The sequence below is a fragment of the Streptomyces spongiae genome (genome assembly GCF_009377185.1).
Lineage (GTDB): Bacteria > Actinomycetota > Actinomycetes > Streptomycetales > Streptomycetaceae > Streptomyces > Streptomyces spongiae.
The window spans coordinates 1-56613 of the sequence record NZ_VJZC01000011.1 but is presented as its reverse complement, the minus strand read 5'-3'; the positions used below and the strand labels follow the sequence as shown (position 1 = coordinate 56613).

General features: G+C 69.5%; 51 protein-coding genes and 1 riboswitch (1 of these 52 only partly in view). Of the genes, 18 read left to right on the top strand and 33 right to left on the bottom strand.

The window, feature by feature from the left end; genetic code table 11:
• Nucleotides 1–280, top strand: partial view of a GTP-binding protein gene (locus FNH08_RS03435; protein ID WP_152769734.1) — the final stretch only. Its footprint begins 329 nt before the window's first position; only the last 280 of its 609 coding nucleotides appear in the window; its start codon lies off the left edge, out of view; it ends in the stop codon at nucleotides 278–280.
• Here the strand turns inward: FNH08_RS03435 and FNH08_RS03430 are convergent.
• Both FNH08_RS03430 and FNH08_RS03425 read right to left on the bottom strand, forming a co-directional pair.
• Nucleotides 270–866 carry a TetR/AcrR family transcriptional regulator gene (locus FNH08_RS03430; RefSeq protein WP_152769733.1) on the bottom strand — a complete coding sequence of 199 codons (597 nt, stop codon included), beginning with the start codon at nucleotides 864–866 and terminating at the stop codon, nucleotides 270–272. The two genes, FNH08_RS03435 and FNH08_RS03430, sit on opposite strands and share 11 nt — an antisense overlap.
• A gap of 35 nt (nucleotides 867–901) precedes the next feature.
• Nucleotides 902–2887: a galactose-binding domain-containing protein gene (locus tag FNH08_RS03425; RefSeq protein WP_407704325.1), complete on the bottom strand. Its 1986-nt coding sequence runs from the start codon at nucleotides 2885–2887 to the stop codon at nucleotides 902–904.
• A gap of 351 nt (nucleotides 2888–3238) precedes the next feature.
• Between FNH08_RS03425 and FNH08_RS03420 the strand changes: the two genes are divergently transcribed.
• The 5 genes from FNH08_RS03420 (at nucleotide 3239) to FNH08_RS03400 (ending at nucleotide 8625) form a co-directional block, all read left to right on the top strand.
• Nucleotides 3239–3985, top strand: coding sequence for a class I SAM-dependent DNA methyltransferase (locus FNH08_RS03420; RefSeq protein ID WP_152769731.1), 747 nt, complete (start codon nucleotides 3239–3241; stop codon nucleotides 3983–3985).
• A gap of 84 nt (nucleotides 3986–4069) precedes the next feature.
• Nucleotides 4070–5599, top strand: a complete 1530-nt coding sequence (locus FNH08_RS03415) for an alpha/beta hydrolase (RefSeq protein ID WP_152769730.1) — start codon at nucleotides 4070–4072, stop codon at nucleotides 5597–5599.
• A 25-nt stretch (nucleotides 5600–5624) separates the two neighbouring features.
• Nucleotides 5625–6131 carry a MarR family winged helix-turn-helix transcriptional regulator gene (locus tag FNH08_RS03410; protein ID WP_152769729.1) on the top strand — a complete coding sequence of 169 codons (507 nt, stop codon included), beginning with the start codon at nucleotides 5625–5627 and terminating at the stop codon, nucleotides 6129–6131.
• A gap of 166 nt (nucleotides 6132–6297) precedes the next feature.
• Nucleotides 6298–7287 carry a phosphotransferase family protein gene (locus tag FNH08_RS03405; RefSeq protein WP_152769728.1) on the top strand — a complete coding sequence of 330 codons (990 nt, stop codon included), beginning with the start codon at nucleotides 6298–6300 and terminating at the stop codon, nucleotides 7285–7287.
• Between the two features lie 120 nt (nucleotides 7288–7407).
• Nucleotides 7408–8625 carry a hypothetical protein gene (locus FNH08_RS03400; RefSeq protein WP_152769727.1) on the top strand — a complete coding sequence of 406 codons (1218 nt, stop codon included), beginning with the start codon at nucleotides 7408–7410 and terminating at the stop codon, nucleotides 8623–8625.
• Nucleotides 8626–8739: 114 nt separating this feature from the next.
• Here FNH08_RS03400 and FNH08_RS03395 read toward each other — a convergent pair whose 3' ends face one another.
• The 5 genes from FNH08_RS03395 to FNH08_RS03375 form a co-directional block, all read right to left on the bottom strand.
• Complete coding sequence (locus FNH08_RS03395) at nucleotides 8740–10248, bottom strand: alpha-amylase family protein (protein WP_322723581.1); 1509 nt, start codon at nucleotides 10246–10248, stop codon at nucleotides 8740–8742.
• Nucleotides 10249–10369: 121 nt separating this feature from the next.
• Nucleotides 10370–11206, bottom strand: coding sequence for a carbohydrate ABC transporter permease (locus FNH08_RS03390; RefSeq protein WP_322723580.1), 837 nt, complete (start codon nucleotides 11204–11206; stop codon nucleotides 10370–10372).
• Nucleotides 11203–12195, bottom strand: a complete 993-nt coding sequence (locus FNH08_RS03385) for a carbohydrate ABC transporter permease (RefSeq protein ID WP_152769725.1) — start codon at nucleotides 12193–12195, stop codon at nucleotides 11203–11205. Before FNH08_RS03385 ends, FNH08_RS03390 begins: the two co-directional genes overlap by 4 nt.
• 2 nt (nucleotides 12196–12197) lie before the next feature.
• Nucleotides 12198–13490, bottom strand: a complete 1293-nt coding sequence (locus tag FNH08_RS03380; RefSeq protein ID WP_152769724.1) for an ABC transporter substrate-binding protein — start codon at nucleotides 13488–13490, stop codon at nucleotides 12198–12200.
• Between the two features lie 48 nt (nucleotides 13491–13538).
• A complete protein-coding gene (locus tag FNH08_RS03375) occupies nucleotides 13539–14789 on the bottom strand; it encodes an aminotransferase class V-fold PLP-dependent enzyme (RefSeq protein ID WP_322723578.1) in 1251 nt (416 codons plus the stop codon).
• A 253-nt stretch (nucleotides 14790–15042) separates the two neighbouring features.
• Between FNH08_RS03375 and FNH08_RS03370 the strand changes: the two genes are divergently transcribed.
• Nucleotides 15043–15774: a FadR/GntR family transcriptional regulator gene (locus tag FNH08_RS03370; protein ID WP_152769722.1), complete on the top strand. Its 732-nt coding sequence runs from the start codon at nucleotides 15043–15045 to the stop codon at nucleotides 15772–15774.
• Between the two features lie 43 nt (nucleotides 15775–15817).
• Here the strand turns inward: FNH08_RS03370 and pqqE are convergent, their stop codons facing one another.
• From pqqE to pqqA, 5 genes are read right to left on the bottom strand one after another with little or no spacing between them, the layout of a single operon-like run.
• On the bottom strand, nucleotides 15818–16945 hold the full coding sequence (gene pqqE / locus FNH08_RS03365) for a pyrroloquinoline quinone biosynthesis protein PqqE (RefSeq protein WP_152769721.1): 1128 nt from the start codon (nucleotides 16943–16945) through the stop codon (nucleotides 15818–15820).
• Nucleotides 16942–17274, bottom strand: a complete 333-nt coding sequence (gene pqqD, locus FNH08_RS51545; RefSeq protein WP_407704324.1) for a pyrroloquinoline quinone biosynthesis peptide chaperone PqqD — start codon at nucleotides 17272–17274, stop codon at nucleotides 16942–16944. The genes pqqE and pqqD overlap by 4 nt, the downstream gene beginning before the upstream one ends.
• On the bottom strand, nucleotides 17271–18035 hold the full coding sequence (gene pqqC, locus FNH08_RS03355) for a pyrroloquinoline-quinone synthase PqqC (RefSeq protein ID WP_194238351.1): 765 nt from the start codon (nucleotides 18033–18035) through the stop codon (nucleotides 17271–17273). The genes pqqD and pqqC overlap by 4 nt, the downstream gene beginning before the upstream one ends.
• On the bottom strand, nucleotides 18032–18958 hold the full coding sequence (gene pqqB / locus FNH08_RS03350) for a pyrroloquinoline quinone biosynthesis protein PqqB (protein WP_322723575.1): 927 nt from the start codon (nucleotides 18956–18958) through the stop codon (nucleotides 18032–18034). Before pqqB ends, pqqC begins: the two co-directional genes overlap by 4 nt.
• A 9-nt stretch (nucleotides 18959–18967) precedes the next feature.
• Complete coding sequence (gene pqqA, locus FNH08_RS03345; protein ID WP_152769719.1) at nucleotides 18968–19105, bottom strand: pyrroloquinoline quinone precursor peptide PqqA; 138 nt, start codon at nucleotides 19103–19105, stop codon at nucleotides 18968–18970.
• Nucleotides 19106–19441: 336 nt separating this feature from the next.
• Here pqqA and FNH08_RS03340 point away from each other — a divergent pair, with 336 nt between their 5' ends.
• Nucleotides 19442–20587 (top strand): PQQ-dependent sugar dehydrogenase, encoded by a 1146-nt coding sequence (locus tag FNH08_RS03340; protein WP_152769718.1) that lies wholly within the window; start codon nucleotides 19442–19444, stop codon nucleotides 20585–20587.
• Between the two features lie 99 nt (nucleotides 20588–20686).
• Here the strand turns inward: FNH08_RS03340 and FNH08_RS03335 are convergent, their stop codons facing one another.
• Together FNH08_RS03335 and FNH08_RS03330 are read right to left on the bottom strand one after the other, a co-directional pair.
• Nucleotides 20687–21322, bottom strand: coding sequence for a hypothetical protein (locus FNH08_RS03335; RefSeq protein WP_152769717.1), 636 nt, complete (start codon nucleotides 21320–21322; stop codon nucleotides 20687–20689).
• Nucleotides 21323–21484: 162 nt separating this feature from the next.
• Nucleotides 21485–21910, bottom strand: a complete 426-nt coding sequence (locus tag FNH08_RS03330; RefSeq protein WP_152769739.1) for an ATP-binding protein — start codon at nucleotides 21908–21910, stop codon at nucleotides 21485–21487.
• Nucleotides 21911–22109: 199 nt separating this feature from the next.
• Here FNH08_RS03330 and FNH08_RS03325 point away from each other — a divergent pair, with 199 nt between their 5' ends.
• A complete protein-coding gene (locus tag FNH08_RS03325) occupies nucleotides 22110–22877 on the top strand; it encodes an IclR family transcriptional regulator (RefSeq protein ID WP_152769716.1) in 768 nt (255 codons plus the stop codon).
• A 47-nt stretch (nucleotides 22878–22924) separates the two neighbouring features.
• A complete protein-coding gene (gene glpK, locus FNH08_RS03320) occupies nucleotides 22925–24439 on the top strand; it encodes a glycerol kinase GlpK (RefSeq protein WP_152769715.1) in 1515 nt (504 codons plus the stop codon).
• 32 nt (nucleotides 24440–24471) lie between these two features.
• On the opposite strand, the gene FNH08_RS03315 is transcribed toward glpK, so the two are convergent.
• From FNH08_RS03315 to FNH08_RS03275, 9 genes are all read right to left on the bottom strand, one after another.
• The gene (locus tag FNH08_RS03315) at nucleotides 24472–25224 is read right to left on the bottom strand and encodes a FadR/GntR family transcriptional regulator (RefSeq protein WP_152769714.1); all 753 of its coding nucleotides are present in this window, start codon (nucleotides 25222–25224) and stop codon (nucleotides 24472–24474) included.
• A 10-nt stretch (nucleotides 25225–25234) separates the two neighbouring features.
• Nucleotides 25235–26242, bottom strand: a complete 1008-nt coding sequence (gene denD, locus FNH08_RS03310) for a D-erythronate dehydrogenase (protein WP_152769713.1) — start codon at nucleotides 26240–26242, stop codon at nucleotides 25235–25237.
• Nucleotides 26239–27042 (bottom strand): 2-oxo-tetronate isomerase, encoded by an 804-nt coding sequence (gene otnI, locus FNH08_RS03305; protein ID WP_152769712.1) that lies wholly within the window; start codon nucleotides 27040–27042, stop codon nucleotides 26239–26241. Before otnI ends, denD begins: the two co-directional genes overlap by 4 nt.
• A 74-nt stretch (nucleotides 27043–27116) precedes the next feature.
• Nucleotides 27117–28424 carry an MFS transporter gene (locus tag FNH08_RS03300; RefSeq protein ID WP_152769711.1) on the bottom strand — a complete coding sequence of 436 codons (1308 nt, stop codon included), beginning with the start codon at nucleotides 28422–28424 and terminating at the stop codon, nucleotides 27117–27119.
• Between the two features lie 51 nt (nucleotides 28425–28475).
• A complete protein-coding gene (locus FNH08_RS03295; RefSeq protein ID WP_152769710.1) occupies nucleotides 28476–29198 on the bottom strand; it encodes a class II aldolase/adducin family protein in 723 nt (240 codons plus the stop codon).
• The gene (gene otnK / locus FNH08_RS03290) at nucleotides 29195–30475 is read right to left on the bottom strand and encodes a 3-oxo-tetronate kinase (protein WP_152769709.1); all 1281 of its coding nucleotides are present in this window, start codon (nucleotides 30473–30475) and stop codon (nucleotides 29195–29197) included. The genes FNH08_RS03295 and otnK overlap by 4 nt, the downstream gene beginning before the upstream one ends.
• Nucleotide 30476: 1 nt before the next feature.
• Nucleotides 30477–31394 (bottom strand): L-threonate dehydrogenase, encoded by a 918-nt coding sequence (gene ltnD / locus FNH08_RS03285; protein WP_152769708.1) that lies wholly within the window; start codon nucleotides 31392–31394, stop codon nucleotides 30477–30479.
• Nucleotides 31395–31582: 188 nt separating this feature from the next.
• On the bottom strand, nucleotides 31583–33079 hold the full coding sequence (locus FNH08_RS03280) for a family 43 glycosylhydrolase (RefSeq protein WP_322723572.1): 1497 nt from the start codon (nucleotides 33077–33079) through the stop codon (nucleotides 31583–31585).
• Entirely contained in the window at nucleotides 33076–36366 is a 3291-nt protein-coding gene (locus FNH08_RS03275; RefSeq protein ID WP_152769707.1) for a discoidin domain-containing protein, read from the bottom strand. Before FNH08_RS03275 ends, FNH08_RS03280 begins: the two co-directional genes overlap by 4 nt.
• Nucleotides 36367–36598: 232 nt before the next feature.
• On the opposite strand from FNH08_RS03275, the gene FNH08_RS03270 reads away from it, so the two are divergent.
• Nucleotides 36599–37615 (top strand): LacI family DNA-binding transcriptional regulator, encoded by a 1017-nt coding sequence (locus tag FNH08_RS03270; RefSeq protein WP_152769706.1) that lies wholly within the window; start codon nucleotides 36599–36601, stop codon nucleotides 37613–37615.
• Nucleotides 37616–37643: 28 nt separating this feature from the next.
• Here FNH08_RS03270 and FNH08_RS03265 read toward each other — a convergent pair whose 3' ends face one another.
• The 3 genes from FNH08_RS03265 to FNH08_RS03255 form a co-directional block, all read right to left on the bottom strand.
• Nucleotides 37644–38066 carry a DUF350 domain-containing protein gene (locus FNH08_RS03265; protein ID WP_152769705.1) on the bottom strand — a complete coding sequence of 141 codons (423 nt, stop codon included), beginning with the start codon at nucleotides 38064–38066 and terminating at the stop codon, nucleotides 37644–37646.
• Between the two features lie 124 nt (nucleotides 38067–38190).
• A complete protein-coding gene (locus tag FNH08_RS03260) occupies nucleotides 38191–39255 on the bottom strand; it encodes a C40 family peptidase (protein ID WP_152769704.1) in 1065 nt (354 codons plus the stop codon).
• Nucleotides 39256–39392: 137 nt separating this feature from the next.
• Nucleotides 39393–40598, bottom strand: a complete 1206-nt coding sequence (locus FNH08_RS03255) for an MFS transporter (protein WP_152769703.1) — start codon at nucleotides 40596–40598, stop codon at nucleotides 39393–39395.
• Between the two features lie 390 nt (nucleotides 40599–40988).
• On the opposite strand from FNH08_RS03255, the gene FNH08_RS53435 reads away from it, so the two are divergent.
• Both FNH08_RS53435 and FNH08_RS03245 read left to right on the top strand, forming a co-directional pair.
• The gene (locus FNH08_RS53435; RefSeq protein ID WP_322723571.1) at nucleotides 40989–41432 is read left to right on the top strand and encodes a CAP domain-containing protein; all 444 of its coding nucleotides are present in this window, start codon (nucleotides 40989–40991) and stop codon (nucleotides 41430–41432) included.
• Between the two features lie 60 nt (nucleotides 41433–41492).
• Nucleotides 41493–42293: a hypothetical protein gene (locus FNH08_RS03245; protein ID WP_152769701.1), complete on the top strand. Its 801-nt coding sequence runs from the start codon at nucleotides 41493–41495 to the stop codon at nucleotides 42291–42293.
• A gap of 64 nt (nucleotides 42294–42357) precedes the next feature.
• Here FNH08_RS03245 and FNH08_RS03240 read toward each other — a convergent pair whose 3' ends face one another.
• The 4 genes from FNH08_RS03240 to FNH08_RS03225 form a co-directional block, all read right to left on the bottom strand.
• On the bottom strand, nucleotides 42358–43743 hold the full coding sequence (locus FNH08_RS03240) for an FAD-binding oxidoreductase (protein WP_152769700.1): 1386 nt from the start codon (nucleotides 43741–43743) through the stop codon (nucleotides 42358–42360).
• A 159-nt stretch (nucleotides 43744–43902) separates the two neighbouring features.
• On the bottom strand, nucleotides 43903–44391 hold the full coding sequence (locus FNH08_RS03235) for an Asp23/Gls24 family envelope stress response protein (RefSeq protein WP_152769699.1): 489 nt from the start codon (nucleotides 44389–44391) through the stop codon (nucleotides 43903–43905).
• Nucleotides 44392–44797: 406 nt separating this feature from the next.
• Nucleotides 44798–45502: a DUF4142 domain-containing protein gene (locus FNH08_RS03230; RefSeq protein WP_152769698.1), complete on the bottom strand. Its 705-nt coding sequence runs from the start codon at nucleotides 45500–45502 to the stop codon at nucleotides 44798–44800.
• 120 nt (nucleotides 45503–45622) lie between these two features.
• Nucleotides 45623–46303, bottom strand: a complete 681-nt coding sequence (locus tag FNH08_RS03225) for a hypothetical protein (protein WP_152769697.1) — start codon at nucleotides 46301–46303, stop codon at nucleotides 45623–45625.
• A 188-nt stretch (nucleotides 46304–46491) separates the two neighbouring features.
• On the opposite strand from FNH08_RS03225, the gene FNH08_RS03220 reads away from it, so the two are divergent.
• The 3 genes from FNH08_RS03220 (at nucleotide 46492) to FNH08_RS03210 (ending at nucleotide 49411) form a co-directional block, all read left to right on the top strand.
• Nucleotides 46492–47328: a carbon-nitrogen family hydrolase gene (locus tag FNH08_RS03220; RefSeq protein ID WP_152769696.1), complete on the top strand. Its 837-nt coding sequence runs from the start codon at nucleotides 46492–46494 to the stop codon at nucleotides 47326–47328.
• A gap of 9 nt (nucleotides 47329–47337) precedes the next feature.
• Nucleotides 47338–47404, top strand: a riboswitch (guanidine-III (ykkC-III) riboswitch).
• Between the two features lie 11 nt (nucleotides 47405–47415).
• A complete protein-coding gene (locus FNH08_RS03215) occupies nucleotides 47416–47730 on the top strand; it encodes a DMT family transporter (protein ID WP_152769695.1) in 315 nt (104 codons plus the stop codon).
• A 130-nt stretch (nucleotides 47731–47860) separates the two neighbouring features.
• The gene (locus tag FNH08_RS03210; RefSeq protein ID WP_228033850.1) at nucleotides 47861–49411 is read left to right on the top strand and encodes a serine/threonine-protein kinase; all 1551 of its coding nucleotides are present in this window, start codon (nucleotides 47861–47863) and stop codon (nucleotides 49409–49411) included.
• A 16-nt stretch (nucleotides 49412–49427) separates the two neighbouring features.
• Here the strand turns inward: FNH08_RS03210 and FNH08_RS03205 are convergent, their stop codons facing one another.
• On the bottom strand, nucleotides 49428–50774 hold the full coding sequence (locus FNH08_RS03205) for an aspartate aminotransferase family protein (RefSeq protein WP_152769693.1): 1347 nt from the start codon (nucleotides 50772–50774) through the stop codon (nucleotides 49428–49430).
• A 90-nt stretch (nucleotides 50775–50864) separates the two neighbouring features.
• Here FNH08_RS03205 and FNH08_RS03200 point away from each other — a divergent pair, with 90 nt between their 5' ends.
• Nucleotides 50865–51767: a LysR substrate-binding domain-containing protein gene (locus tag FNH08_RS03200; protein ID WP_152769692.1), complete on the top strand. Its 903-nt coding sequence runs from the start codon at nucleotides 50865–50867 to the stop codon at nucleotides 51765–51767.
• Between the two features lie 196 nt (nucleotides 51768–51963).
• Nucleotides 51964–53865, top strand: a complete 1902-nt coding sequence (gene htpG / locus FNH08_RS03195; protein ID WP_152769691.1) for a molecular chaperone HtpG — start codon at nucleotides 51964–51966, stop codon at nucleotides 53863–53865.
• A gap of 454 nt (nucleotides 53866–54319) precedes the next feature.
• On the opposite strand, the gene FNH08_RS03190 is transcribed toward htpG, so the two are convergent.
• A complete protein-coding gene (locus FNH08_RS03190; protein ID WP_228033849.1) occupies nucleotides 54320–55351 on the bottom strand; it encodes a quinone oxidoreductase family protein in 1032 nt (343 codons plus the stop codon).
• A gap of 130 nt (nucleotides 55352–55481) precedes the next feature.
• Nucleotides 55482–56243, bottom strand: a complete 762-nt coding sequence (locus tag FNH08_RS03185) for a nuclear transport factor 2 family protein (protein ID WP_152769690.1) — start codon at nucleotides 56241–56243, stop codon at nucleotides 55482–55484.
• Nucleotides 56244–56613: the final 370 nt, after the last annotated feature.

Below are 56613 nucleotides of genomic sequence, written 5' to 3'. Positions count from 1 at the left end.
GGTCCTCGTCGACGTGCGCCGACCGGAGTCCAGCTTCGCCGCGATCGACTTCTTCGAGCGCCGCAAGATCCCGTTCGTCATCGGCGTCAACGGCTTCTACGGCGAGCATCCGTACACGCCCGAGGAGATCCGGGAGTCCCTCGCGCTGCCCGAGGACGCCCAGGTGCTGCTCTGCGACGCACGCGAGCGCGCATCGTCCCGGGACGTGCTGATCGCCCTGATCGACGAGCTCATCGCCACCACGACCCGGACGGGCGGGCGCCCCGCCCCTACGGTGTGACGATGAGCCCGGCGACGTGCTCGGTGATCATGTCCAACATGTCCGCCACCGACGTCTCGTCGCCGAGCACGAGGAAGTTCAGGGTCAGCCCGTCCGTCATCGCGGCCAGATAGCGCGCCAGCACGGCGACGGGGACGCCGAGCTCGAACCCCATGTCCTTCCGCAGCTGCTCGATGAGCTCGGCGTAGGTGTCGTGGTACAGCTCGTACTGCCGGCGGGCGAGATGCTCGAACCCCGGCTCGCGCAGGGCGTACTGCGTCAGCTCGTACGTCAGCATGTGCTCGCCGGGACGGGCCACCACGTGGTCCCAGTACGCCTGGAACCCCGCCCGGACGGTCTCCTGGAGCGTGGCCCTGGGCCTGATCGCCTCCTTCACCACCGTGATGTAGTGGTCGGTGATGGTCGTGATCACCGACTCGATCAGGGCCTGCTTGGAGTCGAAGCAGTAGTGGAAGACGCTCAAGGACACGTCCGCCTCGGCGGCGATGGACCGGGTCGTCGTTCTCGCCACGCCGTCCCGGGTCATCGCCCTGATCGCCGCCTCGGTCAGCTGCCGGCGCCGCTGAGCCGACGGCATCCGTGCCATGTGCGTGTCCTTCGTCCTTCGTCCTGGGAGCGCCGTCAGCCGCTGTACACGCCCACCTCGCCCAGCGAGTAGCCCCAGTCGGTGCCGCGGTCCAGCCCGTGGACCCGTACGTACCGGGCCGGTGTACCGCTGAACTTGGCCGTGTCCAGGCCGCCGTCACCGGAGGTCGTGGACCAGGCCGTCTTCCACGTCGAGCCGTCGGTGGAGAGCTCCACACGGTACGCCTTCCCGTACGCCCTCTCCCAGTCGAGCGTGACACGCCTGACGGTCTGGGTGGACCCGAGGTCGATCCGCAGCCACTGGTCGTCGCTCCAGTCGCTGGCCCAGCGGGTGCCGGTGTCGCCGTCCACGGCCCGGCCGGGCGCGTAGCTGGTGAACGGGTTGGACTCCGACGAACTGGCCGTCGCGGACGCGCCCTTGGCGAGGTTGACCCCGGCCTTGTGGCTCTCGGACGCGCCCCAGGTGTCGAGGTAGGACTCGGCGCCCCGGAACAGGTCGTTCACGACGTCCTGTCCGCCGACGAGACGGATGTCCTCGATCCAGTCCGGTACGAGGCCGTAGTGGGCGGCGCCGTCGGTGTTGAGGTTCCAAGTCCGCTGGCCCGTGGTCTGCTTGTCGATGACGGAGCCGCCGTCGACGCTGGTGAAGGGGTACTTCACGGGGTTCGAGGTGTCCGCGCCGCGGGGCGCGGGCCAGCCGCCGACGCCGTTCATGTCGGTGCCGTAGCCGTAGCCCACGTTGTACTTGTCGCGCAGCGCGTTGGTGCGCTTCGCCTCGGTGCTGAACTCCTCGGAGCCGTGCATGTACTGGGCGACGAAGCCGCCGAGGGAGTAGACCCGCTCGGTCCAGTTCAGGTCCATCCAGCTGTGCGAGGACAGGACACCCGGGTACTGCTCGGCCTCGAAGATGTCGAGCACCCGGCCGGTGGCCTTGACGCTCATGTGGTCGATCTCCAGCATCATGTTGCGTTTCATCATGCCGCGCACCGCGTACTCACCGAGATCGGTGAGCCCCCGGACGTTGCACTGTGCGTCCTCGTCGTACTCCGGGACCTCGGTGCCCGCCGGCAGGTCCTCCTCGGCCTCGGACGCCGCGCCGCCGATGGGGTTGTCGTGCTGCGGGCCGGTGCACTTCTCCGTCTTCCAGAAGGTGCCCGTCGACAGGAACTGCCCGACGTTGATGGCCGTCCCGAGTCCGCCCTCGTCGAAACGGACCCCGCACAGGGCGTTGTCGAACTTGTGGCACAGGAACATGCTGCGCACACCGAGGTCGTACAGCTCGTCCAGCCCCTTGTCGATGTCCTCCTTGTCGCACTGGGCGATGTCCAGGACCTGCTTGCAGCCGAACGGCTCGGAGGTCTCCACGCCCAGGATGACGGCGAGCTTGCCCTGCTTGATGACCTCGCGGGCCTGCGCGCTGTCGGTGACGATCCGGAACCAGCCCTTGCCCGTGCCGCCGTACATCTTGTCGATGTAGTCCTGCATGTCGTACGTCAGCTCGGCCTGGAGCCGGATGGACGTCATCTCGTCGCAGCTGCGGTCCTTGAAGGGGTAGACCGAGCAGATCACGCCGTTGGTGACGAGGTCGTTGACGAGCACACGCTGTCCGCCGCGCCAGGCGCGCTCGATCCAGGCGTAGTAGTTCTGCTGGTGGGTCATCGAGTCGTACGCCGGCCAGTCCTTGAACGTCGGCCAGCCGACCGGGTCGTGCTTGCCGTCGCCGCCGTTGGTGATGTAGTCGAAGATCGCGAGTGAGCCGTCGGGGTAGTGCTCGGGACAGTCCTTGAGCGCGTCCGCGACGCCCGCTTCGGAGAACGGCTTGCCGCAGATGAGCCGGCCGCCGAACGCCTCGTTGGCCATGATGTGGTTGTGCGCGTCGACGAACCCGCGTACCTCGCCCGCGGAGTTCGTGCCCTTGAAGGGCTCGCCGGTGACGTTGATCTGCGAGTCCGGCGAGGGCCGTGCGCTCGGCGTCCACCAGTCGGTGCCGGCCGCCGAACTCGGTGTCGGGCCCAGCGTCATGGACAGCACGACGAGGAGCAGGGACAGCAGGGCGAGGTGCCGTTTGCGGTGCGGGCTCCTGGGGTGCGGTCGGCGAACCACGGTCATTGGTCACGTCCTCGGTCGGCGGGTGGTGCGTGGTGCGATGGCTCGTGGTGCGGTGGTGAGCCGGACCGTCCGAAATGGCCGGTACCATCCCGCGACGTCGTTGTCATGACTCGCACAAGCGATGTGACGAGAATCGCTACTGGCGGGTACTGAGTCAAGAGTCCGGGACGCTTGACCTGATAGCGCTGACGCTTGACTTGATAGCGCTCCGGTCGCCGGAAAACGACGTGCGCGACTCGCTTCGCGGACGCTACGGTCCCCGGCATGACCGACCTCGACGATGACGGCTACTTCGGAGAAGGCATCGCGGCGACGTACGACGAGTCGTGCGCGGACATGTTCCGGCCCGAGGCGGTGGAACCGGCGGTGGACCTGCTCGCCGGGCTCGCCGGCGACGGAAGGGCACTCGAACTGGGCATCGGCACCGGCCGGATCGCGCTGCCGCTGAGTCACCGCGGGGTTCCGGTGCACGGCATCGACATGTCCCGGGCGATGGTGTCCCGGCTGCGGGCCAAGCCGGACGGTGACGCGATCGACGTCACGATCGGCGACTTCGCCACGACACGCGTGCCGGGCACGTTCGCGGTCGCGTATCTCGTCTTCAACACGATCAACAACCTGACGACCCAGGACGCCCAGGTGGACTGCTTCCTCAACGCGGCCGCCCACCTCCGGCCCGGCGGCTGCTTCGTCGTCGAGGTGGGCGTGCCGGACCTGCGCAGGCTGCCGCCCGGGCAGAACGCCGTGCCGTTCACGATCAGCCCCACCCGCCTGGGATTCGACACGTACGACGTAGCCACTCAGGCGATGAGCTCCCACCACATCACGATCGTCGACGGGCGACCCTCGTACTGGTCCCTCCCGTTCCGGTACGTCTGGCCCGCGGAACTGGACCTGATGGCGCGACTCGCCGGGATGCGGCTGCGCGACCGGTGGGAGGGGTGGCGGCGCGAGCCGTTCACCGGCGAGAGCCGCCGGCACGTCTCGGTCTGGGAGAAGCCCGCCGAGTAGGGGAACCCTGTGGGGTGAACCCCCGTGCGCAGAGGCCAGTTGGCCGGATGTCAGTAATGCACGGGGCGGGCGAGGCTCGTTCCCATGACGACGATCAAGCGAAACGCGGCCCTGTTCGCCGCCTCCGCGGCGGTCCTGAGCCTCGCCGTACCCCTCACCACCGCGACCGCCTCGACGGCCACTGCTCCCGAGCCACCGCCCCTCGACTGGACGAAGTGCGAGGGGACGGGGCTCGACCCCCGGCAGGAGTGCGCGACCGTCGAGGTGCCGATGGACTACTCCGACCCGCAGGGCAGGAAGATCACCGTCGCGTTCTCCCGCATCCCCGCCGAGAACCCTCGGGCGCGCCGCGGCGCGCTGTTCATGATCCCCGGCGGACCCGGCGGCGGCAGCCTCGGCCACCCCTCGGGCGAGGGGCAGAAGCTGCCGCAGAAGGTGCGGGACGCCTACGACCTGATCGGGTTCGACCCCCGGGGATACGGCCGCTCCACCCCCGTCAGCTGCGACCTGGAACGGGACGACCTCGACCGGACGAAACTCTTCCCCTGGCCGGCCCCCGACGGCTCCGTCACGGAGAACATGGCCACCGCCCGGCGGATGTCGGACGCCTGCGCGCGCAACGGCGGCGAGCTGATACGGCACATCAGCACCGCCAACGAGGCCCGCGACCTCGACCGCATCCGGGCCGCGCTCGGCGAGCGGAAGATCTCGGCCTGGGGAGTGTCGTACGGCACGTACGTCGGCGCCGTCTACAACCAGCTGTTCCCGCACCGTACCGACCGCGTCGTGCTGGACAGCAGCGACGACCCCGACCACACCCGGGTGGCCCGCGGCTGGCTCGCCAGGTTCGAGGAGGGGGTCGAGGACAACTTCCCCGAGTTCGCCAAGTGGGCGTCGGCACCCGGCAACCCCGACCGCGTGGCCCGGACCGCCGCCGAGGTACGCCCCCTCTTCCTCCGCCTCGCCGCCCGCCTCGACCGCGAGCCCATCCCCTGGCCCGGAGCCACACCGTCGGAGCTCAACGGCAACGTGCTGCGCCAGACCATGCTGGACAGCCTCTACGACCCCGACAACTACCCCATCCTGGCCCGGCTGATCCTGGCCGCCCGGAAGGGCACCGTGCCGCCCGCGCCGCCCGCGCCGCCCGAGACGGTCATGCAGCAGAGCCTCGCGGTCCTGGCCGGAACTGTCTGCAACGACGTCGATTGGCCCGGGTCAACGTCCGTGTACCGGAAGGGAGTTGACGAAAGCCGAGTCAAGTTCCCGCTGACCGCAGGGATGCCGAGGAACGCGATGGTGTGCGCCGCCTGGCCGTACCCGCCGAAGGAGCCCGCGGTACGGATCACCGACCGTGGCCCCTCCAGCGTCCTCATCGTCCAGAACCGGCGTGACGTGGCCACCCCCCTCAGCGGCGCCCTCGAACTCCGCGAGTCCCTCGGCCGGCGCGCCGTCATGGTGACCGTGGACTCCACCGGTCACGGCGCCTACCTGGACAACGGCAACGCCTGCGGCGACCGGACGGTGTCCCACTTCCTGGCGACGGGGGAGCGGCCGGCGCGGGACGTCATCTGCGACCAGGACGGGCACGGGCGCCGGGTGGTCTCGGGCGTTTGAGTTTTCAAACAGGTACAGTGTGGCCATGTCCACCTCGCCACGCTGGCTCGACGCCGAGGAACAACGGGCCTGGCTGGCCTACGTCGACTTCTCCACCCTGCTCGCCGACTACCTGAACCGGCAGCTGCGGCGCGACGCGGGGATGACCCACGCGGACTACGGGTTGCTGTCCCATCTGTCCTCGGTGCCCGACGGGGCTCTGTGCATGTCGGAACTGGCCCATCGTCTGAAGATCACTCGCAGCCGGCTCACCCACGCGGTGAACCGGCTGCGCGAGGCCGGCCTCGTGGACCGGCGCGAGGATCCCGCCGACGGGCGCGGCCAGCTCGCCGTCCTCACCGACGAAGGGCGCGCCGTACTGGAGCGGGCCGCTCCGGGCCACGTGGAAGCCGTACGCCGTGCGGTCTTCGACGCGCTCACTCCGGAGCAGGTGCGGCAGCTCGCCGAGATCGGTGAGGCGATCGGCGGAGCCGTGCAGCGCGCGGAGTCCTCCCGGAGCGACTCGGCGGTGCTGCCTTGGCGCCGCCGTTAGCTCCGCTGGACGGCCGGTGATGAATCCGCGGGCCGGTGGGGGCTGATCGCGCCGTTCCCCGCGCCCCTACGGGACGCGCGGTACCGCACCGGACTCGATAAGGCCGCCTGGGGCTGTGTACCGTGCGCGGGTTGTCGTGACGCGTGGTGGAGGGGCGGTTCGGGTGATGGCGCGCAGGGCAGTGACGCGGGAGCAGCTGGCGGGTGCGGCGCGGGTCGCGCTGGGCGGTGGGCGACGGCTGGAGGCGGTCGAGCGGGTCGCGGGCGGCACCACGAAGGGCGTGTACCGCCTGACGATGGACGACTCCACGACGGCGATCGCCTACCTGTGGGACGCCGCCGAGAACTACTGGCCCCAGGCCGAGGGCGACGACGATCTCACCGAGCCCTTCTCGTCCGGCGCCGGGCTCGACCTGTTCGAGGCCGCGCACGCGCGGCTGGACGCGCTCGGCGTCCGCGTCCCCGCGATCCGCCTCCTCGACCGCGACGGCACCCATCACCCGGCCGACCTCGCGATCGTCGAGGACGTCCCGGGGGAGAACCTGGAGGAACTGCTCGAGCGCGACCCGCGTGCGGCCGCTCCGGTCATGGCCCGGTTCGCGGAGGCGCTGGAGGCGATGCGGCTCCACCGGGCACCCGCCTACGGCAAGGTCGCCGTGGTGGACGGCGGAGGGACCTCGCGCGGAACGTCCTGCGAGGGCGTGGTGCTCGAACGCGCTCAGCGGGACCTCGCCGAGGCCGCCTCGCGTGACCCGCGGATCGCGAACGCCCGCGAGCGGCTTCAGGAGCGGCTGCGGGTACTGGCGGCGGCGGTGCGTCCGCGCGCGGAGTACTCGGTCGTGCACGGCGAACTGGGTCCGGACCATGTGCGGGTCGACGCGGACGGGAACCCGGTGCCGGTCGACATCGAGGGACTGACGTACTTCGACGTCGAATGGGAGCACGTCTTCCTCCGGATACGTCTGCACGACGCTTACCGGCCACTGGCGGTGGACGGCCTGGACGAGGACCGGCTCGCCCTCTACATGCTCGCGCAGCGACTCTCGCTGACAGCGGGCCCGTTGCGGCTGCTCGACGGGGACTTCCCCGACCGGGAGTTCATGGCGGGCATCGCCGAGCACAACCTGAACGAGGCGCTGGAGCTGGTCCGCGCCTGAACCGTCGCTGTTCCGTGACGGGGGAGTGGTTGAGTGACCGGCATGATCACATGTGAGCCTCGTGCCGGTGGAGCTGTCGGGTGGTTACGCGGGCGGGCAGCGGTGTGGTGCGGTGCTCTCGTGTCCCTGCTGCTGGTGGGGAGCCTGACCGCGTGCGGTGGCGGTGACGCCAAGTCCTCGTTGACGACACCGGAGCTGTTCTATCTCCGGCCACACGGCGACCCCACGGGCCCCGAGGGCAAGGAGCGCTTCCGCGTCCAGGCCACGGATAAGGAGGCGCCCAGCGGCTATGGAGCCCAGGACCATGAACTGACCGTGGACGTGAGCGGCTCCGAGAAGGTCGTGCGCCTGGAGGTGGCGGGAGCGAAGAAGGGCGCTCCCCGCTGCGAGGGCGACGCGGTGAAGGTCGTCTGCAAGGTGAACGGCGACTACGACACCCGGCACGCCATGGACCGGGTCCTTCCCGTCGCGGCTGAGGGCAGCAGGGCGGGGCAGCGTGGTCAGGTGCGCTTCCGGTTCAGCACCGAGAAGGGGGAGACGCTGACGGCCCGGACCCGTGTCGTGGTGGGCGAACCGGTCGTGGAGGTGCGCGAGCCCGCGCGGTGGGACGACGTCACGCCCGGTGCAGAGGTCGGAGTCCCGGTCGTCGTCCGCAACCGCGGGGAGGTCGCGACGGAAGGCATCGCCCTGATGGTGGGAGGCAGGGACGGAGTGACCTTTCGAACGAGGCACCGAGGTTGTCGTTACGGTGAGCAGAACGGCGAGAACGTCTCCATATGTTTCCTCCCCGACGTCCGGATACCTCCCGGCCGCACGGTCGTGCTCCGACCCGAGGTGCAGGTACGCGCCTCCACGACACAGATGTACGGCTTCGTCTCCCTGGAAGCGTGGGCACTGAACGTCGGGCCCGGTGAGGACGACGTGCTCCCGCCGCACACCGCGACGGGCAGCGGACCGGTCCTGCGAGCCGTCGCCGCCGAAGACACCGGCCGGCAGGGCGCTTTCAGCGGCGACCGAACCACGAACGAGGTACGGCTGGACACCACCTCGGACTACGAGGTCCTCCCCGTCGAGCTGAACGGAGCTCCGGGGTCCGAGCGCTCCTTCGACATCGCCGTCCGCAACAACGGGCCGGGCGACCCCGGACAGAGCGGGAAACTCGTCTTCACGCTGCCACCGGGCACCACCGTACGCAAGGAGCCGATGCTGAACGCCGAGGAGGAGGCTGCTCGCATGAGGGCCGGACGTACGCCTGCCTCCTGGAGCGCATCCGGCCCGGAGAAGCGGAGGAGTTCCCCTTCACCGTGCGGCTCGGCGAGCCCGGCACGGGCCGTCTGAGTGTGCGGGACGCCGAAGGAGGGAACGACCGCCGTGACACGCGTCCGGCCAATGACACGGCCGAGGTGACCGTCGCCCGTTGAGCGCCCCTTGAAGACGGCGGCCACCCGGTCGTCAGCCCGGAAGCAGCGGCCAGGCGCCCCAGGGCTGCGACCAGGAGTAGGTGAGGTCCTCCCCGGCGCTCCGCCAGCGGCGAGGGGCCGTGGTGGAGAGCCAGTCCAGCGGCTCGACACCGCCCGGGGCGCCGCCGTCCAAAGCGAGCCGGACGGCCGCGGTGAGGTCGGCGTCGGTCTGCGCGGTGCGGGCGGCGGGGTCGACGGAGACGAACAGGGCGGTGCCCGAGCGGGCCACCAGGTCGAGGAACTGACGGTTCAGCGCCCACTCCGTCGCCGGGGTGCACGGCACGCAGTCGGCGTCCAGCGCGTAGAAGCGGTTGTGCTGGGCCAGCCGGAAGCCGAGGGTGTTGATCCCCATGCGCCGGGTCCGCTCCCAGTGCCGGCCCGAGGTGTCGTCGCCCGTGCGCTGCACCTGCACCAGGCCCGCCGCCAGGTGGCCCACGGTGTTGCAGCCGATCACCAACGCGTCGCCGGCGGCCTCGGCGATGGCGCGGTAGAGGGCGACCAGCACCTCGGCGGTGGTACGGGTGCGGTCGGCCAGCCGCCAGCCGGGCCCGGCCATCTCGGGCGGGGTGTCCGGGTGGAAGCGGCCGAAGACGTCGTACGTGCTGAAGTCGTGCTTGATCAGCTCGAAGCCCCAGGCGCGGAAGCGGGCGACATCGGCGGCGACGGTGGTCAGCGTGTCGTCCAGCGACGGGTCGAGCGGGATCCGGCCGGGGCGGCCCACATCCGTGCGCATCCCTTTGGTCTCGATGCGGGACAACAGCGGCCGGAACCACACCCCCGGCCGGGCTCCCCGCTCGGCCATCCCGGCGGCCAGGCCCGCCATGTCGTCGAACACCCCCGGCAGACCGGTGTCCCACGGCCCGCCCGGGGCGCTGCCGCCGCCCTCCGTCCAGCCGTCGTCGACGACGCAGAAGGGCCGCACCGGATGGTCCCCGGCGTACTCGGCGATGGTGTCGGCGTCGCGCAGCACGGCGTCGGGGCCGAAGTCCCTGCCGTAGGCGTAGTACCAGTTGTTGCAGCCGACCACCGGCTGCTCGGGCAGCAGCGGGTCGGGGGACATGGCGGAACACAGGGGCTGCAGGGCGGTGTACGGGGTGACGGAGCCGTCGGCCGTCACCCCGACGACCGTGGCGGCGGCCAGCTCCCGCTCACCCGGCAGCACCGGCAGGCCGCCGGAGCGCACGTCCAGCCACAGAGTGGTGCCGTCCTCGTCCACCGTCCAGCTGCACAGGGCGCCGGCGCGGGTGCGGACGCCGAGCCCCGCGGTGGTGCCGGTGGCGGGGTCGGTGCCGAGCCAGTACCAGGGCAGCGGCCGCTCCGGCTGGATGCCGCGCCACTGCAGATCGCCGTACGAACGCTCCCAGGTGTCGCCGAGCACCAGGGCGGGAGGACGGCCACCGGGGTGGTGCCGCCAGCGCAGCGCCACCTTCGAAACGCCCTGCGGCCCGGGTGCGGCGACCCTCAACCGCAGGCTCCCGCCCGCATCTTGACGTGCCGTCACCTGCACGCCGGACACCGTCCATCGACCCGTCCCCGAGGGTGCCGCGGGGCGAGCGACATCGTCGGTCCCGGCGATCACATGGACGGAGTCAGGAAGGGAAACGTCGATCTCGTACATCCGCTCAGCCTTTCACCGCACCGGAAGTGAGCCCCTGCACGATATGGCGGCTGGCGAAGGCGAACAGCACCATCGTGGGCAGGATGGTCAGCACGGCCGCCGCGGACATGGAGCCCCAGTCGATGTTGAAGCTGGAGATGAACCCGTTGAGGGCCGTGGGGACGGTCTTGTTGGCGTCGCTGTTCATCAGCGTCACCGAAAGGAACAGCTCGTTCCAGCAGTTGACGAAGTTGAAGATGAACGCGGCCACGATCCCCGGCCTCATCACCGGCAGCAGCACCCTGAACAGCGCCCCGAACCGGGAGAGTCCGTCGATCATGGCGGCCTCCTCCAGCGCGTCGGGGATGTTCTCGAAGAAGCCGCGGAGCATCACCGTGCAGAACGGAATGCACACGGCGATGTAGACGAGGACGAGCCCGAGGCGGTTGTCGACCAGCCTGAGGTCGGTCATGAGCAGGTACAGCGGCCCCAGCGCGATGAAGGACGGGATCATCTGGGTGACCAGCGCCGCCATCAGCAGGGCGGACTTGGTGCGGAACTCGAACCGCGCCAGCACGTACGCCGACAGCATCGAGATCGTCGTGGCCACCGCGCCCGCTACGGTCGCGACAACGAGGCTGTTGGTGAGGTACACACCGAAGTCGGCCTTGGAGAACAGGTCGGTGTAGTTCTCCAGCGAGAAGTGCTCGGGCCAGTAGGCGATCGGGAAGCGGAAGATGTCGCCGGGCGCCTTGAGCGAGGTGACCGTGATCCAGTACAGCGGGAAGACGGTGAAGACCAGCCACAGCCCGAGGAAGGTGAACCGGACGGTCCGCCCGGTCGCGGTCTCCTTGCCGATCACGGCTTCACCTCCCGCTTCTCGCGCGTGGCCATCAGGAAGAACGTGGCGAACACCAGCAGCCCGGCCACCACGAGGAGGCCGATGGCGGAGGCCTGGCCGTAGTCGCCCTGCTGGGTGATCCGGATCATCCAGGTGGTCACGATCTGCGTCTCGTTGTTCGGGCCGCCGCCGGTCATCCCGAAGATCAGATCGGGGAAGTTGAAGATCCAGATGACCCGCAGCAGCACGGTGAGGGCGAGCGTGGTGCGGATGTAGGGGATGGTGATCTGCAAGAGCGTGCGCACCTTGCCGGCCCCGTCCAGGGCCGCCGCCTCGTACAACTCGTCCGGGATCGACTGCAACGCGGCCAGGATCATGATCGCGAAGAAGGTGACGCCGTACCAGGTGTTGGCGACCAGCACGGCGATCATCGCCTTGTCCGGTTCGGCGAGCCAGGCGATCGGCTGGTCGATCAGTCCGGCCTTCTGCAGCAGGTCGTTGACGACACCGAACTCGCTGTTGAACAACCAGCGGAACAGGATGCCGATGAGGAACCCGGAGATCGCCCAGGGGAAGAAGACCAGGGCCTGGTAGAGGCCGCGGAACCGGAACCGGCGGCGCAGCCACAGGGCGAGCGCGAAGCCGATCACCAACTGGGGCACGATCGAACCCACCACCCAGAGGGCGCTGTTGGCCAGCACGGTGCCCCAGGCCGGGTCGGCGAACACCTCGTGGAAGTTCTTCCAGCCCACCCAGGAGGTGTCGGTCAGGTCGGTCAGCTTCCAGTTGCGGAACGCCATCTGGCTTCCCGCGATCATGGGGTAGTAGGTGAAGACCGCCACGAAGACCGCGGCCGGCGCCATGAAGGCGGCGATGAGCAGCCCGCGCCGGGTGGTGAACTCCCGCCTGCGGCGGCCCGGTCGGGCACCGTGGCCGGACGGGGCACCCCCCTTGTGGGAAGGGCGCCCCGGCCCCGATCGCGACTTCGCGGTGGCGGACGCGGCGGACATGTCTACTTCCACTTCGCGGTCCAGTACGCGTCCCAGTCGGCCAGCAGCTTCTTGGGCGTCAACTTGCCGAGGATCATCTTCTGCACGTCGGCGTCGGCCTTCTGCTGCCACTCGGTCCACCAGGAGACACCGCGCGGCTGGGTGACGACGAGGTACTTGTCCGGGTTCTCGGTCATGGTGACGTAGCTCGACCAGGGGCCCGTCTTGTAGAAGGAGTCCTCGGTCGCCGACTTGAGGATCGGCACCAGGCTGTTCTTCTTGGTGAAGTTCGTGGACGCCTCGCCCTGGGAGAGGAACTCGACCAGCTTGACGGCCTCGGCCTTGTGCTTGCTGCCCTTGGCGACGCCCCATCCGGCGGTGGCCAGTGGCTGCACGGTCTTGCCGCTGGGGCCCGCCACCAGCGGGGCGGTGTTCCACTGGCTCTTCGTGATCGACTTGGACTCCGAGACCGTGGCGATCACCTCGGGGTCCTGGAGCAGGAAGGCCGTGGAACCGTTGGAGAAGCCCTCGACCATCTCCGGGTAGCCCCAGGAGACCGACGACTTGGGTGAGGCCTGCTTGAACAGCTTGAGGTAGGTCTCCATCGCGTCGAGCGCGCCAGGAGCCGAGAAGATCGTCCTGCCGTCCTTCAGCTTGAACCCGTTGGCGGGGTCGACGTCATCGGCGACGTAGGCCTCGATGGCAGCGGTGGCGTTGCCGTTGGCGTTGGCCCCGCCGCGGAAGGCGTAGCCGTACTGGCGCTTGGCCGGGTCCTGGATGGCGGTGGCCTGCTTCAGCAGGTCCTCCCAGGTGGCCGGGGGCTCACTGAAGCCGGCCTTCTTGATCAGGTCGGTGCGGTAGAAGAGGCTCAGCCCGTAGAAGCCGTACGGGATGAAGTAGGTCTTCCCCTCGGCGTCCTGGGAGGCCTTGACGGCGTTCTCCGTCATGGCCTGCCAGCCCTTCCAGCCGTTCAGGTCCTTCTTCATGTCGTAGAGCCAGCCGTTGTTCGACCACGGGCCGACGGTGGTGTCGCGCACCTCCAGGGTGTCCACGCCGGTGCCGGACTGGAGCATCTGCTGGATCTTCTGGTCGGCCTGCTCGGTGGGCGGCGAGATCAGATTGACCTTGATCTTGGGGTTCTGCTTCTGGAAGTCGGCTATCAGGCTCTTGAGCAGATCGGTGCGAGCGGGGTTGGTGAGGCTTTCGACCATGGTGAGCGTGACCGCGCCCCCGGCACTGCTGGGGCTCATGGTGGAACAGCCGGTCAGGACCAGTGCGGCGGCCGTGCCGAGGGCCAGGACCGTCCTTCTTCTCATCGTGCTGACCTCTTCCGTTTCAAGGGAGGGGCGTGCTGTGCTGCGCAGCTACGGCGTGCCGTGCTGCTCGCGGGCCGCGCGGGCCCAGTCGCCGAGGACGGGGACGCAGGTCTCGGCGAAGTACTCGTAGTCGGCGGCGGTGTTGTAGACGTGGGCGGACACCCGCAGATAGCCGACCCCGCCGAAGCTGGTGAAGGCCGCCTCCACACCCAGCTCCAGGGCCACCCGGTCGCGCAGCGCGTCGGCCTCGACCCGGGTGGCCCCGAGGCCCGGGGGCAGGCGCACCAGCCGCATGCCGGGGACGGGCATCCCGACGTCCACCCGGCCGCCGACACCGGTCAGCTCGGCGAACGCGCCGCCGATGACGTGCTCGGCGTAGCCGGCCAGGTCGTCCATGTAGTGGCGGGCGGTGTCCCAGCCCCAGGTGTTCTCGACGAAGTCGAGCGCCGTCGGCGCCGCCAGATAGGAGGTCGCGTCCAGCGTGCCCTGCTGGTCGAAACGGTCGGGGTACGGGTCGGGGGCGCCCCAGGAGTCGATCAGCGGGTACAGCTCCTCTCGCAGCGGGCCGCCTGCGACCAGCGTGGCGGTGCCGCGCGGTGCGCAGCCCCACTTGTGGAGGTTGCCGACCCAGAAGTCACAGAAGTCGCCCGTCGTACCGGCGAGCGGGCCGGCGATCAGACCGGGGACGTGAGCGGCGTCCACGAGGAACGGCACGCCCCGCCGCCGCAGCTCCGCGCCGATCAGCTCCACCGGCAGCCGGCGTGCCGTTGGTGAGGTGATCTGGTCGACGACGACGAGGTCGGTGGCCTCGCCCACCTCGGCTAGCACGGCCTCGTACGCCTGCCCCTCGTCCGCGTCCAGGGGCACCCGGGCCGTGCGGACCCGCCCGCCCCAGCGCCGGGCCAGCCGCTCGGCGCCCATGGTCACGGCCCCGTAGCCGTGGTCGGTGACGACGATCTCCCCGCCCCGGTGACGGGTGAGGGAGGCGTACACGACGCTGGCGCCGGCGCTCGCGTTGGGCACCAGGGCCAGGTCCTCGGGGGCGGCCCCGAGGAAGGCGGCGAGGTCGACCCGGGTCGCGGCGAGGCGTTGCGGCAGCGCCGGGAACCACACCACGGGGGAGCGTTCCATCTCCGCGCGCAGTTGGTTCTGCCGCTCCTGCGCCACCAGGGGAACCGCTCCGAACGAACCATGGTTGAGGTGCCGCAGGGCGGGGTCCAGGGACCACGCCCGGTCGGCGGGCCGTGCGCCCGTCAGCAGGAGAGGGCTGGGCGCGGTGGTGACCTCGGTCTCGCTCACAAGACTCCACTTCTGCCGCACGTGAGCGCCCCGGCGTGGAGACCGGACATCGCTCAGGACATCAGATACGGCGCCGGGACACGTATGATGACTTGGATGTTGGCACGACGTTTTCCGGCCTTCAAGGGTGCTGCAGAGAAAAGTCATCAGATGACTCCGGGCCGATACAGAGAAGACATCTGATGACTGCACCTAGGTACAGTGCACCGAGAGGGTCCCGGCCGTGCCGTCGGCCCGTCAGGGGAGGAGAGCGATGTCCGCAGTCGACAAGGCGTTCCACGGCCTACGGCACATGATCGCCACGGGCCGCCTCGGCGCGGGCCAGCGCATCCCGCCCGAGGGGGAGCTCTGTGAGGAACTCGGCGTCTCGCGAGGGTCGTTGCGCGAGGCCGTGCGGATGCTCGCCGCCCTGGGCGTGATCGAGCCACGGCACGGCTCCGGCACGTACGTCTCCCCGCTCAGGCCGGAGGACGTCATAGGCAGCCTCTCGCTGACCCTGGAACTACTGCCGCTGACCGGCCTGCTGGAGGTCTACGAGATCCGGCGCGTGCTGGAGGCCCATGTCGCCGCCCAGGCCGCGGCACGTTGCACCCCCGAGGAGGTGGGGACGCTCTTCGCGCTCATCGAGGCCATGGAGGCCACCGACGACCCCACCAAGGCATCCGAGCTCGACCACCGGTTCCACTCGGAGATCGCCCGGATCGGCGGCAACCCCACCCTGGCCTCGCTGCTGTCGGTGTTCCGCGCCCGCTCCCGCAAGTACCAGGTCTTCACCCTCCCCGAAGGCCCGGAGCTGCGCCGCAAGAGCGACGAGGACCACCGCGTGCTGGCCACCGCCATCGCCGACCACGACCCGGTCGCCGCCGCCGGTGCCGCACAGGCCCATGTCGCCCAGACCGAGCGGTGGCTGCGCGCCTTCATGCCTCCTGTGGAGGAGGACTCCGTGGAGGCGGACTCCGTGAGGGAGGACGGCAACGCGAGCTGACCCTTCCTGACGCTCCGTCATGCCATTGGCGCGGCCTGCCCTTTCAGTCCGTGGCTCGTTCGCGCGGTTCCGGACGGGCGCCGCGGTAGACGTAACGCGGGGCGTCGGCGGATTCGGGATCGTCGGGCGGCGGGACCTCCGCCAGGGCGCGTACGAGGGCGTGGTCCGGGGACAGCGCGCACGCGGGGTCGGTGCGGGAGGCATCCCCAGTGAGCGCGTGGGCCTGACAGCGGCAGCCCCCGAAGTCCGTCTCGCGACGCGGGCAGTCCGTGCACGGCCCGGTCATCCACTCGGTGCCGCGGTAGCGCTCGAAGGCCGGGGAACTGCGCCAGATCCACTCCAGGGAACGGTCGCGTACGTTCGGTATGTCCAGGTCCGGCAGCGTCCCCGCCGCCGGGCACGGCAGGACGCGGCCGTCCGGGGCGACGGTCAGCGACACCGCTCCCCAGCCTCCCATGCAGGGCTTGGGCACACCGTCGAAGTAGTCCGGTACCACCCACACCAGTTCGGTGGTGCCCGCCAGTTGCTTCCGCCGGCGCTCGACCACCTCACTGGCGCGGGAGAGTTGGTCGCGGGTGGGCAGCAGCGTGGTGCGGTTGCGCAGGGCCCACCCGTAGAACTGGGCGTTGGCCAGCTCGATCCGCTCGGCGCCCCAGGCCACGCCGAGGTCCACGATGGCGTCGACCGCGTCGAGGTTGTCTCGGTGCAGGACGACGTTGAGGCCCAGCGGCAGCTCCGCGTCCCGTACGACGGCGGCGGCCCGCTCCTTGGCCGAGAAGGAACGGTGCCCGGCGATCCGGTCGGACGCCACCGGGTCCGCGTGCTGCACCGACAGCTGGACGCTGCGCAGCCCGGCGGACACGAGAGCCGACAGTCTCGACGCGCTCAGCCCGTTCCCGCTGGTGACCAGCTGGGTGTAGATCCCGGCGCCCTCGGCCGCGGCGACGATGGCCGCCAGATCCCGGCGGAGCAGGGGCTCACCCCCGGAGAGGTGGGTGTGGACGACGCCGAGCTCCGCGGCCTGCCACAGCACGTCCTCCCATTCCTCGGTGGACAGTTCGTGGGAGCGGCCGACCAGTTCGAGCGGGTTGGAGCAGTAGGGGCAGCGGAGCGGGCAGCCGTGGGTGAGTTCGGCGAGCAGGGCCCAGGGCGGTGCCGGTGGGCCCGTCATCGCAGCCAGCCCTCCTCGCGCACGCGGTCGAGGAACCGGGGCACCTCGTCCGCCACCGGGGCGCCGGGGAAGCGGGCCGCCAGTTCGTCGACGATCTCGCCGACCTGCCGGTGTCCGTCGCACAACCGGAGGACATCCGCCGCCCGGCCGCTGAGGACCACCACGCGCTCCGGCAGAACCAGCAGGTCCGCCTGGCGCACCCGGTCGTGGCGGAGTACGACCGAACGCGCGGGTGCCGGCCGCCATCCGGCCACGGCTGCTTCCTGCGCGGTTGTTTCCCGCGCGGCTGCTTCCTGCGCGGCTGCTTCTTTCACCGTCGCTTCTTTCACGGCTGCTCCTTGCCGTCGGCGTGGTCGATCGCGTCGAGCAGTGACCACAGCACGTCGCACTTGAACGCGAGGGCTGCCACGGCGCTCTCCTGCTCGGCCTCGGTGCGCGCCCAGTCCAGGACGAGTCCCAGTGCCTCCCCGCTGTCCTGGCGGCCCTGGGTCTCGCGGGAGCGGAAGTACGCGAGCCCGTCGGCGTCGATCCACCGGTAGTGGTGTTCGAAGGCGGCGATGCGCGTACGCATGATGCCCGGGGCGGACAGCTCGGTGAGGGACGCGGCGACGGCCTCCAGCGGGGAGCGGAGCCGACAGAAGTTGACGTATCCGTCCACCGCGAGTCGTACGCCGGGCAGCACCTCCTCGCCGGACAGCAGCCGGGCCCGGTCGAGTCCCGCGGCCTCGCCCAGTCTCAGCCACCGCTCGATACCGCCCTCGCCCTCGGCCCGCCCGTCGTGCTCCTCGATCCGCCGCAGCCACATGCGGCGCAGCCGCGGGGTGTCCAGTTTGGCGAGGACGAGCGCGTCCTTGACGGGGATGTGCCGCTGGTAGTGGAAGCGGTTGAGGATCCAGCGGCGCAGCTCGTCGGGGGTCAGCTCGCCCTGGTGCATCCGTACGTTGAAGGGGTGGCGGTCGTGGTAACGGTCGCGGGCCACGGCCCTCAGCCGGTCCTCGAACGCCGGTGCCGGTGCCGGTGCCGTTGCGGGTGCCGTTGCTGTGGCCGTGCTGGTGCTGGTGCTGGGATTGGTGCTGGTGCCGGTGCTCACAGATTGATCACCATTCCGTCGGCGGCCACCTCGATGCCCCGGTCGGCCAGCCGCTTGTGCTGCGGCGCGCCGGGATCGACGAGGGGATTGGTGTTGTTCAGGTGGGTGTAGAGACAGCGGGCGCTCAATGCTTCCAGGCGCTCCGCCGTGCCGTCCGGCCCGTCGATCGGGAGATGCCCCATACCGGTCGAGGTGCGCGTGGAGATGCCCGTGCGCCGAGGCTCCTCGTCGTCCCAGAACGTACCGTCGACGATCACGCAGTCGGCCTCCGTGACGGCGGACTGCAGGGCCTTGGGCCAGGCCGCCAGCGCCGGGGCGTAGATCGCGGTGGCTCCGGTGGCGCGGTCCGTCAGACGCAGGGCGACGACCCAGGGGTCCGTGCCGGAGCCGGGTGAGTCCGCCGCGTATCGAGGGCGTTTACCGGACACGGGGATCGCGCTGATCGAGACCGCTGAGTCCACGGAGTCCGATGAGTCCGCGGTGAGCGGTTCGGGCCGCTCGTGGGGCAGTTCGCGCCAGGTGAGCGGGGTGTACGGCCCGATGACGGCTTCCAGCCGCAGCCGGGTGAGCAGTGCTTCGCGTACGGGGCCGGTGGCGAGCAGCTCCAGGCCGTCGGCACCGGCTTCGCGCAGCCGGGCGATGCCGAGGGTGTGGTCGAGTTCCGCGTCGGTCAGGACCAGTCCGGCGATCGGCGTGCGCCGGGATCCGGGGCCGGGGTGGAGTGCGGGACAGTCTTCGATCTGGTCGCCGATGTCCGGGGTGGCGTTGACGAGATACCAGCGGTCCTGGGACGCCTGTACGGCGAGTGAGGCGTGGCGGCGGCGCCAGTGCGGGTGGGCGCGTGCCCCGGAACAGCCGGGGCACGCGCAGTTCCACTGGGGAACGCCACCGCCCGCCGCGGTGCCGAGCACCTGCAGCAGCACGGCGGCGCGCTAACGGTTGCTCAGGGCGTAGGCGGTGACTTCCAGCGCGGTCTCGACGACCACGTAGTCCGGTGTCTGCCAGACGGGCGACTCCTCGTTGCCTGCCTGGGTGTGCGATTCCACCGCTTGCTGTACGGATTCGGTCATGAGCAGAGCTGCCTTTCTGTGTGGGGGACAGGCGCTCCTGGTCGACTCGCGTTCTGTTGCAGAATCGCGAGCCGAGCCTTCCGGGTCAATGGGGCAGCAAGAAGGTGCTCCGATCTCTCCCGTCAGGGAGGTGGCCCCAGAAGCTGACCATCGACGGCACGTGTCAGTAAAGACCCTGGTGAGATGGCATCGAGCCCTGGAATGCCGAGGGTGGTCCGGACCTTTGGCTCTTTCTGTCCTTGACCCTCCCCTGCACACCTCCTACCTTCTCGGTGGGCTGATGTCCCGTCAACTCCCCGTCAAGGCCCCTGAACCCCCATACAAGGAGCCGTTCCCATGGCAAGTCACCCCCACACACCCGCAAGACGCAGGCCCCCGGCCCTGACCGCGGCGGCGACCGCGGTCGCGCTGGCCGCCGGTCTGCTCGGTGCTGCGGCCGGCACCGGAAGCGCCACCGCCCGGAGCGAGACCACCGCCCGGAGCGAGCGAGGAACCGGCAGCGGCATCGACTCCGTCCCCTCGGCCATCCGGACCGTCTCGTCCGGCTGGACTGTTCCCTGGGGCCTGAGCTGGTTGCCCGACGGATCGGCGCTCCTCACCGAACGGGACTCCTTCAAGGTCTTCAAACTCACCCAGTCCGGCACCAGGACCCAGGTCGGTACGGTGCCCAACGTCGTGACCACCAACGGCGAGGGCGGCCTCCTCGGCATCGCGGTGTCGCCGAACTGGAACAGCGACCACTACGTCTACCTCATGCACTCGGCGGCGAGCGACAACCGCATCGTCCGCATGACGTACGACGGTTCCTCGCTCAGCGGCTACAAAGTCCTGGTCACCGGTATAGCCAAGAACAAGTACCACAACGGCGGACGCATCAAGTTCGGCCCCGACGGCTACCTCTACGCCACCACGGGCGACGCGCAGAACAGCAGCCTCGCCCAGGACAGGAACTCCCTCAACGGCAAGATCCTGCGGATGACGACGGACGGCAAGGCCGCACCCGGCAACCCGTTCGGCACGCTCGTCTACTCCCTCGGTCACCGCAACCCCCAGGGCATCACCTGGGACGACCAAGGCAGGCTGTGGGAGGCCGAGTTCGGCAACAGCACGTACGACGAGCTCAATCTCATCGAGTCCGGCAAGAACTACGGCTGGCCGACCTGCGAGGGCACTTGCTCCACCTCCGGCATGACCAACCCCAAACGCCAGTGGACCGTCAGTGAGGCTTCCCCGAGCGCGGTCGCGTACGCCGACGGCGCCCTCTACATGGCGGCACTGCGCGGCGAGCGGCTGTGGCGGATCCCGGTCAGCGGCACGAGCGCGGGCACTCCCGTGGCGTACTACACCAGCACGTACGGCCGACTCCGGACGGTGGAGAAGCTCCCCGGCAAGAACGCCCTGTGGCTGTCCACCACCAACGCCGACAACAACGGGGGAGAGCCGGACGGCGCGGACAAGGTGTTCCAGGTCGACCTGGGGTAGCGGGCATGCCCTGGCCGGTCATCCCCTGACCGGACATCCCCTGGCAGGGCGGGCGTCGGCGCTGCGGCGGGGTCGTCCCGGCCGCAGCGCCGACCCTGGTCAGTAGAGCCTGTTGACGGCCGTGACGGTGGTCTTCTTGAAGTCGGCGACCTGGGCGTGCTGGAAGGTGCCCATCTGCGCCCACCTGACGAGGGTCACCGTCGAGCCGTCCCGGCCTACCGAGTACAGGCTGATGTCGGAGGACCCCCACGTGGATGTGGTGTGGATGCCGTAGACGTGGGCGCCCTCCTCCACGTTCAGCCTGCCGTAGTACTTCTCGGTCGCGGTCACGTCCGGGTCCTGCCGCATCAGCTTCTCCGCGCAGTCGGCGAGGTCCTTGCGCAGCAGGGCCGCGAAGTCCTTGGCGCGCTGCGTGCTGCGCTCCACCACCGTCACTTGCAGGGCGTTGGTGTCGTACTCGGTCCAGTACGAGCGGTGGCTCGCGATCGACGGCAGCGGGTCGCCCCCGCAGGCCGGCAGCGGGTCGGGCTGCCCGGCCGTGACGGGACCGGCGTACCAGGGCGACGTCGGGTGCGGCGGCAGCTGGCTCGGCTTCAGGTACCGGGGTGTGTCGGCGGAAGCCGACGCGGCGGCCGCCGGGACGGCGGCCACGGCGACGGCGGCTCCCGCCGCCACGGCCGCCGCGGCAGCCACGGCACGTCGGGTACGAAGGGCACGTCGGGCACGGATGGTCATGATTCCCCCATGGCGGTCATCGGTCGTTGTGCGATGGTCCGTCTCCTATGACCCGCCGCCACCGACGTTCGTTGTACCCGCCCGTGTCACAGTTCCGTACCCGCTGTCACCACACGGTGACAGCGGCGCCTCCCCAGCCCGCGCGGAGGTCCCGGCGCATGCTCATGCCGCGACGAGATCGGCCCACCGGGTCACCCCGCCGGAGTGGACGTGGATGCCGTGCCGCGTCGCCAGTGCGTGGACGATCTCCTCGCCCCGCCCGTGCTCGTCCGGGTCGATCCCCTCGGGCGACTGACCCCTCGGGCGCGCGGGTCCCGCGTCCGTGACCTCGACGCGGAGGGTGCCGAGCCCGTCGGCCCGGGCCCAGGCCAGCCGCAGCACCGCCGGGGGCAGGGCGTGGACGATCGCGTTGGTGAGCAGCTCCGACACCACCAGCAGAGAGTCCTCGACGATCTGCGGGGACACGTTCCAGTGGGCGAGGACCGCCCCCACACGTCGGCGTACGGCCGAGACGGCCCCGGGGGCGGGCGGGAGCTCACAGACGTGTTCGGCTGTGTCCCGCAGCCTCGTATCGAGCTGTACCGCCATCATGCTCTCCTCCGGGTGGGCGCTGTCCGCCGGTCGCGGGCCTCAGCGCGCTGTGCCGGGCCACAACGCACGCTAGGCAGCTATGACCAGGCGGGTCAATGAACGTCGGTCGCCATTGCCGAACGCGGGGTCGGTGCCCCCGGCGGACCGTTCACCCGCACGTGACGCGCAGCCTCCATGGCCGAAATAGACTCGCCTCATGGCCGGACCGGTCCAGTCGATCGAACGGGCGGCGGCGATCCTGCGTCTGCTCGCCGGTGGGCCGCGCCGGCTCGGACTCGGCGAGGTGGCGGCCTCACTCGGGCTGGCGAAGGGCACCACCCACGGCATTCTGCGCACACTCCAGCACGTGGACTTCGTGGAACAGGACGCGGCGACCGGAAAGTACCAGCTCGGGGCCGCCCTCCTGCACCTCGGAACCAGCTACCTCGACGTCAACGAGTTGCGGTCACGCTCCATCAACTGGGCCGACGCCCTCGCCGCCCGCAGTGGGGAAGCGGTCCGCCTGGGCACCCCCTTGGAGGGCAGGGTCCTCGTCGTCCACCACGTGTTCCGGCCGGACGACACGCTGCAGACACTGGACGTCGGCTCGCTGCTGCCGCTGCACGCCTCCTCGCTCGGCAAGGTCCTGCTGGCCTTCGGGACCGCGCCCATGGAGTCGGCCCTGGAATCCGGGCTGGATGCGTACACCCGGCACACCCTGGCCACCCCGGAGGAGCTGGGCCGGGCGCTCGCCGAGGTCCGGGACGTCGGCTGGGCCGCCGAGGTCCAGGAGATGAGCATGGGCGAGGCCGCCGTCGCCGCGCCGATCCGGGGGCACGGCGGCCTCGTGGTGGGCGCCATCGGCCTGTCCGGCCCCGTCGAGAGGATCTGCCACGGCCAGGGCCGGCCCCGGCCCAACCTGATCACGCTGCTCCGGGAGGCCGCGCGGGCGATCTCCAGAGACCTGGGAGCGGCTCGCTGGTAGTCCACGGCCTCCGCGACACATCGGAAGGCAGGAAGGCAGACCCGATCATGGTTGCACGGTACGTACTGTCCATCGATCAGGGCACCAACTCCACCCGATGCATCCTGTTCGACCACCACGGGCGGATGGTGTCCGTCGCCCAGCGGGTGCACCAGCAGCACTTCCCCCGGCCCGGCTGGGTCGAACACGACGCCGTGGAGATCTGGCGCAACCTGCAGCGCCTCGTGCCCGTCGCCCTGTCCGACGCCGGGGCCGGTGCGGACGAGGTGGCCGCCGTGGGTATCGCCAACCAGCGGGAGACGACGGTGCTCTGGGACCGGCGGACGGGGGTCCCGCTGGACAGGGCGATCGTTTGGCAGGACACCCGCACGGCATCACTTGTCGACGACCTCAGACAGCGCCCCGGTGAGGAGTTCTTCCTGGAGCGGTGCAGCCTGCCCCCCTCGACCTACTTCTCGGCGCTGCGGATCCGCTGGCTGTTCGACCATGTCAGCGGGCTGGAGCAGCGGGCCAAGGACGGCGAGGTGCTGTTCGGCACCATGGAGAGCTGGCTGATCTGGAACCTCACCGGAGGCGTGAACGGCGGCCTGCACATCACCGACGCCACCAACGCGAGCCGCACCATGCTGATGAACATCCGCACGCTCACCTGGGACGAGGAGCTCCTGGCGTTCTTCGGGGTCCCCCGCACCATGCTGCCCGAGATCCGGTCGTCCGCCGAGCGTTACGGCGAGGCCCGCTCGGTCCTCCCGGGCGTCGGCATCACGGCCGCCCTCGGCGACCAGCAGGCCGCTCTGTTCGGCCAGACCTGCTTCTCCCCGGGCGAGGCGAAGTGCACGTACGGCACGGGCAGCTTCCTGCTGCTCAACACCGGCACCGATGTCGTACGGTCCCGGCACGGGCTCCTCACGACCGTCGCCTACCAGATCGGGGACCGGCCCCCGGTCTACGCCCTGGAGGGCTCGATAGCCGTCACCGGCTCGCTGGTCCAGTGGTTCCGTGACCGGCTGGGGCTGATCAGCAGCGCGCCGGAGATCGAGACCCTCGCGCTGACCGTCGAGGACAACGGCGGTTGCTACATCGTCCCCGCCTTCTCCGGCCTGTTCGCACCCCGGTGGCGCAGCGACGCGCGCGGTGTCATCGTCGGCCTCACCTCCTACATCACCAAGGGGCACCTGGCCCGAGCCGTCCTGGAGGCCACCGGCTGGCAGACGCGCGAGGTCGTCGACGCGATGAACGCCGACTCCTCGGTCGCCCTGAAGCAGCTCAAGGTGGACGGAGGCATGACGGCGGACAACCTGCTCATGCAGTTCGTGGCCGACGTACTGGACGTACCCGTGGTCCGGCCCATGGTCGCCGAAACGGTCTCCCTGGGCGCCGCCTACGCCGCCGGGCTCGCCGCCGGCTACTGGCCGGACCTGGAGGTGCTGCGCCGCAACTGGCACCGGGCCGCCCAGTGGATGCCCGACATGGACCCCGGGCGACGGGAGGCGGAGTACGACAACTGGCAGCGAGCCGTCGAGCGGTCACTGGGGTGGATGAGACCACCGGGGTCGCCTTGACCCCGGAGCCGAACGAAGCCGGCCGGTAGGCGTCATGGAGCCGCGTCGAGATCCACGTCGACGTCCTCGGTCCGGGTCCAGAAACTGTCGTCCGCGTCCTGGAGCCGAGAGGCGGCCTGTCGCAGATGGAGGCGCGCGGCGGCGCGTGCCGCCTCGGCGTCCCCCGCTTCGATGGCGGCCAGAATGGCGTGGTGCTCCTGCCGGACCGCTTCGATGAAGTCGTCCCGTCGGGCCTCGTTCGCGCGCGTCACGCGGATACCGCCGCGCAGCACCTCGCCCAGGTACCGCACCGTCGAGACCATCACCGTGTTCCCGGTCGACTCGGCGATGGACCGGTGGAAGTCGAGATCCTCCTCCACACCGTCGCCGCCGGCCGCGACCGCCGAGTCGATCGTGTCGAAGGCCTCACGCATCCGGGCGAGGTCGCGGGGCGTGGCCCGGCCGGCCGCGAGATAGGCCGCCTCGCCCTCCATGCCACGGCGCACCTCCACGATCTGCAGCACCTTCGCCTTGGTGTCGGCGGCCTCGGCCTCCAGGTCGAGCGGGCGGGTGCGCCGTGGCAGGACGAACACACCGAGACCCTGGCGCGGTTCGACCAGACCCGCGTTGCGGAGCCGCGACAGAGCCTCGCGCACCACTGTGCGGCTGACGCCCAGCTGCTTGACCAGCGCCACCTCGGTGGGCAGTTGGTCGCCCTCTGCCAGCCGCCCCGACTCGATCTCCTCCGAGAGGATCGAGGCGACCTGGTCCGCGAGCCGGACGGGACCGCTCACCTTGGAAAACATGGTTGTCAGTCTATAGACCCGCGTCCGGCCCCTCCGTTGCGATGTAGTCCCGTACCACCGATGCGAAGTCCGGATCGGGCTCCAGGCCGAGCGCAGCGGCGCGCCCGTTGTCGAAGACGGAGGGCCATGAGCCCACGATGGCCTCGACGTCGGGATCGGGCGCGATCGTCACCAGGTCGGCGACCGTGTCGCCGGCCACCCGCCGCAGCGTGGCCAGCATCTCGGCGACCGAGACCGTGAGCGCCGGAAGGTTGACCGGCAGTCCGCCGTCGAGCCGCCCCTTCCCGGCGCCGCGTTCGGCTTCCGCGATGCGCAGAATTCCCTCGACGGTGCGTCGCGGCGAGGCCAGGGCCACCCGCAGGTCGGGGCGTACGGGGCAGACGGCCGGGAGCCCGGCGAGGGGCTCGCGGATGATGCCGGACAGGAAGCCGGACGCGGCGGCGTTCGCCTTGCCCGGCCGCACCGACACGGTCATCAGACGGGCGACGCGTCCGTCGACGAAACCACGGCGCGTGCAGTCCGCGACCAGCTGCTCACAGACGAGTTTCTGGATGCCGTAACTAGATCGCGGCGTGGGCAGGGTCGACTCGCTGACCACGGGCGGCAGCGGGAGCGCAGGGTCGGAACCGTAGACCGCCACGCTGCTGGAGAACACCACGCGTGGCACCGGTCCACCGGCCGCCGACTGGGCCCGGGCGGCTTCGAGGAGCGCACGAGTGGTGTCCAGGTTCGCGCGCATGCCGAGGTCGAAGTCGGCCTCGCACTCGGCCGAGACGGCGGCGGCGAGATGGATCAGCACGTCCACCGGCTTCGCGAACACCTCGTCGAGGCGGTCGGTCAGGTCGCCCCGTACGGTCTCCACCAGCGGGTCGGCCGCCTCCGGTGCCCCGGACGGCACGAACCGGTCGGCGAGCACCAGACGGTCGATCGGCGCGCCACGGAACGTCCGCGTCCTGAGCAGGGTGCCGGTGACCTGCCGACCCAGGAAGCCGAAGCCGCCCGTGATGACGATCCTCATGCGCTGTCTCCTCGGTAGTCGTTCAGCCAGCCGAGCCCCTCGCTCGTACCGGCGCGGGGGAGGTACTCGCAGCCGATCCACCCGTCGAAGCCCAACTCGTCGACGACGCCGAACAGATGGCGCACGTTGAGTTCACCGCGGTCGGGTTCGTGGCGGTCGGGCACCCCCGCGATCTGCAGGTGACCGACCCGCCCGGTCGGCAGGTCGCGGCGCAGGGTCGCGGTGAGGTCGCCCTCGACGATCTGGCAGTGGTAGAGGTCGAGCTGCACCTTGAGGTTCGGGGCTCCCACGTCCCGCACGACTGCGTGGGCCTCTGCCTGCCCGTTCAGGAAGTAGCCCGGCATGTCGCGGCCGTTGATCGGCTCGATGAGGATGTCGACGCCCGCCACGGCGGCTCGCTCGGCGGCCCAGGAGAGGTTGGCCAGGTAGGTGTCGCGGTGCTCGGCCGGCTCCTTCGGCGTCGCGTCCGGCCGGACGAGCCCGGCCATCACGTGCACCCGCTGGCAGTCCAGCGCGGCGGCGTACTCCAGCGCCCGGGTGATCGCGGAGCGCGTCTCCGCCTCCCGGCCGGGCAGTGCCGCCGTCCCACGTTCTCCGGACTCCCAGTCTCCGGGAGGCGCGTTGAAGAGCACCTGCCTCAGGCCGTGGTCGTCGAGCCGGCGGCGCAGCTCGGTGGCGTCGTACGCGTAGGGGAAGAGGTACTCGACGGCGGTGAAGCCGTCCGCCGAGGCCGCCGCGAAGCGGTCGAGGAAGTCGTGCTCGGTGTACATCATGGACAGGTTCGCGGCGAACCTCGGCATGCTGGCTCCTCACTTCGGAAATTGCGGTCGACCGGTCGACGTCGGTCCCGGTCAGTAGACCAGGACGTACCCGGTCAGCGGTTGACGACCTGCTTGTCGGTGGTGAGCACGGCCGCGGCGCCGACGACGAGGCTGAGCGCGAGGACGTACATCGGGATCGACGTCGAGCCGGTGGCGTCCTTGAGGGCGCCGATCATGTAGGGGCCGACGAAGCCGGCGAGGTTGCCCACCGAGTTGATCGCGGCGAGGCCGACCGCGGCTGCCGTGCCCCCGAGGAACGCGGTGGGCAGCGACCAGAACAGCGGTGCGCAGGTCAGCACACCCGCCGCGGCGAAGGACAGCGCGGCCAGGGACAGTGCCGTCGACCCGGCCCAGCCGGCCGCCAGCGAGAAGCCGACGGCACCCATGAGGCTGGGGACCACGAGGTGCCAGCGGCGTTCGCGGCGCCGGTCCGCCGACCGCCCGAACACGTTCATCGCGACGAGTGCCGCCAGGAACGGCACGGCGCTGAGCATCCCGATCGCGAGGTTGCCCTCGATGCCGGTGGACTCGATGAGCGTGGGCAGCCAGAAGGTCAGGGCGTACTGCCCCATCACGAAGCAGAAGTAGATGAGGCACATCAGCCACACCTTGGGCTCACGGAAGGCGTCCCACACCTTGCCGTGCACGGTCTGGTGCGCGGCGTCCTCGGCGATGGCCCGTTCGACGACGGCCTTCTCCTCGTCGGTGAGCCACTTCGCGGCGCGCACGCTGTTGTCGAGGTAGAACAGGGTGGCCACACCGATGACGACGGCGGGTATGGCTTCGAGCAGGAACATCCACTGCCAGCCCTCCCAGCCGCGCACCCCCTGGAACGTGTCCATGATCCAGCCGGAGAGCGGGTTGCCGAAGATACCGGCCACCGGGATGGCGGACATGAACATCGCGATCACCCGGGCACGGCGGTGGGACGGGAACCAGTAGGTGCAGTACAGGATCACCCCCGGGTAGAACCCCGCCTCGGCGGCACCGAGGAGGAACCTGAGGACGTAGAACATCGCCTCGTTGCTGACGAACACGAACGACGCCGAGACCAGACCCCAGCTGATCATGATCCGGGCGATCCAGGCGCGGGCCCCGACGCGCTGCAGCATCAGGTTCGAGGGGACCTCGAAGAGGAAGTAGCCGATGAAGAACAGACCGGCGCCGAGGCCGTAGGCCGCCTCGCTGAACCCGAGGTCGTCGGACATCTGCAGCTTCGCGAAGCCGACGTTGACCCGGTCGAGGTAGGAGACGACGTAACAGAGGATGAGGAAGGGGACGATCCGTCGTACCACTTTGCGGTAGACGGCGTTCTCACGGTCGAGGGCGGAGACGTCGGACGCCGTTACTGGCATGGACATGGCGATCCTTCTGGGCGGCTCTGGGGAATTCTCTGAGGGGAGGGGTGTGCGTCACCACGCGGCGCCGAACGCGGACCTCAGTTCGTCGATCGCGGGGGAGGGGAGCGGCTCGGGACGACGGTCGGTCAGGAGCCAGAGACGTGCCGTCTCCTCGAGTTCTTCGAGGACGGCGAGAGCGGTGGCCGCGTCGGGACCCCACACCACGGGGCCCAGCCGGTCGAGCAGTACGGCCCTGATCGGCGTACGGCTCGCCGCGTACTCGGCGATGCGGGCGGTCACCAGGTCGGCCACGCGCGGGTCGCCGGGCCGGTGGTAGGGGATGAGCGGGACGTGCCCGACCTTCATCACGTAGTACGGCGTGAGGGGCGGGAGCACGTCGTCCTCGCTCCACACGCCGGCCAGGGTGAGGCCGACCAGGTGCGTGGAGTGGGTGTGGACGACGAACCGTGCCGTGGGGTCGGCGGCACAGATACGGCGGTGGAGCGTCAGGGTCTTGCTGGCGCGGTCGCCCGCGAGCTGCTCGCCACGGGCGTCGACCAGGGCGAGGCGCTCGGGGTGGAGGAACCCCAGGGCGGCGTCGGTGGGGGTGATCAGATGGGAGTCGCCGACCCTGGCGCTGATGTTGCCCGCGCTGGCGTGGACGTAGCCCCGGGCGAACAGGCTCGTGCCCACACGGACGATCTCGTGACGTGCCGCGTCGACGGCCGCGTCCTGTGCCGCTTCCTGTGCCGCGTCCTGAGCCGCTTCGGAAACGGAGTCCGGCTGCTCGGTCATGCGGTCTCCTCGTCCAGGTGGGCGAACGCGACGGTGAAGAAGTCGGGGCCACCGAAGTTGCCGGACTTGAGCGTGATGTGGAGCGTGTCCCCGCCGGGAAGGGACGCGGCGCACCACGGCACACCGGGGTCGATCTGCGGTCCGATCCGCAGCCCGGTGACGCCGAGCGCCTGGACGACCGCTCCCGAGGTCTCTCCGCCCGCGACGACGAGCTGCCGGACGCCGCGGTCCACGAGTCCCTGGGCGATGCGGGCGAGGGTGCCTTCCACGAGCTCACCGGCCTCGGCGGAGCCGAGCCGGCCCTGGACGTTCCGGACGGTGTCGGGCGACTCGGTGGAGTAGACGAGGACCGGCCCCTCGTCCAGGTGGGACTCGGCGAAGGCCAGGGCCCGGCCGACCACGTCCTCACCGGCCGCGACGCGCAACGGGTCCACGCTGTACGCGGGTTGACCGCTGCGCAGGTACCGCAGGACCTGGCCGTTGGTGGCGACGGAGACCGACCCCGAGACGATGGCCCGGTGGCCACCGGCCGGCGGCAGCTGCGCGGCGGCGCGGGACGGCTTGAACCCCCAGTTCGCGGGCAGGCCGACCGCCAGGCCCGAACCGGCGGTCACCAAGGGCAGGCCCTGCACCGCCGCACCCAGGCGCACGAGGTCGTCGTTGGAGACCGCGTCGACGACGGCCAACCCGAAGCCGTCCTCGCGCAGGGCCTCGATGCGGGCCTTGATGGCCTCCGCGCCATCGGCGACAACCGTGTGGTCGATCAGACCGACGGCTCGCGCGGTCTGCGCGCCGAGCACGGAGACCAGGTTGGAGTCGGTCATCGGCGTGAGCGGATGATGGCGCATGCCGCTCTCGCTGAGCAGCACGTCACCGACGAAGAGATGGCCCTTGAAGACCGTGCGCCCGTTGTCGGGGAACGCCGGCGTCGCGATCGTGAAGTCGGTGCCCAGCGCGTCCATCAGGGCCTCGGTGACCGGCCCGATGTTGCCCGCCGGTGTCGAGTCGAAGGTGGAGCAGTACTTGAAGTAGATCTGCTCGGCGCCCGCGGACCGCAGCCAGGCGAGCGCCCGGAGCGACGCCTCGACGGCGTCGGCGGCCGGGACGGTCCGCGACTTGAGGGCGATGACCACGGCGTCCGCGTCCATCTCCCGCTCGGCACCGGCCGGCGGTACGTCGATCAGCTGGACCACGCGCATGCCGGCGCGCACCAGGTTGTTGGCGAGGTCCGTGGCGCCGGTGAAGTCGTCGGCGACGCACCCGAGACGGATTCCCATGTCAGGCCTCCACCGGCTTGGGCAGGTCGATCCCCGGGAAGATCTTGATGACCGCGCTGTCGTCCTCGGCCCCCAGCCCGGACGCCGACGCCTGGAGGAACATCTGGTGCGCGGTGGCGGCGAGGGGGAGGGGGAACCGCTCGGGCCTGGCGGAGTCCAGCACGAGACCGAGGTCCTTGACGAAGATGTCGACCGCGGAGAGGGGGGTGTAGTCACCGGCGAGTACGTGAGCCATGCGGTTCTCGAACATCCAGGAGTTCCCGGCGCTGTGCGTGATGACCTCGTAGAGCGCCTCGGCGGGAACACCGGCCCTGATGCCGAGGGCCATCGCCTCGGCGGCCGCGGCGATGTGTACACCCGCCAGCAGCTGGTTCACGATCTTGACCTTCGAGCCGAGTCCCGCGCGGTCTCCCAGGCGGTAGACGGTGCTGCTCATCGCTTCGAGCACCGGGTCGGCGACGGCGTACGCCTCGGCGGAGCCCGACGTCATCATGGTGAGCTCACCGGTCGCGGCCCGCGCGGCGCCACCGGAGATCGGGGCGTCCAGGTAGAGCACGTCCTTCTCGGCCAGGCGTCCTTCGCATGCGGTGGACCAGTGGGGGTCGACCGTGGAGCACATCACGAAGACGGCGCCCGGACGGAGCCGGTCGGCCGCACCGTCGGCGCCGAACAGCACGGACTCGACCTGCGCCGCGTTCACCACCACGCCGACCAGGACGTCCACCGCGGCCGCCAGCTCACCGCAGGAGGCGAACGCCGTCCCGCCGGAACGCGCGAAGTCGGCGGCCACCTCCGGCCGCAGGTCGTGGACCCCGACGTCGTAGCCCGCGTTCCGCAGGCTGCGGGCCATGCCGAGACCCATGGCTCCTAGTCCCACCACACCCACACGCGGCCGTGCGGTCCTGCCCTGGTCGTTCATGCCCATCCTTGTCCTGCTGCTCTGCCGTCGGGGAGATCAGGTCATATGATGACCTGAGGATGCAGCTTGGGAGCCTGTGATGTGCATCACATCAAAAATCGGCGGGGCATCGCAGCGATGCCCCGCCGATGATCGTCGGACTCAGTACCGGACCCCGTACCGGACGCGGTTCCGGATTCAGTAAGGGACTACTCCCCGGACGGTGACGTCAGCGGGACGCCGAGCGCCACCGGTGTGCCGAAGTTCGGTGTGCCGTCGGCGTTCCAGGTGAACTTCTGCGCCCTGGTGGACCGGTTCATGTCACAGCCACCGCTCGCGGAGCTGTTGGCGTGGTAGACCATCCAGTCCTCGGTCCCGTCGGGCGACTTGAAGAAACCGTTGTGGCCGGGCCCGTACACGCCGTTGGCGTTGGACCTCTGGAAGACCGGGTTCGGTGACTTGACCCAGGAGGAGGAGTTCAGCGGGTCGCCGCCGTTGTACGTGAGCATCCCCAGCTTGTAGTCGGGCGTGGAGCAGTGGCTGGCGGAGTAGATGATGAACGTCTTCCCGTTCCGCTGGAGCACTTCGGCGCCCTCGTTGACCGCGCCGCCCACCGTCTCCCAGCTGTAGGTCGGGGTGGACAGCACCCGCCGGGTGCCGCTGGCCGTCCAAGGGTTCGACAGCGGCCGGATGAACATCGGCTGCGAGCCGTTGTAGAAGGTGCCGAGGAGGTAGAGCTTGCCGTCCAGCTGGAGGATGCCCGGGTCCAGCTCCCAGGTGTTGTCCTGGGTCGGGTCGAGCAGGTCGGCCTTGAAGCTGTACGGCCCCATCGGGTCGAGGCCGGCGCTCTCCAGGACGTGGATCCGCTGGGTGCCCAGGTCGTACGGCTCCCGCCCGGCCGTGTAGTAGAAGTACCACCGCTTCCCGTTGGGACCGTCCAGCAGGTGGAACTCCGGGGCCCACATGGTGCCCGCCCCGTTGGGCCGGGTCAGGTTGAAGATCACCTGTTCGGTGGCCGTGGCGAGCCCGGCCAGCGTCTTGGCCTTGCGCATGGTGATCGTCGAGTTCCAGGTCGTCGTGGCGAGGTAGTAGTGCCCGTCGTGGTACGTGAGCCAGGGGTCGGGCCCGCGCTGGGAGAGCGGGTTGGTGAAGGTGCCCGGGCTCGTGCCGCCGCCGGTGAAGCCGGGCAGCCGCCAGACCCTGCCGTTCGCGGTGGCGCACGGCAGTTGCACCAGGTTGGTGTTGGAGGCCGACGAGCCGCCGCTCGGGGTGACGCACTTGCCGGAGCTGACGGAGACCAGGTTGAAGGTCTTGTCGGTGCCGCTGACCGTCACGGGCGCGAGCCGCCACTGCTGGTTCGTCCCGCCGTGGCAGGGCCACTGGATGATCGCGGCGTTGTCCGCGGTGGAGGCGCCGTAGACGTCGACACACTGACCGGACTGGGTGGTGACCGTGTACGTGTCGCTCGTCCCGGAGACCGGGGTGAAGCCGAGGTTCTGGTTCGCTCCGGAACCGCACGAGAACGCGCGCAGCTGCGTCCCGTTGGTCGACGAACTGTTCGGCAGGTCAAGGCAGTTGCCGCCGTTCTGGTTCACCCCCGTCGAGGTGAACGTGACGGCCGCCGCAGCCGGTGGAGGCGCCACCAGGAAGGCGACCACCATGGTGAGTACGCCCAGGAGCGCGGAGAGACATCTGGAACGGGTCACGGGCCGTACACCTTTGCTTCGAGGAGGCCGACGGAGTTGGTGCCGTTACTGGTGAGCTGCACACGGAGCCGTGTGGTGTTCGTGGCGTCGAACGTGACGGTGTTGTACTGGTTCTTGGCCAGCGGGTAGCCGCTCGCACCGGGCACGTCGACGTAGGCGCTGCCGTTCCAGTACTGGAGCTTCCACGAGGCGGGCATGTCGATGCCCTGGTCGTCGTCGAAGAAGTACACCTCGGCCCTGTCGATCGTCTTCGCCGACGGCCAGGTCAGCTCGGCCCACTGCTGCCCGGTCTCCGGCCACGTGCCCCAGCGCGGATTCACGGTGTCGTTGGACGAGGGTGGGTCGATCCCGTCGTTGACGGCGGTGACGCTCTCCCAGGAGGAGGTGTACGACGCAGATGCCGTCGCGGACGTCGCCAGGTTGGCCGGTGGCTGGGCGCCGCCCCGGTTGTACACCTTGACCTCGGTGAGACCGGTCTTGGCCCCGGAGGTGTTGGTGGCCAGGACCCTGACGCGCTGGGCACTGATGTCCGGGAACCGCACCAGGTTGTAGTTGGCGCGAGGTGCGGCAGGGCTGTTGGTCTGGCTGGGGGCGTTCACCCATGAACTGCCGTTGTAGTACTGGACGGTGTACGCGGACGGAGCCCGGTAGGTGGTACTGGCCGGTCGGCTGTCCTTGAAGTACAGGCGCATCTCGTTGAGCGTGCGGGTGGTGCCGAAGTTGAGTTCGTACCAGTCCTGGCTGTTGGCGGAGGATCCGGCGCCCCAGAACGGTTCGTTGGTGGGGTACCCGTCGACGGCGCCCGAGACGGCGCTGCCGGATCCGGTGTGGGACGCGGAAACCGTCGCCCCGGAGGCGAGGTTGGTCAGGTCGGCGGTCAGGTCGACGCCTGCCTTGGCGAGCATGTCGACCATCTGGGGGCTGTCCTGCACCACCTGGTGGGGCGCCTTCAGCCCGGCGACGGCGGTGTGGTGGGTGACCGTGCCGTTCGTGGTGACGTCGCCGGTGGCCGGGTCCCAGGTGAAGGGTACGAGCGAGTTGACGGTTGCGGCCCGGGCGCCGTTGACGTAGATCGAGTAACCCTCCGGGACGCCGGGGTAGCGCACCACGCCGTCGGCCGGGTCGTCCCACACGATGCTCAGGTCGGCGCCCCGGTAACGGAGGTTGTTGACCGTGAAGTGACTCCAGCCGATGTCGATGGGGGAGAGCTCGACCTTGGCGTCATTGCGGGGCCGCAGTCCTGCGACGTCCTCGATGACGGTCCAGTTGCTGCTGCCGAGGATGTTGTGGTGGATCCAGGAGCGGTAGTTGATCGAGCTGCCGTTCCAGTCGGCCCAGAACTCGTTGGCGTCGGGCCACTGGGTGTTGCCGCCGATGTACTGCGCCCAGGTGTTCCAGTACAGGAGCTTCTTGTAGTCGGTCGCGCTCATCCAGGAGTTGGGGTAGTTGCGCAGCACCGAGGAGTAGAGCCGGAACTGGACGGTGGAGTTGATGGTGGAGAAGTTGTTGGAGCCCGGGTTCCCGGCGTCGGCCGCCGCCTTCTTGTCGACCTGGTTGGCCGTGTAGAAGGGGAAGACCGGGTACTGGGCCGGATCGTCGTACAGCCGCAGGGCCTGCTTGTACGTCGCGGTGTTGGGGACGGCTCCGACCGAGAAGGGGTAGTAGTTGTTGATCTCCTTCCAGGGCACCCACTCGTTGGTCGACTTCAGCCGGTGCTCGAACAACTGCCGGTTCGGGTTCCACAGCACGTTGACGATGGCGTCCTTGATCTGCGTCGCCAGCGTGCGCATCTCGGTGGCCTTGGCCGTGTTGCCGATCGCCTCGTAGGCCTGCGCGGCGGCGAGGGCGCCGCTGTACTGGTAGGCGGACTCGGCGCGGTCCATGTTGCCGGGCTTCCAGTGGAAGGAGACCGCGTCGGCATCGTTGCCCGTCAGGGCGCCCCAGTCGTACTCGATCAGCTTGTTGTTGTCGTGGTCGTAGTGCGCGAGCTGGCCCTTGACGTCGCCCTCCGCGTAGCGGGCCAGGTTGGCGGCGATGCCCGGCTGGCCGCCGTGGATCTGGTAGCTCTTCCAGGCGGCTTCGGCGATGTACTGCGTGTAGCTGTTGGACCAGTTCTCCGGGTCACCCGGATTGTCGAGGAAGCGGCCGCCCTTGGAGGTCTGGCCGACGCTCAGCCAGTCCCCGTACGCGTAGGCCGGGTTGCGCAGGTACTTGAGGTCGTCGATGTGCATCGGCTGGGTGAGCGCGATCGCGTTGTTGTAGCCGAGGACGCCCTCGGTGGAGGTGGGGAACTGGAAGGTCTGCCCGGGGATGTCGGCGTCGAGGTTGTTGAAGCGCATCAGCCACCAGCGGTAGTAGACGCTCTTCTTGATCGCGGGCTCGGGCACGTCGATGTAGGGCACGTTCTGCGCCCACCACCGGTTGTAGGCCCTGACGTGGGTGGCGAAGGCGGTGGCGGCCGAGTGACCCGCGTACGCGTCGTACTCCGTGCGGGACTCGGGGATCTCATCGGTGACGAAGCCCATCACGACCTTGGCGGTCACGGTGGCTCCGGCCGCGACGGTCACCGACCGGTTGAGTCCGCCGCTGGATACGGAGAAACCGTCGCCGGTGAGCCGGGGGCGGATGGTGGTGAGGTTGTTGTACGCGTTCACCTGCCCGGTCAGCTCGCTGCCGGTGCCCGTGGTGGCGTACGGCGAAGTCGCCCGCAACTGCAGCGTGGTGGAGGCGCTGCCGTTGTTCTTGATGGACAGGTTCGTCACGGCGACGTTGTTGTCGGTGATGAACTTCGTCTGGGTGACCGCGACGGAGCCGCCTGTGTGGACGCTCTTCCAGTGACTCGGCGCCTGCCAACGCTGGGAGACCTGTTCGGTGAAGGTGCCCGGGCTGATCGCGACGGTGTAGGCGTTGTTGTCGTTGATGCTCTCCCAGTAGGCGACCTTGCCGCCGAAGCCGAGCTTGGAGGGGTCGTGCTCCTTCATGAAGAGCGCCCGCCCGCGGCTCATCAACCAGGGGCCTGCCGGGTCGTTGCCGGAGCGGGCCAGCAGGCGGTCCATCCAGAAGTCGGTCCCCGAACTCTCCGCGTCGTAGATGGTCTTCATCATGTCGCCCGGTGTGTAGGCGGCGGGCGGGGCCGGGATCGCGGGGCCGTTGAAGGTGGGGAACCCGATGGTCTGCGCCGCGGCCGCCGGGGTCGCGGTGACGAGGGAACAGGCGCTGAGCACCAGAGCGACGAGGAGGCATCTCGTACGCCGGCGTCGTAAGAGGAGGACGTGCGGTCTTCTCATCGGATGCTCCCTGTTATGTCGTGTCCCTGACATTCGTGAGCGCATGAGGCTGACCTGAAAGGTTTTCGCAACGTAGAGGCGGACCCCCGCACTGTCAATGGGCGACGGTGAGGCGCATCCATTGCACGGCAAGGGCTTACCGGATGGGGCCAACCGGCCTACGTTGAGGCGGAGCAGGGAAGACAGTGCCTGAGACGACGGTGTTCCCCTGGCAGAAAAGGTTTTCACCACGATGGACTCTCCGCGACGACGGGCGACCACGATCACCGATGTGGCCACGCGCGCCGGAGTGTCGGTCGCGACCGCGTCCAAAGCGCTCAACGGCCGCAGCCAGGTCCGCGCCGAGACCTCGCGACGCGTCCTGCGGGCGGCCGAGGAACTCGGCTATCAGCCGAACGCGCTCGCCCAGAGCCTGATCTCCGGCCAGACCCGCACCGTCGGGCTGCTCACCAGCGACAGCGTCGGCCGTTTCGGCATCCCCGTGCTGCTCGGCGCGGAAGACGCCTTCGGCGCGGGGGAGATGGCCGTCCTGCTCTGCGACGCCCGCGGGGACGCCATCCGGGAGCGGCACTACCTGCGCACACTGCTGGCCCGTCGCGTCGACGGGATCATCGTGGTCGGCGAGAGCACCGATCCACGACCGTCCATCAGCCTCGATCTGCCCGTGCCCGTCGTCTACGCCTACGCGCCCTCCGACGACCCGCAGGACGTCTCGTTCGTGCCCGACGACGTCGGCGGGGCCCGCATCGCCGTCCAGCACCTGCTGACCGTCGGCAGGCGTCGCATCGCCCACATCACGGGTCCCACCCACTACCGCGCCGCCCAGGACAGGGCGGTCGGCACCATCGAGGCCCTGGAGGAAGCGGGACTCACCCTCGCCGGCGGCCAGGCTCTTTTCGGTGCCTGGTCGCGGCGTTGGGGGCGGCAGGCAGCCGAGATCGTGCTCGCCGGCGACCCGGAGATCGACGCAGTGTTCTGCGGCAGCGACCAGATCGCCGCGGGGTTCGTCGAGGCGGTCCGAGAGCGGGGCCGCCGGGTTCCCGACGACGTGGCGGTCGTCGGATACGACAACTGGGAGGTCCTGTCGGCCGAGACAAGGCCCCCGCTGACCACGATCGACATGAACCTGGAAGTCCTCGGCCGCACGGCCGCCCAGCATCTGTTCGCCGCCATCGGCGGCCGGGCGGCCTCGGGAGTGCACCGCATGCCGTGCAGCCTGACGATCCGCGACTCGACGATGCCTCAGTAGAAGACGATGCGTTCGCCGGGAAGCGGCGTCAGGCGATGGATGCCGAAATGACGGCGGAGACAGCGAGGTTGCAGGACGCCGTCACCCAGACCGCGGGGTGAGGCTCTGGCTCGACCAGCGTCGCGCCCAGCCGCCCCGGCGTGATCAGGTCCACCACCAGGAACGCCACGGCCATCATCACCAGCCCCAGCAGCCCGAACGCCGCGGTCGAAGCCAGTCCCTTGCCGAAGTCGTCGTACGTCGTCCAGATGGAGGTGAACACGATGCCACCGATCCCGAGCAGCGAGGAGCTGAGCACCATGGCGGCGTTGCGGTTGCGCTCCTGCCAGATCTGTCGGCCGAGCTTTCCGGGCGTCAGCACGTCGACCAGGACGATGCCGAGGACCAGCAGGACCAGGCCCAGGCCGCCGTAAGCGGCTGCCCGGCCAAGTCCGTTGACGATGTCGCTCATGGGGTTGCCGACTCCAATGGCGTGAGAGATCGTGAGTGATCGCGGTCAAGGAGAGGCAAAATGTAGCGCATGCGTTCGGCCCCCGGACCGGCGCACTCAGTCTTCCCGCACGTTCACGTATCTGCTACGCGGGCCGTACGGCGCTGTGGACGTTCCCTTCCCCGGCGGCGACCACCAGATCCTCGCGGATGACGGCTCCAGGGGCGGGCGCGTGGATCACCGTCCCCTCACCGGTGTACAGGCCGACGTGGCGGGCATCGGCGTGGTAGAAGACCAGGTCGCCGGGCTGGAGGCTGGTGAGCGGCACCGGTGTTCCGGCCAGGGCCTGGTCCCCTGCGGCGCGCGGGAGGTCGACGCCCGCGGTCCTCCAGGCCGCCCGGGTGAGGCTGGAGCAGTCGTAAGCGCCCGGACCGGTCGCACCCCAGACACATGGCTTGCCGGTCTGCGCCCGGGCGAAGGTGACCGCTGTGAGGCCCCTGCCGCCGACGGCGGAGACGGGCGGGCTCGGTGCGGCCCCTCGGCCCGTGTCCGCGCCCCATGTGCCTTCGGTGACGGGGGCGTTGACGGTCGTCAGTGTGGCCGGTGTCGTCAGTGGGGCTTCCGGAGATGTCACCGGCTGGGGGAGTGGCTGAGTCGGCGGGGGAGGCAGGAGCTGCGGTATCTCGGGCGGCGCCTCCACGGTCACGGTCGGCGTCGCTGGGGTGGCCACCGGAGGTGCCAGGGTCATTGCCGGCTCGAGGGCGAGAGCTGGTCCCGCGGTGGTCTCCGCCGGGGCGAGGGGAGGCCGAGGCGCGGGTGCGGCGGACAACTCCGTTACGGGGTTGTCCAGTTGCTTGAGAGGAATCGCGGGACCGGCCGGCCGGCTCTCCGCTGGTCGCGTGGCGGGAGCCGCGGTCGGTTGTGGTGGCATCCGGTCGGCGGGGAGGACGGCCGGCACGGTCGGGCCCAGCAACGCGCGGGTGGCGTCGAACCACCGGCTGGTGAAGGCGCCGGCGCCAGGGTCCGAGGCCCGGCGCGTCTGCCGGCCCGGTGAGGGGATGCGGTCGGCCGGCCTTGTGGTCCTGGCGCGGGTCGCGTTGAACTTCCCGGTGGTGGACTCGGCGTGGTCGTACAGGTAGTTGACCCGCTGACTGATCTCGTCACGGCTGGGCTCGCTGTCTGTCGGCCCCAGGTTTCGCTCCCGCGCCATCGAAACGTTCTCCTCCGCACACCGCTGTCGGTGCTGTTGCTGCGGCTGGGGTTGAGCAGGCGTACGCCAACCCAGCCGAATTGTGCTTGGAGTGTGAAAGTTTAATGGAGTCGCAGGTGCGTCCATGCGGCGACCCGTTATAGCCCGTGCTCCCGGCCGTGCGTACGGGGCGGTCGCCCGCGCGCGACCAGACACGCCGGTACGGCCGCGGCGGCGCCGATGTACAGCAGCGCCGGGTAGCCGAGGCCGTGCACGACATGGCCCCCTACGGCTCCCGCCAGGGACAGACCGACGAACAGCGCGCTGTTGTTCCACGACAGCACCGCGGTCGCCTGCTTGGGGAACATGTCGGTCAGGTGGCGCTGCTGGGCAGGGAAGAACGCGTACCCGGCCAGCGCGAAGAGTGCCAGCGCGCAGGCCAGTGCCCAGGTGACCGGGTAGACCAGTGCCACCGCGACCTCCAGGACGGCTGTCAGCGCCAGTGCTGTCCTGGTGACCGGTACCGCGCCCACCCGGTCGGCGAACATGCCCCCCACCTGGCCGCCGATGACGGCGCCGACCCCATAGGTCACGAGCAGCCACATCACGGCGGTCGCCCTGCCGTCGGAGTGCAGCGCGACGCCCAGAAAGGTATAGAGGCTGTAGACGGAGAAAGCCCACAGGGCGGTGACTGCCACGGAGGACACCGCGGGGCCGACTCCTGTTCGACCGCCCCGCACCGGGGTCTTCGTCCGTACGTCTCTCGCGGCCCCCGGTCCGGAACGCCAGACGAACGCATTGGGCAACGCCAGCAGGAGCGTGCCCGCGGCGAGGATGACGAAGGTGGCCTGCCAGCCCACGTGCCGTCCCAGAAGCGCCCCCGCGGGGGCGCCGACCCACAGGGCGGTCAGCAGGCCCGCCCCCACCACGGCCAGCACCTGGGCCCGTGCCTGGGGCCGTGCCCGGGAACTGACCAGCGCGTACACGGTGGGGCCGGTGGCGGCGGCCGCGATCCCCGCCACCACACGGGCCAGCAGCAGCCAGCCGAAGTCCGGCGCCAACGCGGTGGCCGCATTGGCCACCGAGAACAGCACCAGGGCAACCACCAGGACGGCCGCACGGTCGCGGCGGTCGGAGAGCCGTCCGGCGAAGGGCGAGGCCACCACGTACGCGATGGAGAAAGCCGTGACCAGCAGGCCGGCGGTGGCAGCGGAGACACCGAGCGACGCGGCGATGGCCGGAAGCAACGGCGCCACCACGAACAGGTCGGTCCCCACGAGGAACTGAGTCAGCCACGCCAGGGCGACCAGCCCGGCCGACAGGCCGACCGCTCCCGCCGCCGGTCCGTCACTCGTCGATGCCATGACCTGAAGCTAGGTCCGCGGCCGAGAGGCCGCCCACCGACGCCCCGCGAGGAGTACGGCGACCCTACGAATGGCCGTTCGTCCACCCGAAGGTTGCCCGGTGGCGACACGGAAGGCCCGGTGCCAGGCTAGGAGATGAGTGTCGTAGCGCTGCGTCGCCCTCTCCGTACCGCATTGAACCATCTGTTCGCGGGAGGTCGAATTACCGTGAGAAGGCACGCTTCACACACCAGAACCGCGTTGACTCTCGCTGCGGCCGGCGTTCTTGCGGCCACCCTCGTGCCCGCTACCGCGTCGCGGGCCACGGCCGGGTCGGAATGCGCCGACGCTGCGGCATTCTACGACCAGAGCCCGGGAGGTGGCACCGGCTCCGTCGGGACGCGGGACGCCGTGGTCTGTCTCATCAACGCCGAGCGCGCACGGCACGGGCTGGCGCCGCTCACGTACAACCAGAACCTGACCAACGCGGCGTTCCAGCACACCGACCAGGCGGTGCGCCTGAAGTGGTGGGGGCCCGGTAAGGACTCGCACACGAACCCACAGACGGGCTCGACGCCGCAGAGCCGTATCAAGGCCGCGGGCTACTGCCCGAACCCCCGGTCCTGGAAGGTCAGCGAGATCACCTACACCGGGTGGGGCGGCTCGGGCACACCACGCGCAGCCGTCAACTGGTGGGTGAACGTCAGTACATGGGGGCACCGCCAGATCGTCCTTGACCCGTCGCTGAAGGAGATCGGGCGCTGGGCCCTGGGAGGCGCGGCCGACCCGGCCGGCGCCAACGCGAGCGGGGCCGGAACCTACGTGGTGACGTTCGGGAGCTGCCAGCCTGCCTGAGCTTCTCCAGCCGAATCAGGGAGTCAGGGCATCACCGCCGATCAAGGGGCAGCGATGGACATGCACCAAGAACATGACGACCACCACGACGACACGACTCTCGGCACTCACGGCATGCTGCTTCTCGGCGGAGAGGTCTTCTACATGTCGCACCTGCCGATGTTCATGTCCCCGCACAACTTCCAGGTCATCCTGGAGGTGAGCCTGGACGACACGGTCGGCTCGGCGATCCGCTCGCATCGACATGTCGTGCCCGAAGAGCCGTACGACACGTTCGTTCCCGAGAGGTTCCCGATGAGCGAGCTGGATCCACTCGGTTCCGGTCCGCGGCGCACGTCGATGAGGGGCAAGATCGTCTGCGGGCACTTCGAGCGGAAGGGCAGACACCACCCGCCGCTGGCCGCGCGCACCGTCGTGGCCGTCGAGAGCGTCGTGCACTTCGCGGAGCTCGATGTGCACGCGGAGCACCAGGAGGACGGCGAGCTCGCCTACCTCTGCTTCGGCCGCGGAGGCCGGCTGCACCTCGCTCATGCGATCACCGCGGCGCCGGACTTCGACCAACTGCTCACGGTCCGAGCGGTCCCCGGCACAGCCACCAACCTGCTCGGAGAACGGCTGCCCGACGACGAAGCCACCCTCGAGAAGTTCTTCGCGGAGCGCTTCGCCGTGGCCGAACGGGTCCGCGTTCTCGGGCGGACCGACGGACCGGACCAGCGGGTGGTTCCCCCGGAGACCGCTGACGGGGCGTTCTCCATCGCACCGCCGAGCGGCTTCCACGGGTTTCGCGTGCAGTTGGAGGCGCAGGAGGAGCCGTACATGGAGACCGGAGACCTGGGCAAACCCGAGCATCATCACGGCTGACCCCAAGTGACCCCATGAACCCCTGCGGCCTGGAGCCGCAGGGGTTCATACCGTCTTCATGCCGTCAGCGCTGTTGGGTCGGGCTGATGTTCTGGTTGGCGTGGAAGAGGTTGTACGGGTCGTACGTCCGCTTCACCTGCGCGAGCCGGTCGTAGTGGTCGCCGTAGGTGGCCCGGACGCGCTCCTGGCCCTCGCCCTCGCCCATGAAGTTCACATACGCGCCGCCCATGGAGTACGGGTGCATGCTGTCCCAGTATTCGACGCACCACTGCTTGATGGAGTCGGCGTTGGCCGGGTCGGGGTCGACACCGGCGAAGACGCCGGACCAGACGGCGTCCCGGTAGCTCCACGCCGTGTCGTCGCGGCCCACCCGGTGGGCGGCCGCGTCGACCGGGTAGAGGTGCATCAGCGAGAGCGGAGTGGGGAGGTTCTCGCCGTACTCGAGGTGCACGTCCAGAGCGGCGTCGTGGACGCGGTCGAAGAAGTCGCCGCGCCAGTACCACTGGTACCCGGTGGGGATCAGGTCGTCGAACATGCCCTGGAGGGCGGGGTACGGCATCGGCGTCGCGAAGTGGAAAGCCGGCGGCCCGGGTTCGTGCACCACCGCGAGAGTCTCGTCGAGGCGGTTCAGGTCGCCCGTGTGACACCACACGATGCCGCAGCTCTTCCGCCCGTGGAGTTCCTCGGGGAACGGTGGGCCGGGCGGGATGGTGAACAGCATGAAGAAGCCATAGACGTCCTCGGGAGCCTGCGGGAGGAAGTCGCGGTACCACGCCAGCACCTCGCGGGTGCGCTCGACCGGCCAGACGGTGATCCCTGCTCCGACGGTGTCCACCGGGTGGAGGCGGTAGGTGAAGGAGGTCACGATGCCGAAGTTGCCGCCGCCGCCACGCAGGGCCCAGAACAGGTCCGGATGGTCGGTCTCGTTCGCTGTGACGAAGCTGCCGTCGGCCAGTACGACGTCGGCTGCCAGCAGGTTGTCCACGGTCAGGCCGTACTTGCGGGTGAGGTAGCCGTGGCCGCCGCCGAGGGTCAGACCCCCGACGCCCGTCATGGAGATGATGCCCGTGGGTGTGGCCAGCCCGAAGGAGTGGGTGGCGTGGTCGAGGTCGCCCAGGTGACTGCCACCGCCGACCTCGGCGGTCCGCGCGGCGGGGTCGACACGCACCCAGCGCATCGGTGACAGGTCGATGGTGACGCCGTCGTCCACCAGGCAGAGGCCGGGCCCGCTGTGTCCGCCGCCCCGGACGGCGAGTTCCAGACCGTTGTCGCGGATGAAGGCGAGCGCGGACATGACATCACCGGCATCCCTGCACGGTACGAGGGCGGCGGGATGCTTGTCGATCATCGCGTTGTAGACCTTGCGGGCCTGGGTGTACTCGGCGTCCTGCGCGCAGATGACCGGCCCGCGCAGTTCGGTTCGCATCGCTTCCAGAGTTGCGCTCTCCATGGCGATCTCCTGGGAGAAGGAGAGGGAGGTCTGAGAGGGTGAGGAGCCTGGGGGCGGGCGTTCACCACCCGCCGGCACAGGCTGACGCCGACGATGCCCTGAAACGGGTCAGGGCATGTCGACCACGGCGATTGCCGGACGCGTCACGACGAGGCCGGATCAGGCCACGCGCCGCTCGCGCTGCTCGGGCTCTTCCTCCTCGTCCGGCAGGTGCACATCGTCGACGGAGATGTTCACCTCCACCACTTCCAGGCCGGTCATCCGTTCCACAGCGTTGACGACGTTGGCGCGTGCGTCCCTGGTGATGTCGGCGATGGAAGCGCCGTACTCGACCACCACGTCAAGGTCCACAGCCGTCTGGCGCTCTCCGACCTCCACACTCACGCCCTGGGTGATGTCGCCGCCGCTACCAGGTACGCGCTCTCGCATGGCTCCGAACGCCCTGGCCATCCCTCCGCCGAGGTTGTGAATCTCGGGGATCTCCCGGGCTGCCATGCCGGCGATCTTCGCTACGACCCTGTCTGCGATAGTGACGTCCCCGCGCATCCCCGGAGGAACGTCGCTGCCCTTGCGGCCCTGCAGTGTTGTTCCCTTCCCGTCCCGCGATCTCGTCGGCGTCTTGGCGCCGCGATCCGTGCTCTCCGACATGGCAGTCACCTCGCGATCATGGGCAAGTTCACCAGCTTCTACTCAACCAACCTAACCCCAATGGGGCACAAAGGGTAAAAGAGGTGTATTGGGTGACTGGTCTGTACCTGTGGGTGGACCCTGCTGACGGTCGGCGTGCCGCCCTTGCCGCGTAACCGTGCCGGTGTCACTCCTGGGCGCCAGGCAACGGCCGACCGTCAGCTCGGCTCCCCCCGAACCCGATTATTGCACAGTGCAAAATGCGGTCGCAGCGGTTCTGCTCGTTCGCAGTGGATTTCCTGAGAAGTTCCCAGGAGTTTCCTTGGAGCATCGCTCGGCGAGGCAGTCGGGGGCGGTCCCAGCGCGCCGGTGAGGCGGCGGCTGGGTCCTTGGGGCGCCGACAGGGACCGGTCGGCCGTTACGGCCCCTACTTGGCGGGGGCGACGGCTTCCTCGACCTCCTCGAGGGTCTCGGCGTCGACGAGGCCGGTGTCCTCCAGGACCTCCATGTGGTCCAGGACGGTCTGGTTGGCCTGGCGGGCGTGGCGCCGGACGAGGTCGTTCTGGGTGGACGCACGGACCTCGGCGATCGTGGCGAAGATCTTGCCGTGCGAGGAGCGCAGGACGTTGGCGAAGAGCTTGTCGAACTCTTCCCCCTGGGCGTTCTTCAACTGCTCGACCCAGTCCTGCTGTTCCTCGGTGGCCTCGTTGGGCAGCTCGACATCCAGGATCCTGGCGTCCTCACGCACGAGCTGGTCGAGCTTGCTGTGACCGTCGAGAAGATGGTCCCCGGCGCGCTTGACCTGCTCGCTGGAGGCGTTGGTCTGGGCGAGCCGGCCGGCGGGGATCTCCCACAGTCCGGCCTGCCGCACCTTCACCAGGAACTCGCGGTCGACGTCCGTGACGGTCAGGACGTCTCCCTCCTGGGCGCTCCCGGCCAGCTCTGAGCCGCCTGCGCCGACGGTGTGTCCACCGGCGTGCTGAGGCTGGCCTGCTGCTGTCGGGCTGGCTGAGGCTTCGCCGCCGACCCTGATCGCGATGACGGCGCCTGCGATGACGGCGCAGACGGCGGCGATGATCGCGATCGTCCGTGCTGATGCCCGCGTGGGTGTCGCGTGACGGTTCCCATGCATGTGGTTCTCCCGCTGGGTGAAGAGTGATTCCTCCAGGACAGTCGGAGTGGACACCTGTTGCGGCTGGCACGGCACGCAGGGAGAGGTACGGATGGGGTCGCGGTTATGTTCAAGGGCCGGTCAAGAGACAGTTGGCTCCGACTGGGTGGAGTCCTGTGCGTCCCGTGTGTCCGCAGCGGTGTAGAAGACCGAGGAACCCTGCTTGGTGCGCTGCGCACGGCTCTTGGCGACCAGGCCCTCGAGGGTGGTGCGCACGACCGTGGTCTGGATACGGCGGTCAGGATGAGCCTGGCCGAGCGCGGTGGCGACCTCCGCGGCGGAGCGGGGTTCGCTCTGTTCGTTGAGGTGGCGGCGGATCAGCTCGACGAGGGTGGGCTTGGCTGCCTCCGTGGCTGCGGCGGTGGCCGTGGAGGCGTCCTTGGCTTTGTCGTTGGCCTTGTCCTTGGCCGTCTTGCTGCCTCGGGGGGCCGTGGTCTTCTTGGCAGTGGCCTTCTTGGCGGGGGCCTTCTTGTCGGCCTTCGGTTTGGCGGCGGTCTTCTGGCGAGGTACGGAAGGTGTTACGACGTCTTCGGCGCTGGGCGCAGGCTTTGACGCGGTTGACGCGGGGGTGGCGGCGCCGAGTGCCTTCCGCATGTCCAGCAGCACGGTGTGGTCCTGTTGCAGCGCCTCGAGTTGGCCTTGCAGGGCCTCGATCTCCCCCCGGAGCCGGTCCTGCTCCTTGTCGTTGCGCTCGAGATCGGCGGCGACCTGGGCGGTGTACTGCGCCTTGAGGTCAGTGATCTCCAATGACGTTTCTGTCATGGCGGTTCCCCTTCTCCGAAGGACTGCGCTGTTGGCGACGGATGTTACTCACCATGGACCTCGCTGGTGGCGATGTCGCCGAGTGCGTTCGCGGCCCCCATGCCCAAAGATGCGGCCGAGCGGAAGCGCGGGAACAATGAGAACGTACCAGCGGTGTGGTGAGAGATGCCTGGTGAAAGGTGCAGGACATGCGCGCCTCGCTGATCCAGCTCGAGGTCTCGGACCCGGGATCGCCCGACGAACGCAGGGCACACGCCGCCGAGTTGGTCCGCGCCCGGGCCGGTGACGACCTCGTGGTGCTGCCGGAACTGTGGACGACCGGCGCGTGGGCCTACGACGCGTGGCAGGCGGGAGCGGAGACCGTGGACGGTCCGGCGGCCGTGGACAGTCCCACCGTGCGGGCCATGTCCACCGCGGCCGGGTCCGCGGGGGTGTGGCTGCACGCCGGGACCGTGGTGGAGCGCGCTGACGACGGTTCGCTCTACAACACCGCACTGCTCTTCGACCGGACGGGCGCCCTGCGCCGCACGTACCGCAAGATCCACCGCTACGGCTTCGACACCGGTGAAGCCGTATGGATGGCCGCGGGCCGGGACGTCGTGACGCTCACCACCGAATTCGGCGACCTCGGCCTGGCCACCTGCTACGACCTGCGCTTCCCCGAGCTGTTCCGTGCCCTGGTCGAGGTGGGGACACAGATCCTCGTCATCCCCTCGGCATGGCCGGCCACGCGCCGCGAGCAGTGGCGCATCCTCTGCCGCGCACGTGCCGTGGAGGAACAGGCGGTCGTCCTCGCGTGCTGCTCGGCGGGCACCCACGCCGACATGCACCAGGCCGGCGGCAGTCTGATCGTCGACCCCTGGGGCGCGGTGCTCGCCGAAGCCGGACACGACGAGGAAGTGCTCACCGCCGACATCGACATGGACGCGGTGACGACGCTCAGGAGGGAACTGCCCGTCCTCCAGGACCGGATCCTCGGTATCCCGGCGCCCGAGGGCGGGATTGCCCCTCTTCGCCGGGTGTGAGACGTTGTGTCGGAGCCCGAACATGTGGCTCCCGGACGAGGGGTGCCGTACCCGGAGTGCGACAAGACGGCCCGCAGGAGGGCTGTCATGTCATGGTTCGTTCTTGCCGTCTCGGGAGTTCTGGAAGCTGTGTGGGCCACGGCCCTGGGGAGGACCGAAGGCTTCAGCCGGCTCGGCCCCTCACTGGTCTTCGTCACCGCCCTGTCCGGAAGCATGGCGGGACTGGCCTATGCGATGAGGGACCTGCCGGTCGGTACCGCGTACGCGGTGTGGGTGGGCATCGGCGCGGTCCTCACCATCCTCTACGCGATGTCCACCGGGCAGGAATCGGTGAGCGCACCGAAGGTCTTGTTCCTGACACTGATCGTCGGCAGCGTGATCGGACTCAAGCTCGCCCACTGAGTCCTCGCTCCGTCAACGTCCTTGTGTGTTACCGCAGTTGATGACCGGTGGCCGCTATGCTCAGGCCCGTTCGAGTCAACGATGACCGGTGGACGCCCAGACCGCCGGGAAGGAAACGTGAGAGCGCGTGATGTCCGGAGATGGCGATCAGCAGGCGGCGACGCGTTCGGAACGTGGTTCAGGACGGCTGGTCGCCGGCAGATATCTGCTCCACGATGTTCTCGGCAGAGGCGGCATGGGCACGGTCTGGCGCGCCCACGACCAGTTACTGGACCGGCCGGTCGCCGCCAAGGAACTGCACATCCTCACCCACAGCGATGAAGAGCACCGCATCCGGATGCGCCGCGCGATGCGTGAGGCGCGCGCGGTCGCCCGGGTGCCGCACCCGCACGTGGTGGGCGTCCACGACCTGGTCGAGTCCGAGGACCGGCTGTGGATCGTCATGGAACTCGTCGAGGGACCTTCGCTGGCCCAACGCATCGCCCAGACCGGACCCCTCACCCCTGAGCGCACCGCCGTCCTCGGTCTGCAACTGCTCGACGCGCTGGAGGCCGTGCACGAGGCCGGCACCCTGCACCGCGACGTCAAACCCGCCAACGTACTGCTGCGTCGCGACGGCGACGCCGTCCTCACCGACTTCGGCATCGCCGCGCTGGACGACGGTGAGTTCCTGACGACCACCGGCGAACTGGTCGGCTCCCTCGAGTACATGGCGCCCGAGCGGGTCATGGGATCGCAGACCGGTCCGGCCTCCGACCTGTGGTCCCTGGGAGCGACCCTCGCCACAGCATGCGGCGAACAGTCCCCGTTCCGCAGGCCGACGCCCCCCGTGACCATGCACGCGGTGGCCTACGAGGAACCCGTCCTCTCCGAGCGACTCGGCCCACTGCGGCAGGTCGTCGAGGCGCTGTTGCGGAAGTCCCCGGACGAGCGCCCTTCGGCGGCCGGTGCGCGGTCCGCGCTGCGGCGCGTCGCGGCGGGGGAGGCGGCCCCCGGGCCGTTGCCGTCGGCGACCGTGCGTGTGTCGCGGCCTTCGGCCCCGTTGGCCGACGCGGACACCGTGACCAGGGGCCAGGAGCCGCTCGTCGCGGCCGGGGCGGCCGTGCCCACGGCGGTGCACACCACGTCACTCGGGGCCGCGTACGGGCAGTCGTCCCACCCGAGCGGGCGGAAGCGGCTGGTGTGGTCACTGGCCGGTGCGACGGTGCTGGCAGCGGGCGTCGGGGGCGGTCTCTTCCTCACCGGGGTGCTGCCGCTCAAGGAGGACCCGAAGACGACGACCACCAGTCAGGTCGTCCGGTCCACGGACGGCTGGCAGTCGGTCGCAGCCGTCCCTGTCCGGAAAGGAGACCGGATCGCCCTGCGGTTCACCTCGGGGAAGTGGACGGTCGACTACCGGAACCATCCCATGACCGGACCGACCGGCTACAACGCGGTCATCGACAAGTCTCTGGAGGGCGCGAAGAGCTGCAAGATCAAGCCGGCGGTGCCGTTCGGCACGCTGCTGGCGCGCTTGGAGGGCGAGAAGAACTTCCCCGTCCACGCCGTCAGGCGGAAGCTGAGTTTCCAGGCGACTGGCGACGGCACCCTGCAGCTGGGCATCAACGACGCCGCCGGGGCCTGCTCCGAGGACAACAGGGGCACGATGACCGTGCAGGTGAGCATCACCCACCAACCCTGACGAGCTTCCGACGGGTTCAGTCGGCGGCGCAACTGTCGCCGATCGCCTTGTCCAGAATCGTCAAGCCGAGGGACAGTTCGTCCTCGGTGGCGGTGAGCGGCGGCGCCATCCGCAGGACTCCGCCCATGCCGGGGAGCTGGACGATGTTCGTGTGCAGGCCGAGTTCGAGGCAGCGCCGGGTGACCCGCGCGCCCAGCGCGTTCGAGGTCTGCTTCGTCTCGCGGTCGACGACGAGTTCGAGGCCGGCCAGCAGGCCCCGGCCGCGGATGTCACCGACGATCGCGTGCCGCCCGGCGATGTCCGACAGGCCGTCGCGGAGGAACGCGCCGAGCGACCGTGCCCGCTCGTCGAGCCTGTCGCCGATCAGGACGTCGAGGACGGTGTTGCCGACCGCGGCCACCAGCGGGTCGGCGACATGCGTGGTGAAGAACAGGAACCCGCGCTCGTGCGCCTCCCGCTCGATCTCGGCGCTGGTGATCACGGCCGCGAGGGGGAGTCCGGCACCGAGTGTCTTGGACAGCGTGAGGATGTCGGGCACGACGCCGTCGCGTTCGAACGCGTACCAGGTCCCGGTACGGCAGAGGCCGGTCTGAGCCTCGTCGAGGATCAACAGCATGCCGCGTTCCCGGCATTTCTCCCGCAGGGCCGCGAGATACCCGACGGGCGGCTCGATGATTCCGCCCGAGCTGAGAATCGGCTCGACGAGGCACGCCGCCAGGCTGCCGGTCGACTGGGCGTCGATCAGGTCGAAGGCGAAGTCCAGCTGGCGACGCCAATCCAGCGAGCCGTCGGCCGTGGTGAAGTCGGGCCGGTACGCGTTCGGCACGGGGAGGGCGAAGTTGCCGGGCGCGGCCGGGCCGTAGCCCTTGCGCCCCGCGCTGTAGGTGGCGGACGCGGCGCCTTGCGTCATGCCGTGCCAGGACCGCGCGAACGAGACGATCTCGTGCCTGCCGGTGACGAGCTTGGCCATCCGGATCGCGGCCTCGTTCGACTCGGCGCCGGTCGTCAGCAGCAGTGCCTTCTCCAGCGGCGCGGGCAAGGTGTCGGCCAGCCGCCGGGCGAGGTCGACCACCGGGCGGCTGAGCATGCCGCTGAAGAGGTGGTCGAGGGTCGCGACCTGCCGCTGGACGGTCGCGACGACCTCCGGGTGCGAGTGGCCGAGGATCGCGCTCATCTGGCCGGAGGTGAAGTCGAGGATCTTCCGGCCGTCCTCGGTGAACAGGAAACTCCCGGCGGCGCGGTCGATGATCTCGTGGGTGAACTCGCCGCCGTAGCGTACGAGATGCCTCTCGGCATCGGCCCAGAAGGTTTCGGTGGACGGCGGGGAGGTGGGCGACAGTGGGGAAGTGGGCGAAGCAGCCATGTCGCCGACGGTAGGTCCCGCTCGAGCGACACGTCCATCTCACGATTCCGGCTGTCCTGTTCGGCAGAACCGCACAACAATGTTCGCGTGATGAACCCGTGGAGGCTGCGGCTGCTGAGCCTGCTGGACACGCTGGGCACCGTCCGTGCCGTCGCCCAGGCCGCCAACCTGAGTCCGTCGAGCGTGTCTCAGCAGCTCGCGGTGCTCGAGGCCGAGACCCGCACACAGCTGCTGGAACGAACGGGACGCCGGGTGCGGCTGACCTCGGCCGGGCTGATCCTCGCGCGGCGGGCGCGGGCGATCCTCGATCACATGGACAGCGTCGAGGCGGAGCTGCGCGGGTTCGGCGAGGAACCGTCCGGCCTGGTGCGGCTGGGGGCCTTCCAGAGCGCGATCCACACCATGGCCGTGCCGGCGGTGACCCGTCTGGCGCGAGAGTATCCGCACCTCGACGTCGAACTGCTGGAGCTGGAGCCCCACGCGAGCATGCCCGCGCTGCGCGGCGGCGACGCGGACGTCATCATCACGACCACGGACTTCGACGAGCTGCCGCTGGGGCCGGACCTCGACCTCGTGCCGCTGGCCACGGACGAGATCCTGCTGGTGGTTCCGTCCGGTCATCCCGCGGCCGGGCGCGGTGCCGTGGACCTCGCGGCCTACGCGGACGAGCCATGGGCGTTCGACACGCCACAGTCGTACATGGCGAACCTCGCGCTACGACTGTGCCGGCAGGCGAGGTTCGAGCCGCGAGTGGTGTGCCGGTTCAGCAACTACATGATGACCCTGCAGCACGTCGAAGCCGGGCTGTCGATCGCGCTGCTGCCCGGCCTGGCGGTCGACCGTCGTTATCGCGTCGACACCAGGGAACTCGCGACTCCCGTGACCCGCACGATCACCGCGGCGATCCGTCGTGGCTCACCGCCTCGCGCGGCCGTGAGCGTCGTGCTGGACGCGCTGCGTCACAGCCCGGACCCGGAGCCTGCCGGCTCGTGATCGATTCCGGCGAGCAAGCGTCCAGAAGTCGTTCCCGTCGTGCCTGGCGCTCCCTGTCCGGGCGGCTGCGAACCGGACCACCACTTCCAGTGACGCGCTGATGTCAAGGGAGCGGGACCTGTCGGCCGACGTCCTTCACTAAAGTGGCTGCGCCAGTTACCGGCGATCCGTGGATCAAGTGAGGTAGTCGCGAACCATGCCGACCGAAACGTTTGAGTTCCAGGTAGAGGCCCGTCAGTTGCTCCAGCTGATGATCCATTCGATCTACTCGAACAAGGACGTCTTCCTCCGTGAGCTCGTCTCCAACGCCTCCGACGCGCTGGACAAGCTGCGCCTGGCCGCGCTGCGGGACGACTCACTCGACGCCGACGTCTCCGACCTGCACATCGAGCTCGAGATCGACAAGGACGCGCACACGCTCACGGTGCGGGACAACGGCATCGGGATGTCGTACGACGAGGTCGGCCAGCTCATCGGCAAGATTGCCAACTCCGGCACGGCCGAGTTCCTCCGAGAGCTGCGGGAGGCCAAGGACGCGGCCGGCGCGGAGGGGCTGATCGGTCAGTTCGGCGTCGGTTTCTACTCCGGCTTCATGGTGGCGGACGAGATCACCCTGCTGACGCGTCGCGCGGGCGAGACCGAGGGCACCCGCTGGACGTCCCGCGGCGAGGGCACCTACACCCTGGAGGAGGCCGACGCCGCACCGCAGGGCACCTCGGTCACGCTGCACCTCAAGCCGGCCGACCCCGACAACCAACTGCACGACTACACCTCGGTGTGGAAGATCAAGGAGATCGTCAAGCGCTACTCGGACTTCATCACCTGGCCCGTCCGGTTGGTCGGGGAGCCGGAGAGCGAGGGTGACGGGCCGGCCGAAGCCGAAACGCTGAACTCGATGAAGGCGCTGTGGGCGCGTTCACGCGGCGAGGTGTCCGAGGACGAGTACCACGAGCTGTACAAGCACATCAGCCACGACTGGCGCGAGCCGCTGGAGACCATCCAGTTGCAGGCCGAGGGGACGTTCGAGTACCAGGCCCTGCTGTTCGTCCCGTCGCACGCCCCGCACGACCTGTTCACGCAGAACTCCCAGCGCGGGCTGCAGCTGTACGTGAAGCGCGTGTTCATCATGGACGACTGCGAGGCGCTGCTGCCGCCGTATCTCCGCTTCGTCAAGGGCGTGGTCGACGCGCAGGACCTCTCGCTCAACGTGTCCCGCGAGATCCTGCAACAGGACCGGCACATCAGGATGATGCAGCGACGGCTGACGAAGAAGGTGCTGTCGTCGGTCAAGACCATGATGGCGGGCGACGCCGAGCGTTACACCACGCTGTGGCGGGAGTTCGGCGCGGTACTGAAGGAAGGGCTGGTCACCGACTCCGACAACCGCGACGCCGTTCTCGCGGTGTCGTCGTTCGCGACCACGCACGGCGAGGACGAGACGGTCACGCTGAAGCAGTACGTGGAGCGGATGCCGGACGGGCAGGAGGACATCTACTACATCACCGGCGAGTCCCGGCAGAGCATCGACAACTCCCCGCACATGGAGGCCTTCCGGGAGCGGGGCATCGAGGTACTCCTGCTCACGGACCCCGTCGACGAGGTGTGGGTCGACGCGGTGGGCGAGTTCGAGGGCAAGCGGCTGCAGTCGATCGCCAAGGGGGAGATCGACCTCGATGCCCAGGGGGACGAGGAGTCCGAGGGCGAGCGGGAGAAGCAGGCCGAGGAGTACGGGGGCCTGCTCGGCTGGATGAGGGAGCAGTTGGACGAGGACGTCAAGGAGGTGCGCCTGTCGTCCCGCCTGACGGTGTCGCCGGCCTGTGTCGTCGCGGACGCGCACGATCTGACACCGGCGCTGGAGAACATGTACCGGGCCATGGGGCAGGAGGTGCCGCGCTCCAAGCGGATTCTCGAACTCAACCCCGACCACCAGCTGGTGAAGGGGCTGAACCAGGCGTACAAGGAACGCGAGGACCGTTCCGAACTCGCCGAGACCGCCGAATTGCTGTACTCCCTGGCCGTCCTGGCGGAGGGCGGCCGACCCGCCGACCCCGCACACTTCGTGAAGGTGGTGGCGGACCGCCTGGAACGCACCCTGTGATCACCCTCCGCTCCGCGACGGCGATGTGATCACCGGCGAAGGCGGGGTCCTGGCACAGAGGACCAGGACCCCGCTCGGGCGACGCCCGACTCAGCTGTCGAGCACCCACAGGCGCAGCACCGCGTAGACACCCGCATCCTTGCCGAGGCGCCAGTCGCGCGGCTCCCGGCTTCCCCTTGTGTACGTACCTCCTCTCGATCTCGACACAGAGCGGGCGGACTCCCGGGGAGGGGGAACGGGGCCCGGGGGCACACGACGGCCCCCGGGCAGGGAGTCACGCGACCTCGTGGGCGCGGTCCCGGTCCTTGACGTCGATGACGTGGCACCCTCCCACGAACTCCTTCGCCGTTCTCGACATCGGCGGGGAGATGCCTTTCCGCCGCTGAGCATCAGGCAACGTGGGGCGCCCTTCGCGGGGATGCTCTCCGTGGGTGTTGCCCGCAGTGGTGGGAGGTCAGTCCGCCCACGGCAGCAGGACCAGCTTCCCCGTGCTCTGGCGGCCTTCGAGGAGCCGGTGTGCTTCGGCTGCCGCCGACAGAGGAAACTGACGGCCGAGGTCGAGTCGGAGCCGCTCCGCGCGGACGTGCTCGGCCAGCTCGTCGAGCGCCTGCCTGAGGTCCGCGCGGGCGTATGCCTGGTAGTAGTGGAGGCCGAAGAAGCCCAGGGTCTGGTTCATCGCGAGTCGCCCTGCGCTGATCTCGGCGGCGAAGTCGACGACCGGTAGCTCCCCGTTCGCACTCCCGTACACCGCTGCGCGCCCGCGGGGTGCCAGGCAGGCCAGCGTTTCACTGAACATCTCTCCGCCGCCGCTCAGCAGTGCCGCATCCACCCCCCGGCCTTCGGTGAGGCGCCGCACTTCGGCGTTCCACCCCGGTTGGGTGTAGTCGACGGTGGCATCCGCGCCCAGATCGAGGACCAGGTTCCGCTTCTCCGGTGTGCTGGCCGCGCCGATGATCTGGCCCGCTCCCATGATCCGGGCGAGTTGCAAAGCGAGGGAGCCGACCCCGCCCGCGGCGGCGAGGATCAGGATGGAATCGTCCTTGACCAGCCGAGCTCCGTCGCGCACCAGGAAATACGCGGTCAGGCCCTGAATGAGCAGCGCTGTCGCGTCGGCGTACCCGATGCCGGGCGGCAACGGGAACACGTTCTCGGCCGCCATCGCGACGTACTGGGCATAACAGCCGGAGCGCTGCGCACTGATGATTCCGAAAACCTGGTCACCGACCTTCACATCGGAGACGCCGTCGCCCACCGCGGTCACCACTCCCGCGAACTCGCCGCCCAGGACACTGGGGAACTCGGTCACCGGCACCGGATAGAAGCCGGCGCGGCGGCGTTCGACATCGGCGAAGTTGATTCCCGCGGCTTCGTTGCGGATGAGCACTTCGCCTGGCCGGGGCGTGGGAACGGGCGCGTCTTCGTAGACGAGTACCTCCGGCGGTCCTTGCCGGTGTATCCGTGCCGCCTTCATGGTCTCGGTCTGCATGGGAATCCTTTCGACGGTGTTCGGGCCCCGTTCCATCCGGACGGGACGTTGGGGATTTCAGAGGTTGGCCGAATTCGCGGCCGGCCCCGCGCCGTGGGCAGAAGGCTTGCGACGGGAGCGGGCGGCCTGGTCAGAACAGGCCGTTTTCATGGGGGAGTTCGGCTGGTGCGGGCATGACGGCGTCCCAGTGCTCGACGATCTTTCCGTCGGCCACGCGGAACAGGTCGTAGTAGACGACCGGGACGCCGAACTCGCCCTCGGACTGGGTCAGGACGAAGTCGCCCTCGGCGATGACCTTGTGGACGCACTTGTAGTGGAGGCTCTTGCCCTGCTCGGCCCACTTCGTGACGGCGGCGGCGAAGCCGTCGAGTCCGTCGGCGGCCTCGGGGTTGTGCTGGTGGTAGGTCTCGGTGGAGATGTAGTCGGCCAGGAGGGAGTGGTCGGCACCGATGAGGACTTTGTCGGCGAATTCCATGACCAGGGCACGGCTGGCCTCGGTCCTGTCGGTGTCGGTGGGCTCGGTGGGGCCGTCGGTCTGGGAGCGGCCGGAGACGGTGTCCTTGATCTGTGGGGTCAGTGCGTCCCAGTGCTCGGTCGCCTGACCGTCGGTGTCGAAGCGGAAGACGTCGAAGGCGACGAGCGGGACGGGGCCGACGCCGTGGTAGGTGCCGTGCACGACGGCCAGATTGCCGTCGGCGATGACCCGGTGGACTTCGTGGCGGAAGTCTGCCGGCAGGCCGGCGACCAGCTGCCGCAGTGGCTCGCGGCCGTCTGCCGCGGTGGGGCTGTGCTGCTTGTAGTTGACGGCGACCCAGCGGTCGACGGCGGAGGGGTCCTTGTCGCGGAGGAGTTCGGTGACGGCTTTGAGGACGGTGCTCTTGATGTCGCTCATGGCTCTTTCCTTGGGAGGGGGCTCGGCCGAGCGGATTCCGGGCGTCAGCCGGGCCGGCTCGACGGTGGCGAAGGCTCGGCCACCCGCGGCTGTGAGCGTGGGCCAAGCGGTACTCGCTGCACGGGAACTGTCTGACACATGTCAGATTACTTTTAATCTGACATGTGTCAAATAAAGAGTTTGCAGGTCCTCGGCGCCGACAGCGGGTCGGTGCGGCGGTGAGGAATGGAGACGGCATCGCCGCCCGAGTCGCCGAACCGTACGAACCGGTCCTTCGGCGACGGGCTCGGTTCTGTCCATGAGAAGTCGATACGGCCCGCCGGATACCCGGCGGGCCGTATCAGTGGGGGGAGGGGAGGAGGTCAGGGGG

Coding starts and splice junctions, on each gene's coding strand:
- FNH08_RS03380 (WP_152769724.1), bottom strand. CDS start 13,490: ATGAGAAGAAGGACGGTCCTGGCCCTCGGCACGGCCGCCGCACTGGTC.
- FNH08_RS03240 (WP_152769700.1), bottom strand. CDS start 43,743: ATGGAGAGCGCAACTCTGGAAGCGATGCGAACCGAACTGCGCGGGCCG.
- FNH08_RS03325 (WP_152769716.1), top strand. CDS start 22,110: ATGGCCGGACCGGTCCAGTCGATCGAACGGGCGGCGGCGATCCTGCGT.
- FNH08_RS03190 (WP_228033849.1), bottom strand. CDS start 55,351: ATGCAGACCGAGACCATGAAGGCGGCACGGATACACCGGCAAGGACCG.
- FNH08_RS03295 (WP_152769710.1), bottom strand. CDS start 29,198: ATGACCGAGCAGCCGGACTCCGTTTCCGAAGCGGCTCAGGACGCGGCA.
- FNH08_RS03205 (WP_152769693.1), bottom strand. CDS start 50,774: ATGGCTGCTTCGCCCACTTCCCCACTGTCGCCCACCTCCCCGCCGTCC.
- pqqE (WP_152769721.1), bottom strand. CDS start 16,945: ATGACGGGCCCACCGGCACCGCCCTGGGCCCTGCTCGCCGAACTCACC.
- FNH08_RS03270 (WP_152769706.1), top strand. CDS start 36,599: ATGGACTCTCCGCGACGACGGGCGACCACGATCACCGATGTGGCCACG.
- FNH08_RS03255 (WP_152769703.1), bottom strand. CDS start 40,598: ATGGCATCGACGAGTGACGGACCGGCGGCGGGAGCGGTCGGCCTGTCG.
- FNH08_RS03340 (WP_152769718.1), top strand. CDS start 19,442: ATGGCAAGTCACCCCCACACACCCGCAAGACGCAGGCCCCCGGCCCTG.
- FNH08_RS03200 (WP_152769692.1), top strand. CDS start 50,865: ATGAACCCGTGGAGGCTGCGGCTGCTGAGCCTGCTGGACACGCTGGGC.
- FNH08_RS03185 (WP_152769690.1), bottom strand. CDS start 56,243: ATGAGCGACATCAAGAGCACCGTCCTCAAAGCCGTCACCGAACTCCTC.
- FNH08_RS03330 (WP_152769739.1), bottom strand. CDS start 21,910: ATGGCGGTACAGCTCGATACGAGGCTGCGGGACACAGCCGAACACGTC.
- FNH08_RS03415 (WP_152769730.1), top strand. CDS start 4,070: ATGACGACGATCAAGCGAAACGCGGCCCTGTTCGCCGCCTCCGCGGCG.
- FNH08_RS03245 (WP_152769701.1), top strand. CDS start 41,493: ATGCACCAAGAACATGACGACCACCACGACGACACGACTCTCGGCACT.
- FNH08_RS03315 (WP_152769714.1), bottom strand. CDS start 25,224: ATGTTTTCCAAGGTGAGCGGTCCCGTCCGGCTCGCGGACCAGGTCGCC.
- FNH08_RS03210 (WP_228033850.1), top strand. CDS start 47,861: ATGTCCGGAGATGGCGATCAGCAGGCGGCGACGCGTTCGGAACGTGGT.
- otnI (WP_152769712.1), bottom strand. CDS start 27,042: ATGCCGAGGTTCGCCGCGAACCTGTCCATGATGTACACCGAGCACGAC.
- FNH08_RS03275 (WP_152769707.1), bottom strand. CDS start 36,366: ATGAGAAGACCGCACGTCCTCCTCTTACGACGCCGGCGTACGAGATGC.
- FNH08_RS03370 (WP_152769722.1), top strand. CDS start 15,043: ATGTCCGCAGTCGACAAGGCGTTCCACGGCCTACGGCACATGATCGCC.
- FNH08_RS03260 (WP_152769704.1), bottom strand. CDS start 39,255: ATGGCGCGGGAGCGAAACCTGGGGCCGACAGACAGCGAGCCCAGCCGT.
- FNH08_RS03225 (WP_152769697.1), bottom strand. CDS start 46,303: ATGACAGAAACGTCATTGGAGATCACTGACCTCAAGGCGCAGTACACC.
- FNH08_RS03230 (WP_152769698.1), bottom strand. CDS start 45,502: ATGCATGGGAACCGTCACGCGACACCCACGCGGGCATCAGCACGGACG.
- FNH08_RS03420 (WP_152769731.1), top strand. CDS start 3,239: ATGACCGACCTCGACGATGACGGCTACTTCGGAGAAGGCATCGCGGCG.
- FNH08_RS03335 (WP_152769717.1), bottom strand. CDS start 21,322: ATGACCATCCGTGCCCGACGTGCCCTTCGTACCCGACGTGCCGTGGCT.
- FNH08_RS03385 (WP_152769725.1), bottom strand. CDS start 12,195: ATGTCCGCCGCGTCCGCCACCGCGAAGTCGCGATCGGGGCCGGGGCGC.
- htpG (WP_152769691.1), top strand. CDS start 51,964: ATGCCGACCGAAACGTTTGAGTTCCAGGTAGAGGCCCGTCAGTTGCTC.
- glpK (WP_152769715.1), top strand. CDS start 22,925: ATGGTTGCACGGTACGTACTGTCCATCGATCAGGGCACCAACTCCACC.
- denD (WP_152769713.1), bottom strand. CDS start 26,242: ATGAGGATCGTCATCACGGGCGGCTTCGGCTTCCTGGGTCGGCAGGTC.
- FNH08_RS03430 (WP_152769733.1), bottom strand. CDS start 866: ATGGCACGGATGCCGTCGGCTCAGCGGCGCCGGCAGCTGACCGAGGCG.
- FNH08_RS03425 (WP_407704325.1), bottom strand. CDS start 2,887: ATGACGCTGGGCCCGACACCGAGTTCGGCGGCCGGCACCGACTGGTGG.
- otnK (WP_152769709.1), bottom strand. CDS start 30,475: ATGGGAATCCGTCTCGGGTGCGTCGCCGACGACTTCACCGGCGCCACG.
- FNH08_RS03265 (WP_152769705.1), bottom strand. CDS start 38,066: ATGAGCGACATCGTCAACGGACTTGGCCGGGCAGCCGCTTACGGCGGC.
- FNH08_RS03220 (WP_152769696.1), top strand. CDS start 46,492: ATGCGCGCCTCGCTGATCCAGCTCGAGGTCTCGGACCCGGGATCGCCC.
- FNH08_RS03300 (WP_152769711.1), bottom strand. CDS start 28,424: ATGTCCATGCCAGTAACGGCGTCCGACGTCTCCGCCCTCGACCGTGAG.
- FNH08_RS03405 (WP_152769728.1), top strand. CDS start 6,298: ATGGCGCGCAGGGCAGTGACGCGGGAGCAGCTGGCGGGTGCGGCGCGG.
- pqqA (WP_152769719.1), bottom strand. CDS start 19,105: ATGACCGAATCCGTACAGCAAGCGGTGGAATCGCACACCCAGGCAGGC.
- FNH08_RS03235 (WP_152769699.1), bottom strand. CDS start 44,391: ATGTCGGAGAGCACGGATCGCGGCGCCAAGACGCCGACGAGATCGCGG.
- FNH08_RS03215 (WP_152769695.1), top strand. CDS start 47,416: ATGTCATGGTTCGTTCTTGCCGTCTCGGGAGTTCTGGAAGCTGTGTGG.
- FNH08_RS03410 (WP_152769729.1), top strand. CDS start 5,625: ATGTCCACCTCGCCACGCTGGCTCGACGCCGAGGAACAACGGGCCTGG.
- ltnD (WP_152769708.1), bottom strand. CDS start 31,394: ATGAACGACCAGGGCAGGACCGCACGGCCGCGTGTGGGTGTGGTGGGA.